This is a genomic window from Shewanella sp. cp20, from assembly GCF_000832025.1.
Classification (GTDB): domain Bacteria; phylum Pseudomonadota; class Gammaproteobacteria; order Enterobacterales; family Shewanellaceae; genus Shewanella.
This window is the reverse complement of the sequence record NZ_JPII01000030.1, coordinates 57,672-115,342: the sequence shown is the minus strand read 5'-3', so window position 1 is coordinate 115,342 and position 57,671 is coordinate 57,672. Positions and strand designations below refer to the sequence as shown.

General features: G+C 51.7%; 53 protein-coding genes and 3 pseudogenes (2 of these 56 cut by a window edge). 3 read left to right on the top strand and 53 right to left on the bottom strand.

Annotation, left to right across the window (positions count from 1 at the left end; genetic code table 11):
- The 5 genes from DB48_RS12855 to rfaH all read right to left on the bottom strand — a co-directional run.
- Positions 1 to 302, bottom strand: partial view of a glycosyltransferase family 2 protein gene (locus DB48_RS12855; protein ID WP_052813783.1) — the beginning only. Its footprint begins 634 nt before the window's first position; only the first 302 of its 936 coding nucleotides appear in the window; the start codon lies at positions 300 to 302; its stop codon lies beyond the left edge, outside the window.
- Between the two features lie 6 nt (positions 303 to 308).
- Positions 309 to 1,094, bottom strand: coding sequence for an SMP-30/gluconolactonase/LRE family protein (locus tag DB48_RS12850; protein ID WP_041510661.1), 786 nt, complete (start codon positions 1,092 to 1,094; stop codon positions 309 to 311).
- Between the two features lie 31 nt (positions 1,095 to 1,125).
- Positions 1,126 to 2,097: a Wzz/FepE/Etk N-terminal domain-containing protein gene (locus DB48_RS12845; RefSeq protein WP_041510688.1), complete on the bottom strand. Its 972-nt coding sequence runs from the start codon at positions 2,095 to 2,097 to the stop codon at positions 1,126 to 1,128.
- An 83-nt stretch (positions 2,098 to 2,180) separates the two neighbouring features.
- Complete coding sequence (locus DB48_RS12840; protein WP_041510660.1) at positions 2,181 to 4,916, bottom strand: SLBB domain-containing protein; 2,736 nt, start codon at positions 4,914 to 4,916, stop codon at positions 2,181 to 2,183.
- 675 nt (positions 4,917 to 5,591) lie between these two features.
- Positions 5,592 to 6,119 carry a transcription/translation regulatory transformer protein RfaH gene (gene rfaH / locus DB48_RS12835; RefSeq protein ID WP_041510659.1) on the bottom strand — a complete coding sequence of 176 codons (528 nt, stop codon included), beginning with the start codon at positions 6,117 to 6,119 and terminating at the stop codon, positions 5,592 to 5,594.
- Positions 6,120 to 6,694: 575 nt separating this feature from the next.
- On the opposite strand from rfaH, the gene DB48_RS12830 reads away from it, so the two are divergent.
- Positions 6,695 to 8,164 carry a peptide MFS transporter gene (locus DB48_RS12830; protein ID WP_041510658.1) on the top strand — a complete coding sequence of 490 codons (1,470 nt, stop codon included), beginning with the start codon at positions 6,695 to 6,697 and terminating at the stop codon, positions 8,162 to 8,164.
- Positions 8,165 to 8,291: 127 nt separating this feature from the next.
- Here DB48_RS12830 and DB48_RS12825 read toward each other — a convergent pair whose 3' ends face one another.
- Together DB48_RS12825 and DB48_RS12820 are read right to left on the bottom strand one after the other, a co-directional pair.
- On the bottom strand, positions 8,292 to 9,395 hold the full coding sequence (locus DB48_RS12825) for a response regulator (RefSeq protein WP_041510657.1): 1,104 nt from the start codon (positions 9,393 to 9,395) through the stop codon (positions 8,292 to 8,294).
- A gap of 130 nt (positions 9,396 to 9,525) precedes the next feature.
- The gene (locus DB48_RS12820) at positions 9,526 to 10,308 is read right to left on the bottom strand and encodes an MlaA family lipoprotein (protein ID WP_041510656.1); all 783 of its coding nucleotides are present in this window, start codon (positions 10,306 to 10,308) and stop codon (positions 9,526 to 9,528) included.
- Between the two features lie 188 nt (positions 10,309 to 10,496).
- Between DB48_RS12820 and DB48_RS12815 the strand changes: the two genes are divergently transcribed.
- Together DB48_RS12815 and DB48_RS20525 are read left to right on the top strand one after the other, a co-directional pair.
- A complete protein-coding gene (locus tag DB48_RS12815; RefSeq protein WP_152619156.1) occupies positions 10,497 to 12,662 on the top strand; it encodes a hypothetical protein in 2,166 nt (721 codons plus the stop codon).
- On the top strand, positions 12,662 to 13,042 hold the full coding sequence (locus DB48_RS20525) for an EscU/YscU/HrcU family type III secretion system export apparatus switch protein (protein WP_041510654.1): 381 nt from the start codon (positions 12,662 to 12,664) through the stop codon (positions 13,040 to 13,042). Before DB48_RS12815 ends, DB48_RS20525 begins: the two co-directional genes overlap by 1 nt.
- Positions 13,043 to 13,234: 192 nt before the next feature.
- On the opposite strand, the gene DB48_RS12805 is transcribed toward DB48_RS20525, so the two are convergent.
- The 46 genes and pseudogenes from DB48_RS12805 to flgE all read right to left on the bottom strand — a co-directional run.
- Positions 13,235 to 13,636: a DUF2802 domain-containing protein gene (locus DB48_RS12805; RefSeq protein WP_152619159.1), complete on the bottom strand. Its 402-nt coding sequence runs from the start codon at positions 13,634 to 13,636 to the stop codon at positions 13,235 to 13,237.
- A 110-nt stretch (positions 13,637 to 13,746) separates the two neighbouring features.
- Positions 13,747 to 14,241, bottom strand: coding sequence for a chemotaxis protein CheW (locus DB48_RS12800; protein ID WP_011865192.1), 495 nt, complete (start codon positions 14,239 to 14,241; stop codon positions 13,747 to 13,749).
- A gap of 7 nt (positions 14,242 to 14,248) precedes the next feature.
- Entirely contained in the window at positions 14,249 to 15,295 is a 1,047-nt protein-coding gene (locus tag DB48_RS12795) for a chemotaxis protein CheW (protein WP_041510653.1), read from the bottom strand.
- On the bottom strand, positions 15,279 to 16,070 hold the full coding sequence (locus tag DB48_RS12790) for a ParA family protein (RefSeq protein WP_041510652.1): 792 nt from the start codon (positions 16,068 to 16,070) through the stop codon (positions 15,279 to 15,281). Before DB48_RS12790 ends, DB48_RS12795 begins: the two co-directional genes overlap by 17 nt.
- A 46-nt stretch (positions 16,071 to 16,116) precedes the next feature.
- Complete coding sequence (locus tag DB48_RS12785; protein WP_041510686.1) at positions 16,117 to 16,650, bottom strand: hypothetical protein; 534 nt, start codon at positions 16,648 to 16,650, stop codon at positions 16,117 to 16,119.
- Positions 16,643 to 17,142: pseudogene (locus DB48_RS20630) on the bottom strand (chemotaxis protein CheB); the annotation flags it as partial. The gene DB48_RS12785 and the pseudogene DB48_RS20630, both read right to left, overlap by 8 nt.
- Before the next feature lie 195 nt (positions 17,143 to 17,337).
- Positions 17,338 to 17,754 (bottom strand): annotated as a pseudogene (locus tag DB48_RS20625) (response regulator); the annotation flags it as partial.
- 92 nt (positions 17,755 to 17,846) lie between these two features.
- On the bottom strand, positions 17,847 to 20,087 hold the full coding sequence (locus DB48_RS12775) for a chemotaxis protein CheA (protein ID WP_041510651.1): 2,241 nt from the start codon (positions 20,085 to 20,087) through the stop codon (positions 17,847 to 17,849).
- Positions 20,088 to 20,102: 15 nt separating this feature from the next.
- Entirely contained in the window at positions 20,103 to 20,840 is a 738-nt protein-coding gene (locus DB48_RS12770; RefSeq protein ID WP_041510650.1) for a protein phosphatase CheZ, read from the bottom strand.
- A 13-nt stretch (positions 20,841 to 20,853) separates the two neighbouring features.
- The gene (gene cheY / locus DB48_RS12765; protein ID WP_011865185.1) at positions 20,854 to 21,237 is read right to left on the bottom strand and encodes a chemotaxis response regulator CheY; all 384 of its coding nucleotides are present in this window, start codon (positions 21,235 to 21,237) and stop codon (positions 20,854 to 20,856) included.
- Between the two features lie 42 nt (positions 21,238 to 21,279).
- Entirely contained in the window at positions 21,280 to 21,999 is a 720-nt protein-coding gene (locus tag DB48_RS12760) for an RNA polymerase sigma factor FliA (RefSeq protein WP_041510649.1), read from the bottom strand.
- A complete protein-coding gene (locus DB48_RS12755; RefSeq protein ID WP_041510648.1) occupies positions 21,992 to 22,873 on the bottom strand; it encodes a MinD/ParA family protein in 882 nt (293 codons plus the stop codon). Before DB48_RS12755 ends, DB48_RS12760 begins: the two co-directional genes overlap by 8 nt.
- 4 nt (positions 22,874 to 22,877) lie before the next feature.
- Positions 22,878 to 24,272, bottom strand: coding sequence for a flagellar biosynthesis protein FlhF (flhF, locus tag DB48_RS12750; RefSeq protein WP_041510647.1), 1,395 nt, complete (start codon positions 24,270 to 24,272; stop codon positions 22,878 to 22,880).
- A gap of 11 nt (positions 24,273 to 24,283) precedes the next feature.
- On the bottom strand, positions 24,284 to 26,383 hold the full coding sequence (gene flhA, locus DB48_RS12745; RefSeq protein ID WP_041510646.1) for a flagellar biosynthesis protein FlhA: 2,100 nt from the start codon (positions 26,381 to 26,383) through the stop codon (positions 24,284 to 24,286).
- A 151-nt stretch (positions 26,384 to 26,534) separates the two neighbouring features.
- Complete coding sequence (gene flhB, locus DB48_RS12740) at positions 26,535 to 27,668, bottom strand: flagellar biosynthesis protein FlhB (RefSeq protein ID WP_041510645.1); 1,134 nt, start codon at positions 27,666 to 27,668, stop codon at positions 26,535 to 26,537.
- Positions 27,668 to 28,465, bottom strand: coding sequence for a flagellar biosynthetic protein FliR (fliR, locus tag DB48_RS12735; protein ID WP_041510644.1), 798 nt, complete (start codon positions 28,463 to 28,465; stop codon positions 27,668 to 27,670). Before fliR ends, flhB begins: the two co-directional genes overlap by 1 nt.
- 42 nt (positions 28,466 to 28,507) lie before the next feature.
- Positions 28,508 to 28,777: a flagellar biosynthesis protein FliQ gene (fliQ, locus tag DB48_RS12730; RefSeq protein ID WP_011865178.1), complete on the bottom strand. Its 270-nt coding sequence runs from the start codon at positions 28,775 to 28,777 to the stop codon at positions 28,508 to 28,510.
- A gap of 8 nt (positions 28,778 to 28,785) precedes the next feature.
- Positions 28,786 to 29,538, bottom strand: a complete 753-nt coding sequence (fliP, locus tag DB48_RS12725) for a flagellar type III secretion system pore protein FliP (protein WP_082035638.1) — start codon at positions 29,536 to 29,538, stop codon at positions 28,786 to 28,788.
- An 11-nt stretch (positions 29,539 to 29,549) separates the two neighbouring features.
- Entirely contained in the window at positions 29,550 to 29,909 is a 360-nt protein-coding gene (gene fliO / locus DB48_RS12720; RefSeq protein WP_398351595.1) for a flagellar biosynthetic protein FliO, read from the bottom strand.
- 27 nt (positions 29,910 to 29,936) lie between these two features.
- Positions 29,937 to 30,320 carry a flagellar motor switch protein FliN gene (gene fliN, locus DB48_RS12715; RefSeq protein ID WP_011865175.1) on the bottom strand — a complete coding sequence of 128 codons (384 nt, stop codon included), beginning with the start codon at positions 30,318 to 30,320 and terminating at the stop codon, positions 29,937 to 29,939.
- A gap of 25 nt (positions 30,321 to 30,345) precedes the next feature.
- A complete protein-coding gene (gene fliM, locus DB48_RS12710; RefSeq protein ID WP_011865174.1) occupies positions 30,346 to 31,371 on the bottom strand; it encodes a flagellar motor switch protein FliM in 1,026 nt (341 codons plus the stop codon).
- Positions 31,372 to 31,413: 42 nt separating this feature from the next.
- Entirely contained in the window at positions 31,414 to 31,935 is a 522-nt protein-coding gene (gene fliL / locus DB48_RS12705) for a flagellar basal body-associated protein FliL (RefSeq protein ID WP_041510642.1), read from the bottom strand.
- Positions 31,936 to 32,034: 99 nt separating this feature from the next.
- Positions 32,035 to 33,750 (bottom strand): flagellar hook-length control protein FliK, encoded by a 1,716-nt coding sequence (locus tag DB48_RS12700; RefSeq protein ID WP_041510641.1) that lies wholly within the window; start codon positions 33,748 to 33,750, stop codon positions 32,035 to 32,037.
- Between the two features lie 221 nt (positions 33,751 to 33,971).
- Entirely contained in the window at positions 33,972 to 34,418 is a 447-nt protein-coding gene (gene fliJ, locus DB48_RS12695; protein ID WP_041510640.1) for a flagellar export protein FliJ, read from the bottom strand.
- A 29-nt stretch (positions 34,419 to 34,447) separates the two neighbouring features.
- Positions 34,448 to 35,788, bottom strand: a complete 1,341-nt coding sequence (gene fliI / locus DB48_RS12690; RefSeq protein WP_041510639.1) for a flagellar protein export ATPase FliI — start codon at positions 35,786 to 35,788, stop codon at positions 34,448 to 34,450.
- Complete coding sequence (gene fliH, locus DB48_RS12685; protein WP_041510638.1) at positions 35,760 to 36,800, bottom strand: flagellar assembly protein FliH; 1,041 nt, start codon at positions 36,798 to 36,800, stop codon at positions 35,760 to 35,762. Before fliH ends, fliI begins: the two co-directional genes overlap by 29 nt.
- Positions 36,800 to 37,843 carry a flagellar motor switch protein FliG gene (gene fliG / locus DB48_RS12680; protein ID WP_041510637.1) on the bottom strand — a complete coding sequence of 348 codons (1,044 nt, stop codon included), beginning with the start codon at positions 37,841 to 37,843 and terminating at the stop codon, positions 36,800 to 36,802. Before fliG ends, fliH begins: the two co-directional genes overlap by 1 nt.
- The gene (gene fliF, locus DB48_RS12675) at positions 37,836 to 39,533 is read right to left on the bottom strand and encodes a flagellar basal-body MS-ring/collar protein FliF (RefSeq protein ID WP_041510636.1); all 1,698 of its coding nucleotides are present in this window, start codon (positions 39,531 to 39,533) and stop codon (positions 37,836 to 37,838) included. The genes fliG and fliF overlap by 8 nt, the downstream gene beginning before the upstream one ends.
- Positions 39,534 to 39,591: 58 nt before the next feature.
- Positions 39,592 to 39,924: a flagellar hook-basal body complex protein FliE gene (gene fliE, locus DB48_RS12670; RefSeq protein WP_041510635.1), complete on the bottom strand. Its 333-nt coding sequence runs from the start codon at positions 39,922 to 39,924 to the stop codon at positions 39,592 to 39,594.
- Between the two features lie 168 nt (positions 39,925 to 40,092).
- Positions 40,093 to 41,436: a sigma-54-dependent transcriptional regulator gene (locus DB48_RS12665; protein WP_041510634.1), complete on the bottom strand. Its 1,344-nt coding sequence runs from the start codon at positions 41,434 to 41,436 to the stop codon at positions 40,093 to 40,095.
- Positions 41,429 to 42,517, bottom strand: coding sequence for a sensor histidine kinase (locus tag DB48_RS12660; RefSeq protein WP_041510633.1), 1,089 nt, complete (start codon positions 42,515 to 42,517; stop codon positions 41,429 to 41,431). Before DB48_RS12660 ends, DB48_RS12665 begins: the two co-directional genes overlap by 8 nt.
- 157 nt (positions 42,518 to 42,674) lie before the next feature.
- Positions 42,675 to 44,108, bottom strand: coding sequence for a sigma-54 dependent transcriptional regulator (locus DB48_RS12655; protein WP_041510632.1), 1,434 nt, complete (start codon positions 44,106 to 44,108; stop codon positions 42,675 to 42,677).
- Positions 44,109 to 44,374: 266 nt separating this feature from the next.
- Positions 44,375 to 44,785: a flagellar export chaperone FliS gene (gene fliS / locus DB48_RS12650; RefSeq protein WP_041510631.1), complete on the bottom strand. Its 411-nt coding sequence runs from the start codon at positions 44,783 to 44,785 to the stop codon at positions 44,375 to 44,377.
- A gap of 6 nt (positions 44,786 to 44,791) precedes the next feature.
- The gene (locus tag DB48_RS12645) at positions 44,792 to 45,112 is read right to left on the bottom strand and encodes a hypothetical protein (RefSeq protein ID WP_041510630.1); all 321 of its coding nucleotides are present in this window, start codon (positions 45,110 to 45,112) and stop codon (positions 44,792 to 44,794) included.
- A 27-nt stretch (positions 45,113 to 45,139) separates the two neighbouring features.
- Positions 45,140 to 46,513 carry a flagellar filament capping protein FliD gene (fliD, locus tag DB48_RS12640; protein WP_041510629.1) on the bottom strand — a complete coding sequence of 458 codons (1,374 nt, stop codon included), beginning with the start codon at positions 46,511 to 46,513 and terminating at the stop codon, positions 45,140 to 45,142.
- A gap of 29 nt (positions 46,514 to 46,542) precedes the next feature.
- Entirely contained in the window at positions 46,543 to 46,932 is a 390-nt protein-coding gene (locus DB48_RS12635) for a flagellar protein FlaG (RefSeq protein ID WP_041510628.1), read from the bottom strand.
- Between the two features lie 104 nt (positions 46,933 to 47,036).
- A complete protein-coding gene (locus DB48_RS12630; protein ID WP_041510627.1) occupies positions 47,037 to 47,855 on the bottom strand; it encodes a flagellin N-terminal helical domain-containing protein in 819 nt (272 codons plus the stop codon).
- A gap of 234 nt (positions 47,856 to 48,089) precedes the next feature.
- Positions 48,090 to 48,911: a flagellin N-terminal helical domain-containing protein gene (locus DB48_RS12625; protein ID WP_041510626.1), complete on the bottom strand. Its 822-nt coding sequence runs from the start codon at positions 48,909 to 48,911 to the stop codon at positions 48,090 to 48,092.
- A gap of 87 nt (positions 48,912 to 48,998) precedes the next feature.
- Positions 48,999 to 50,182, bottom strand: a pseudogene (gene flgL / locus DB48_RS12620) (flagellar hook-associated protein FlgL).
- An 11-nt stretch (positions 50,183 to 50,193) separates the two neighbouring features.
- Positions 50,194 to 52,110 carry a flagellar hook-associated protein FlgK gene (gene flgK, locus DB48_RS12615; protein WP_041510625.1) on the bottom strand — a complete coding sequence of 639 codons (1,917 nt, stop codon included), beginning with the start codon at positions 52,108 to 52,110 and terminating at the stop codon, positions 50,194 to 50,196.
- A gap of 64 nt (positions 52,111 to 52,174) precedes the next feature.
- Positions 52,175 to 53,167, bottom strand: a complete 993-nt coding sequence (flgJ, locus tag DB48_RS12610; protein WP_041510624.1) for a flagellar assembly peptidoglycan hydrolase FlgJ — start codon at positions 53,165 to 53,167, stop codon at positions 52,175 to 52,177.
- Between the two features lie 47 nt (positions 53,168 to 53,214).
- Positions 53,215 to 54,306, bottom strand: coding sequence for a flagellar basal body P-ring protein FlgI (locus DB48_RS12605; protein ID WP_041510623.1), 1,092 nt, complete (start codon positions 54,304 to 54,306; stop codon positions 53,215 to 53,217).
- A gap of 11 nt (positions 54,307 to 54,317) precedes the next feature.
- On the bottom strand, positions 54,318 to 54,992 hold the full coding sequence (gene flgH / locus DB48_RS12600) for a flagellar basal body L-ring protein FlgH (protein WP_041510685.1): 675 nt from the start codon (positions 54,990 to 54,992) through the stop codon (positions 54,318 to 54,320).
- Between the two features lie 39 nt (positions 54,993 to 55,031).
- A complete protein-coding gene (gene flgG / locus DB48_RS12595) occupies positions 55,032 to 55,820 on the bottom strand; it encodes a flagellar basal-body rod protein FlgG (protein WP_011865151.1) in 789 nt (262 codons plus the stop codon).
- Between the two features lie 10 nt (positions 55,821 to 55,830).
- Complete coding sequence (gene flgF, locus DB48_RS12590) at positions 55,831 to 56,574, bottom strand: flagellar basal-body rod protein FlgF (RefSeq protein WP_041510622.1); 744 nt, start codon at positions 56,572 to 56,574, stop codon at positions 55,831 to 55,833.
- A gap of 188 nt (positions 56,575 to 56,762) precedes the next feature.
- Positions 56,763 to 57,671 carry the 3' portion of a flagellar hook protein FlgE gene (gene flgE, locus DB48_RS12585; RefSeq protein WP_041510621.1) on the bottom strand. It continues 453 nt past the right edge of the window, so only the last 909 of its 1,362 coding nucleotides appear in the window; the start codon falls outside the window, past its right edge — the gene reads right to left on this strand; its stop codon occupies positions 56,763 to 56,765.

The following is a 57,671-nucleotide window of genomic DNA, read 5'->3' as shown; positions in this document are numbered from 1 at the left end:
TCAATCCAGTCCACACTAGTAGGAATGCAATGGCCACTTACAAAAACCAAATACTGCCCGTTTGCAAATTCACAACCAAAATTCAAAGAGCGACCGAAAGTGAACTCACTTTTATCTATATAGGTTATTCTACAGTTATATTTTTTAGCTATGAGCAACGTATTATCGGAGGAACCAGAGTCTACAATCACAACCTCAATTCTGAATTTTTCTGAAACTTGTTTACCAACAATAGTTAACAATTCTTCTAAATGCTTCTCTTCATTTAAAGTCCTGATAACGACACTAACTAATTCCCGCATAATGCTCTACAACTCTATATAAAATAATTTACCACTATCTACTGATTGTTCTCTAGCACTTGTTACTATCAAGTTATTAGTATTGTAAGCTTTACAATTAGTAGGTCTTTTTATAGGAAGGTTAATTTCCAAAACAAAGTTACCTTGCAAATCATATTTATGAATAAATCCACCATCCCACATCGCTATATAAATAAAACCATCAACAATACAACCACCGTCGGGCGTATAACCCTTATCAGACAAATCTAACCAAGTTCTTACATCTTTCACTTTTGAAAATGAAACATCAAATTCAAACCTATAAACTAATTTAAGTAGCGAATCCGATATTAAGTAAACACAATCACTGATCTTAATAAATGAGTTTGGAATACCTAAGCTTTCATAGACTTTAACTGATTCATGTTCATTTGTAATCCAAAGAGCACCATCTTGCCCTGGATTTTCCTTTTTCATTGTACCGAACAAATATTTGTTTCTACTTATTTTTACGCCATCATTTGCTCGGTAATCAGACTTCTTAAAAGCTAAAGGGATTTTATATTTTACAGACCAAATTGAATTTTCTGTATCAAAGACACAAACACCGCTTTCACTTGCCAAAACCACTTGACTTTCTAAAACTTCTAGTACAGCGCTAGCTTGCTCTGGTAATTCATACTGAGAAATACAATTTTGGTCTTTAATAAAAAGTTTTTTGCTGAGGATATCTAGCCAATAAATTCTATCACCAGAGATATACAATCCCTCGCCCAACTCACTTCTAATTGATTCAATCACCCTAATCATTTTAGCTCTCACATATAAAAAACTAGTAGTATCAACAGCGCTTACGATTAAAATGCAACAAGATTACCAGTACAACTGATAAGATCCCTCCAAGAAATGTACCTAAAATACAGATAATTGCCCTTTTGGGTTTAAACTTTTCCTCAGGAACAAAAGCTGAATCAATAGTTTTAAAAACATACTCATCCCTTACCTCGGCGAACATGATAGTCTTGGCTTGCTCTTCAATTAACTTATATAAAATTGCTCGGATATCTGCAACATTAGTCAAAGAAATTTGCTTATTTAGAAATTCACTACTACGAATGGCCTCCGCAACATCGCGCTCTTTCATTTCTGTATTTATATCTTCAACTAACCATTCAAGCCATGTTTTAGCTAGCTTCGGAGAAAAATGCTCAAGTGAAATTGTTACGATACCTGTTTCCTTCGCAACAGAGATATTCATTAGCTCTGAAAATGCTTCATATGCTTCTAATGGAGATGGTTTAGGTTTATAAGGTAGCTTTACACTACGAATCCATTTCTTAGCTACCGGGTCATAATCGTCTGTCTTATAAATAATAGAATCTCGTTCCATGTCCCAATATTCTATAGCCATAAGTTCTATCAGAATATTATGTCTTTCAATGAAACCTATTATAAAATCCCTAGATTTGATTACCTCAACTGCTAATTTAGTGTCATCTAAAGAACTATTACCAATATTAATTCCAGCCATACTGGCTAGGCCACCAAACTGTGAGGCTAAAGCACTTAGGCCCCCCCCCTGTTCATCGCTAGCCGGAGCTAGTACAACTTCACTTTTATATACATTCGGTTGCATCAAAGCGAAGAGAACCGAACCTAAAGCAAAAACTGCTGTTACAGCAATGATTAACCACTTTCCTTGCCAGATAACGCTAAACAATTCACCTAAATCAATTTCATCATTTACTTGGTTTACTTGAGTTTGCATTTCAGGAAATTTCACATCGCCGTAGTTTTTAATCTCTGTAGACATAGAAAATTTGTCTCGGTATTTCATGATCCAAAAAGTAACAAAGCACCTTAATGAGTTATCCATTAAAGTGCTCATATGAAGTGCTATAAATTGGCAATTGTCGCTAACGCCACGGCGCTGTTATAGATAATGCCGGTAACCTGAGTCCAAAGTGTTAGGTTGTCTTTATACTCAGTATCCAATGGTACGATAATGGTGTCGCCAGGTGTAAGCTCAGTATTGCTACTAAACCACATAGAACGATTCGGCAGTATCACCGAACCATTTGCCTTGACAATGTAGGTTCTATCTTCGTCAGCTCGCTCTCTAGCTCCACCCGACATTTCAAGATACTGATCTAGAGTTAGACCTTCCTTAAACCTGTGGGTAGCGGCATGTTGAACTTCACCCATTACTGCAATCGTCTGCTTAACTGACGGGACATAAAGAATATCTTGATCTTCTAGTTGAAGATCCGCCTGCTCGATGCCAATTGAGATTGCTGACAAATCAACAACCAGGCGACCTACAGCCTTGATGTTTTCAAGGTCGTTGAGCATCAATTGCGCATCGCTATAATTCACAACATTACCATCTTTAGATACACCGCGAGTGGCGATGTCACGACGCAGTTGGTCGGCAAGCTTCTTGATCTCAAGCTGCTCTTGTTGACGCACTGATTCACGAACGAAGACTGAAGAAGGTAAATAAGCATACTGGGTAAAACCACCTGCACGGTCTACAACATCGGCAAGCGTCTCACCGCGACGAATGTTATACACGCCAGGGAATTTAACCTCGCCGCGAATCTCAACCGCTTTATTTTCCTGCCAATCAGGTGTTGTCATTACGGTGAGAATATCTCTTGGATTAAGCAGTGAGTTCGCATCACTATTGCCTGCCAAAGCTTGTGCCAAATTGATGCTAGAATGCTTAACGCTTGATTCCTCACTCCCTATCACAGTAGATGTCAATTCGGCTCTGGCCGTATAAGCACCTTCGACTAATCCACCCGCTGCAGTCACTAAATCCTTGACCTTCGCCCCTTGTGTTAGCGGGTACACGCCGGGATGACGAACCTTACCACTAATTGCAACAACTTGTGTGCCATTATCTGAGTTACCTTGTGCAGCAAGCTCGGCCACTACAGGGTAAAGCAGCTCACTGCGATTCATTGAACCACTGAGTTTAATAAGCTCCTTATCATCAAACAGGTTAGCCAGCATCTTGCTAACTTCGCCCTTGATCAATTGCTCTTTGTCATCAGGTGCCTCTTTAGCAATAACTACCCCGCCAAGTTGACTGCGCTGTGAAAGTTGCATCTTATCAAGCTGTGAGAAGCCAGCCTTAAACAGATCGTTACCCACCAAGCTGTCGCCTGTAAGTGATGTGACCTTTTTAACTCTTTGCTTTACCAGCTTATTTAACTCATAACGGTTTTGAGTATCGTCGCTATAGTTGAATAGCATCACCTTATCACGAGGCTGCAATAACAAGTCCTGCGTTAAATCCTTCTCGGCAATAGCGAGACTTGGTGAGAATTGCAGCACCTTAACCTTACCGTAACGGTTGACCTCACGAACGATAATGGCGTAGTTGAGATCGGCTGACATCGACAGATCGCCCCAAAGTGATGGCAGAAGATCACTAATCTTTTGGCCATCAAACCATTGGTACTTTCCTGGGCGCACGACAGCCCCCACTACGGTAATGGCATCTTCAAACTGACCTGAAGCGTTTTTAACTCGGATAAAGTCGCCGGGTTGAGCTTTAGTCGACTTTCCTTTTAAAGAAGTCAGATCCACATTAACAATAGAGCGAAGGCCGTTGCTGTTATAGCGTTCGATACTACTGCTCTTAGGGTAGGCTCCTGGTTTGACACCTGCCGCCATAGCAACGATATCGGCAACCGTTTCATTTCGCTTAAGCTCGTATATCGCTGGGCGACGAACTTCCCCTGTAATACTAACTAACCCACCAACAGGAGGAATAAACACCACATCGCCGGAGCGCAGACGAATATCCCCCGACGCATCACCGCGCATCAGCAAGTCATAAAGATCCATACTACCGACTAACTTGCCGTTACGTTTGACTTGGATATTACGTAGCGAACCAATCTCATTTACCCCACCAGCGACAAATAGCGCCTGGGTAATAGTCGACAAACTAGACACTGTGTATGAACCAGGCTTATAGGCATCGCCTGCAACAAAGATGCGAATCGAGCGCAGTTCACCCATGGTGATATTAGATTCGATACCTATCATCTGCTGAGAGATACGATGATTTAAAGACTCTCTCAGCTCGGCAAAGCTTAAGCCTGCTACCGAGATAGGACCAAGTTCAGGAAATTGGATGCTGCCTTCACGGTTAATGACAAGATCATACTCTTTATTTTCTTTACCAAAGAGTTGCACCTTAATTCTGTCACCCGGCCCCACCAAGTACTCACTAGGCACTGGCACGTCTGAGACAGGCGCAAAGGTCGTTGGCTCGCCCTGAAACAACTCGTACCCGAAGCGCACTAACTGATTTTTCTGTTCATCTTGCGAGAAGTTAAGCTCGTTTGCCGCATCACGCGAATGATCGACGACCTCATTAGTGGCACGAGGCTCAACGACTTGCGGATTATCAAGCTTCTGCTGTGATGGGTTTGCACCGCCAAGCATTGCTGGATCGATACCGTATTGACGCGCGAGTCTTTGCTGCTCAGATGCTGGCAGGTTCTTAAATTGCTCTATCATTTGCGGCGAAGGCGTGATTGCCTGCGCCTGCGTCCCCACTAAAAACAGTGCGGCAACCGCTGTTAGAATGACTTTTTTGGTTCGTTGTAACACCGATACTCTCCATTGATAAAGGCAAGGTCTAAAAAATGTTCTGTCTTAAACACTATTGATTGGCATTCAGGCACACTACCGCCCCGCGTGGCAGCGACCTGACTCAGTACATCCGGTACTTCACTCTTCGAGCCAGTTAAAGCTGTTAATGATTGTTCCTGACAATCATTTTCGGCGTCCACTAAAAGACAAAATAGTTTCTGTCTTTTGCCTTTCAGGCACGCTACCGCCCATAGGTTACGGCTCCCAACATGCCCTTCGCCACGCGAAAATCAGTTTGTAAATTAACTTTTGCTAAAACACTTTGCTTAAGATGCCTTACAAAATGACACATTAAACAAAGTACTTTTGCGCTATCTTGAAGAAAAACGATTCATTGTACTGGAACAAAAAGACAATTACTGCTCACATAGCCATCAATTGTTCAATACAATCGAATGCGATCATTACCATCGGCTTAAAACAGCTTGATCCGGGCACGAAACAACCAAAATCTATGTCCAAATAGCCCAAACACCGACGCAACGATTAGAGCATCATGACAATGAATCATTCTCTATGGCAGATCTCTTACATACATTAGCGCCAACAGCCTACTCCTTATCCCTTAATCCATGTGTAACTGTGTCTTCGAAGCCCTGCTTAAATAAGCCAGTGGCAACTCACATATCTTCCTTAAACACCCTTGACGCTAGCTCGTGAAACAGACACCCTCTTTTGCTGCCCCATGATCTCAAACAGGATGTGGCAACGCTTATCGCCGCTCTCCTCTTCAAAGATCCCTTCAAGTTCCTTAAATGGTCCATCGACGAACTTCACCTTGTCACCGACAACCAACGCCTGCTCACCATTTTCCGCTAGCTTAGTGTCATTTGGTAGTTGCAGGGCATTAAGCATTTTTGCCTCTCGCATCTTGATAGAGTGCACTATGGCGTCGTCTATCGCCGTCATCTCCTCACGACAACCTATGATTCGAGACACGCCTCGCGTCGAATGTATCTTACTAACGCTCATCTCAAGCGGGTCGAAATAGACAAACAGGTAACAGGGAAATAGCGGCAGACGCTTAACACTGGTCTTGCCGGCCTTGGTGATCTGTTGTGGGAGAGTGGGCAGGTAAGTCTCTATCTGTTGCAATGCAAGATTTTGCTGCGCGCGCGTTTCGCCGCGAGGTTTGCAATACACAAGATACCAAGACTTCATAATTTCCTTAAGAACCTATTTTTATCGTTAGCTAACACTTAATCACCGCTATGACTGACACCAATGCGGCCTTACTATCACAACTACTGTGTTTGCAAGACGCTTAGAATAACGCGCAATGCAAAGATAACGAGATATTTCAGGTGACATCCAATTCACGGCCGAAATCATAGCAAATACTCTAGGGCAAAGAAAAGAGCGTTTTTCCTCTATTTCACCTGCCCACTGCGTCATCATCAGTTAAATCTTTGGCTCGTCGCGAAGAGGCGCAATCAGTCATCCCTAAGCCCCTCCAACCAGTGATGATTTGTTGGTCAGTTAGCCCAGGTAAATTGACTTTTAGGCGATGAAAAGGGTATATAAGATGGGTTTGATAAAATTTAATACGCTAAATATTAAAATATAATAAATTCTCGCAACAAACTTAGAACGCGGCAAGGACGATTGGTCAACATTTTCATTGAGTTAGACTAATCAAGCGCCTCTATTCAACAAGCGAGCTATATTAGCAACAACCATTTTTCTACATAGTTTTTGTTATGTAGGCAATCACAAGCTGAAGGTGGAAGACTTACATGAGTGCAGCAAAACCCCAAGGTACGATGCTCGGCCATCCTAAGGGACTGTTCCTGTTGTTTACAACTGAGTTATGGGAACGTTTCAGTTACTATGCGATGCGAGCCATCCTGGTACTATATCTCGTCGATGCAGTCCAATCACAAGGTGGTCATGGTCTAGGTTGGACCCAGGCCGACGCCCTAAATCTTTACGGAACATTCACAGGTCTTGTTTACCTAACGCCCCTCATCGGTGGTTGGCTCGCCGATACCTTCTTAGGTCAGCGTAAAGCCATCATCATAGGTGGCGCCCTGATGGCGGCAGGTCAATTTATTCTGGGTACCCCTCATGCGTGGGTACAGGGCATGGAAACCGAAGTATTCTATGTCGGCCTAGGTGTCCTTATTCTAGGTAACGGCCTGTTCAAGCCAAACATCTCTACCATGGTAGGTGACCTATACGAAGAAGGCGATCATCGCCGTGATGGTGCCTTCACCATCTTCTATATGGGTATTAACGTTGGTGCCTTCCTTTCAGGTATCATCGTTGGTTCGGTCGTCGCTTACTTCGATGGCAACTTCCAGGCAGGCTTCATCTGCGCCGGTATCGGTATGGTCATCTCACTGATCATCCAATTCCTGTTCGCACAAAAGCTTCTTGGCGATATTGGTCGTACTCCAGCGGCTCAACTTGAAAAGCAAAGAGCAGCAGAAAAAGGTGAAGTTCGTAAAGAGCCACTAACCAAAGTTGAGCGCGATCGCATCAAGGTGATCATGATCATGGGTCTGTTTACCATCATCTTCTGGGCTGGTTTCGAGCAAGCTGGCGGCCTGATGAACCTGTTCACCAACGACTTCACCGACCGTATGATCGGTACCTGGGAAGTCCCTACTACTTGGTTCCAGTCATTGAACGCCATGTTCATCGTGATCTTCGCCCCTGTAGTGGCTTCTATTTGGGTTCGTCTTGGCGACAGAGAGCCAAACTCACCGGTAAAATTCGCATTAGGTCTGGTATTACTCGCAACAGGCTTCCTGTTTATGATCGGTGCGGTACTGGAAATGGGTGGTGACGCTAGCGCCAAGTCAAGCATGTGGTGGTTGGTAGGCGCTTATTTCTTCCACACCATGGGCGAATTGTGTCTCTCTCCAATTGGTCTCTCTATGGTGACCAAGCTGGCTCCGCTGCGTATCGCATCACTAATGATGGGTGCCTGGTTCCTGTTTGTTGCCGCAGCAAACAAGATTGGCGGTATTATCGGTTCATTCATCGGCCATGGTGGCGAGAAAGAAGAGCAGCTAGCCAACGCTATGTCTATCTTCGCTGGCATCGCTATCACCGCCGCGCTGTCAGGCGTTATCCTCTACTTCATGGCGGATAAACTGGTTGACTGGATGCATGGCGCCGAAGATAGCCACCACACTGAAGAAGAAGCCTTAGAAGAAGAGATTGCAATTACTGCAGAGCACGAAGCAATCAAGCGCTAATGGTTTATCACCTGAAAAGAATGCTAATCGCTTATCACTAGCAAGTTAGCATCATAAAAAACGCCACATTAAGTGGCGTTTTTTATGTCTAGGGTTAAATAACAATAAAACGATTCTTGAGAGAAAATTAAAAGCTCATCTGCACATAGCCGCCAGGGGCTACCTTGGGGCTGTAACTCAAACCCACAAACTCATCATTGAGTAACATCTCCCTATGTTCGGCGCTGCTTGAAACCACACACAGGCTCTCTCCCGGCATTAAATTTCTAAACTGAGTGCTGGGCTGGCCCCACTCTAAAATCCCCAATTGTAGCGCGTCAGGCATTGCCAGCGGCATTAACCCCTCTTCGTTGCGGATATAACACCTTAGGCCCTTACCCGCCTGCGCAATAGAAGCCCGATAATGGGTCAATTCAACGACCGCGTAGACAATATCGACATAGATGTCCAAGCCCGACTTGCTCATCCGCTCATTAAGGTAACTCAGCATATTGAACGGCTCGATAACAGTTTCAGTATTGTCATTACGAAAACGCTTAAGCTTCTGATTGACGAAACTCTTTAGCAGCACGCTGGCAAATGCGCAGCGATTGTCTTGTGGCTGGAAATGCGCCATATACATGATGAGGTAACGCTCGCCCACATTCACGCTATCGATAAAGTAGGCGCTAACCTCATCATGTTTAAACAGGCTATAGTCAATCTTTGCCTTGGGGTAGTCGATCACAGAAGGGGGGAATAGCTGTTGCTGCACGCTCTTGGCGGCCTCGGCGTTTTGCTCGAGCAGGCTCAGATGCTCTTCTAGCTCTTGATATGACAACTCGTCGAGATCTTCCAGCTGCACATCTTGCTGACTCGAGCCGCCAACACACTGACGAATCGCATTCTCGATAAGACAGAGATCATTAACCGGTTTAACCAGATAGTCATTAGCGCCGACTCTAAGCGCCTCAACCACATCGGCCATTACCTGATTGCCGGAGATCACGATTGAGAGAGTATCAGGCTTACGTTTGATCATCTGCTTGAGCATATCCAGCCCGCCCAGAATAGGCATGCTGAGGTCGGCCAGCACGATATCGAAATCATGCTGACTAAATCTTTCTAATCCCTGCTGACCGTCATCGGCTTCGATAACGGTCGCACCACGATTAGTCAGGAAGGCGGCCACAATGCTTCGAAATACCGGGTCATCTTCCACTAACAGTATCACTAGATCTTCTAACGCCATTTAGCTTCCCCAGGCTCGCACTCTGGCTAAGCCGCAAAATCTAGTACATCCATATACGTCTAGATAAGCAACATCTTATCGCTAATTCCTTCGCCTATTATGAAACAATGGGTTATGCGGGACACTGATGTTAATCAAGCTCTGTCATGTATTCGTCGAGCAATTCGTCATCATCAGTCGACACGGGTATGTCGCCATCATAAACTTTATAGTCAAGATGCTGAAAATACGCTTCCTTAACAAAAGTGTAGGGGTCAAGTGCATTATCGACAAGTCTTTCTTGGTCAATTGCCGATGCACGCCTATGGAGGTTTTTCAGCCCCCACTTGGCCAAGGATTGCCACATGGTCAGCTCAGATAGCGGGAAATAAAGCCCGTCCACCCAATCTGAGGCGATTTCACGGGTGACATAGGGGCCTAAGAAAGGCGCCATGAAATAAGGACCGTTAGGCACACCGTAGTAACCGAGCACCTCGTTAAACTGATCCTGTTTCCGCGCCAGGCCCATCATGTCGGCAACATCGATCACCCCAAGTAAACCTATAGTGGTATTTATGGTGAATCGTCCACCGGCATTGGCTGCCCAGCCCCACTTACCCTGCAGGGCATTGTTCACCATGGAGCTAGGTTCTTCGAAGTTAAGCACGAAATTGTTAACGCCCGTCTTTACCGGACGAGGCAAGATGTCGTTGTAACCGTGGGCCACAGGGCGATAGAAATACTTATCGAGAAACTGATAGTTGAAATCCCACATGGCGCGGTTAAAACCTTCCAGAGGATCACGCTCATCATTATAGATAATGGTCACTTTTGCGGCTGTGCTATCCGTTGCACTCTCATCGCTTGTGTCTGTTTGTGCCATCACCTGGGCGCCAACCAATAGCAGACTCAACGCAATCCATTTACACTTCATATAAATTAGTTTCCTAATTAGTATTGAACACAGCTAAAGTCACCAGCTATTGTTGACGATAAAGTGTTAATACTAGACTACACAGTTTGGTTTTCCTTTTCAGATCGCTAAGGATACTCAGCAAAAGCGATAGGTCAAATTGAATTTTGTAATAAGACATTCATGGAGCATCAATTTGAGGTTCACATTTGAGTAATTCCCGTATCAACATGCCCGCCCCAGCTCTTTCTGGCGGTGATGCTCTCGCCCAAACAGACAAGAGCGCTCAGGCTAAAAATATTCCGGTAGAGATTGTATCGACTCCCCAAGGCGATAAGCTCAAGTTCAACCATCGCGAGCTGGCCATCACCTACCTTGACGCTAAAGATCAGCAAAACCTGAAACAAGATGCCATCCGTCTTACAGTATTGACCCAATTAAGCGCCGCCGCTAATTCAACTTCTATGATGAATGCCAGCGTGCAGGCTCAGGGGCTGCCAACTTCCCTCCCCTTACCCAAGGGGCTGGTTGCCTATATCAATGCCAACCAGATAAGTCTGGAACAGCTCACTAACTTCGCCAGCCGACCCCAGGGCTATCCCCTCGGAGAGGTAAAAATAACGGCAAATCAGCTGTTTTTTAATGACTCACAGCTTGTGAGATTGTCAAGTCCCTCCATTGCCGATGGTCAATACCTAGCAAAAATTGCCATAGAATATGGACGATTGACCCTAACGCTCACCCCAAAATTAGCAGAGGTCAATCTACTACTGACCCCCACAGGCAAAGATGCGCTGATGAGCAATGCCAACTCACCCGCCCACTATCTATCACCATCGTCATCCCAAGCGCTTATCAGCAAACCTGAGTTAGCCAGTGCTTACCACCAGTTAATAAATACCTTGGCAAAGACGCCCTTAAGGCCTGAGTCGTTAAATGGGATCATCAGAGAGCTCAGCACGCCACATCGTCCGGTTGATTCCTCATCGATTCTCATGCCAGGCAAGGCATCGGCAAACGCTACTTTGCCTAAAGACCTAATGGTTCAGATACCGCTTCGCAGTGCGCAATCGCCTGACAAGACACCCGATAAGACAGCAGCGATTTTCGGCTCTCAGATCGGTAAAGCACTTGTCTCAACACCAACGTCAGATAATGCCTTGCTGGCAAGTGAGTCGAAAAATCCCCAAGGGGCGCTGTTGAAAGAAATAACCCAAATAGCCCAGAGCCGACTCTATCAAAACGTCAGCGCTATGCTGTCAAATATCAGGCTCTCAAATATCAGGCTCGCAGATATCAGGCTAACAGATAACAGCCTAACGGGAATTAGGCTCGAGGCGACGCCCCTTGAACAGAGAATGGCGAAGACTACTGCTCAGTTACAACAGCTCAGCCCTGCCGCACTGGCTAAGCTGACAGCCCTAGAGAAACAAGCTGGGCAAATTTCGGCTACAGGCACTTCGCCAGCAGCGCGAGATATAGGCCAAACGCAATCATCCCCAAGAGGCTTACCCCCGAATGGACTCCAATCCAGTGATGTAGGGCATAGAGAAGTAGGACATAGAGGCCTCAACCTCGCACTGGGTCAGCTCGCAGATAAAGCCCTACAAGCACAGAAAGCCACTGCTCAGGGGCGAAACTTGCTGCAATTAGTGCAGCAACTTCTGCCACTGGCCTTTCCCAGGGCCCTTAGCGAGTTAGCGAGTCCTAGCTCATTGAGACAGGAGCTTATCGATAGCCTCGCCGGCATCGCTGCCCCCCCAGCGCCTGTCGCTAGCCTCGGCAGTATCACGAGTCACGCCGGCACCATAGGCGTGCTGTTTCAGCTACTCCTTGGCAGACAGGTAAAAACGCAAACGAGCGGCAAAGCATCTAGCCAGCTCCAAGGACTACAACAGCTCGCCTCGGGCAGTCAGCTACTGGGTTTGCTCGAAAAAAGTGGCGGCCTAGAGTCGCTGGGCAAGTTAATATCGAATCTTTCCCTCTATCAGCAGGCGAGCAGCGACTCGCCACAATCGACGAATTGGTACTTTACCCTGCCCTACATGATTGAGCACAGACACGAAGAGCTTGAGGGGCATTTCAGCCAGGACGAGCAAGAGAAAAACAGCTCCCCCCACTGGCGGCTGCAGCTTAAGTTTAATCTCAGTCAGGCGGGGCTTCTGATCAATGCTGACGTGAAAGATGGTCGACTGAACCTGGGTTTTTCCTCAGAAGATCAGAGCCTGCTCGACCGTATCGAACAACGACTCATGGGACTCGAACAGAAGATTCAGGCCATCGGCATAACCCCAAACAAGATCCGCACTCAAGTATCACAGGTGCCCGCCTCCTTACTTCCGGGTGAGCACTATTTGGTAAAGATAAAGGCCTAATGATGAGCTCAACAGACGATTTAGAAGACAAGTTACACGGTAATTCAGGCCATAACTCAAGTAGTAACTCATACAATAACCCACACAGGCCCACTCAGGCGGCCGCCCTGCGCTACGACGGTAAATCGGCGCCGCAGATCACCGCCAAGGGTGAAGACTTAGTTGCCGAGGAGATCATTGCCATCGCCAAGGAGGCTGGCATCTATATCCATCAAGATGCCAACTTGAGTAACTTTCTGCAAAAACTGGAGATAGGTGAGGAGATCCCCAAAGAGCTGTATCTGCTCATCGCAGAACTCATCGCCTTCGTCTATATGCTTGACGGTAAGTTTCCAGAGCGCTGGGACAATATGCATAAGAGGATCATGCAAGAGGTGTAAGGACCAAACAATTATACCAATCACAGTAAATATGTGATCAGAAATAGCGCAGGAAAAACACTTGAGAACAAAGCAGGATTTTTAGATAAGTAGTTATTCTACAATTAAAAATACTAATACAGTTATCGAGCGTTTTAACAAGCTAGAATGATTAATTATTTATTACGATTGGTATTAACTTAAAAAAGAGACCTAACGCTTACCATGTAGACGTAGCAAAAGCTCGGCCTCGGCCTTAGGCAGCTCACACTCCTTCACCAGCTCATCGATATCGGCGCCGAGTTCGACCATCTTCATCGCTCGGGTATAGAGCCTGGCCTGAGGTTCATCCGCGACCGTCTCATCGATGCGGGCCTCCTGCTTGGTCACACGCTTTTCGAGCTCAAGCATGCGTCGACCAACCCCTATGGTGCCGGATCTCAGTTCCTGCAGCTCCTGCTTTACCGCCTCGCGCTGTCGATCGTTCTCTTTAACCAGCAAGGTCAGGGCGTCTATCTTGGCTCTGAGTTTGTTGGTCAATTTCTGCTGATACAGCACCAAACCAAGACAGGCAACCACATACAGTAACGCCGCGATTAAGATCTCATCGCCTATCATAAATGCCGACTCCATTGTTTTTTACGCCTACACTCATCTAACCCTTTTCCACCACGAAAAAAGCCATCGAACGAGGCGACGGCTTTTTATCGTCAATGGCTAAGGGTTTAAAGCTGAGCCAGTTCCATCCACTCTTCATCTGAGAGTAACTTATCGAGATCCACCAGAATGAGCAATTCATTATCGCGATTACTCACCCCTTGAATAAACTTGGCACTCTCTTCTGTGCCCACGTTCGGCGCATTGTCGATCTCCGAGCCACGCAGATAGACCACCTCGGCGACGCTGTCGACCAGAATACCGATCACTTGCTTCTCCGCTTCGATGATCACGATACGGGTAGAGTCATCCACCTCGGCAGAAGGCAGACCAAAACGCGAACGGGTATCAATCACTGTCACCACATTGCCACGAAGGTTAATGATCCCCAACACATAATGAGGAGCCCCCGGCACAGGCGCGATCTCGGTGTAACGCAACACCTCTTGCACCTGCATGACATTGATACCATAGGTTTCATTGTCTAAACGGAAGGTTACCCACTGCAACACTTCATCATCTTTACCTGCAGCAACTGCCGCGACGTTTTTTGCATCTGCCATATCAACCTCAGCCAATAGAGTCCTGACTACCTAAACCCAAATTTAATAATTCAATCAGTGCCTGCACATGTAAGATGCCGCACATCTGTTCTTTTACGACGCCAGCCAGCCAGGGGCGTTTACCCGCTTTGCTACGCCAATTAACTTCTGACTTTAAAATTTTGACGGAATTCACCAGAGACTCACAGGCCAAGCCCCAATTACTGTTCTCTAGGAGTACAATATATTGGTAATCAACAGATTGCGCCAGCTTCTCGTCGTATTTTTCCGGCATCACCCAGGCGCCGGAATCGACAACATTGAGCTGCGAGTCCCTATGAGTTTGAACACCCAGATACCAGTCTGGTCGTCCCATAATATGGTTAATTCGCTCCACCTTAACGATACCGCCAAGGCTTACCAGGGGCACGGCTAAGGTGAGACCCGCCACCTTGAAAAACAGCACCTGAAACTCTTCGTCGAGCTGCTCAATCAACTGCTCTGTCCCCCCGGGCGGTGTCGCCCCGGTTTGAGTCTGCAGCGAGGCTGCCAGTTCGACCTTTTCGGCAACGGCTTCCTCTTGCTTAATACTAGCCGAAGTTTCTAATTTTTCTTCTATTTTTTCCTTAACTTGCGACAAAGGTTTCGCTTGAGTGAGGGTTTCAACCTGTGCAGGCTTGGCCTCAACAATGGCCGACTTAACCTGCTCGAGCGTTTTGAGCTCCTGCTTTGTTACAGTCTTGGTTGCTGTCTCTGTTTCTGTCTCAGTTTCTATCTCGGTCACCGGCGCCAGCAGTTGCTCAAGCGCGAGCTTATTCAGCGGCGGCGCGGCTTGGGTTATCACTGGGCGCAACAGCGCTTGCTGAGTCTGAGTCTGAGTCTGGCGCTGCACTGCGGGGGCTTGTCGAGTCGCTAGCCCATCTTGGCCAGCCGTCGCTTTGCCGTGCTTTTCTTCATGCTCATCTGACGAAGCACTCTCTTGCTCAAGCTCCTCTCGCTCAAGCTCCTCTAGCTCGGGTTCCGAGAGCAGCAGCGAAAAATAATCGAAAACCGCATCGTCAGCCGAGTTTGACATGAGCAAACTCCTTGGTCAGCAGATGATCCAGCAATCTGTCATAGGCCTTCACGCCGCGAGAATGGCTGGCATAATGCGACGCCGGCAAGTGCGCCAGGCTGGCATCACGAAACTTGGTGTCGACCGGGATAACATCTGGCCAAAGCACATCACCATACTCCTCCCCCAGCTGCTGTAAGGCGGCTGGCGACGCCTTGGTGCGTCTGTCATACATGGTCGGAATAATGGTGTAACTGTAGTTGGTATTCTTAGAGCGTCCCATGAGTGTCATGGTTTTGACCATACGGTCTAGCCCCTTTATCGCCAAGAACTCTGTCTGTACCGGAATGATAATGTGTTCGCTGGCGGCAAGCGCATTGACCATCAGCACCCCTAATACCGGCGGGCAATCGATGAGGGCGACATCATAATGCTCATCGACTAAGCTAAGCAGGCGCTTAAGGATCAAGCCCATCCCTTCCTGATGACCGAGAGAGCGATCCAGCGTCGCCAGGGCCATGGTGGCGGGCAGCAAATCGATACCTTCAACCTTAGTAGGCACAATATGGGCAAGCACCTGCTCTTGTGTCAGGCTCTTGTGCTTCAAAAACAGATCATAGAGTGAGGCGGGCACCTCTTCGGAATCTATCCCCAGATAGTAGCCCAGGGACGCATGGGGATCTGTGTCTATCATCAAGACTCGCTTGCCCCGCTTAGCCATGGCGCCTGCTAGGCTCGCCACTGTGGTCGTCTTGCCCACGCCCCCTTTTTGATTTGCTATGGTCCAGATCTTCAAGTAAAACCCCTTAAATCGCCGCGCGTATCGCCATCAGGCTATTGTTTTAATTATCTTCGCGAGTCGTGACTCGAATGCCGCCATGGGGCAGGCTAATTACTTTAACACCATCTTTATCTTCTGACAGCTTAACCGCTTGAGATGGCCCCTGGCCACTCTGTTGCGCCTTATCAGTGGTACTTGCCACCTTTTGCTCGGACTGAGATGGCGCTTCCATAGGTAATAGAGGCGTTAACTCGTCCTGGCCATCAAGCGGTAGGCTTTTTGGCTCATGTCTGGCAATCGACTCGGGCACCTCTGGGCCAATCTCCACCCTCACCTGGCTGCCAGGTTCCGCCTGCTTGATGATAGATTGAGTAAATTCAGGATTATTCTCCATCCAATCGGCCAAGGCCTCGGCCTGCTCGTCGGGCACCATCAAGAGCACCTGGGTCTTCTCGAGCTGAGCTATCTTATCCTCGAGCAGCCCATTCTTATGCCTTAGGTCGAGATAGAGTGAGCCAGTGACTAGACTGCTAACCAACAAGAGAAAAAACAGCAACAGCACAGTGGTGCTGACGCCCTGGCGCTGCCTAGCCACGTCCACTCTCGCGTATGATGGCCTCGGCCATATCATCGAGCGCTATCGATTGACTCGAGATCCCGGCGGCGGTTACCGCCTGCGGCATACCGTAGACCACGCAGCTGGCTTCATCCTGGGCCCAGATGGTTGCACCGACGTTTTTAAGCATCCGCGCCCCTTCGCGACCGTCGGCGCCCATGCCGGTCAATACCACGGCCAGCGTCTCGCCACCGCTCAACTTAGAGGCCGAGGCAAAGGTAATATCGACACAGGGCTTGTAGTTCATATCCGCACTGCCAGCCACGATCTTAATGCGTCCATAGGTGCCGCCGCGTTCAAGCATCATCTGCATCCCGCCGGGTGCCAAATAAGCGCAGCCCGCCCTGAGTTGATCGCCATTCTGCGCCTCTTTCACTTCGATGGCGCACAGGCCTTTAAGCGAGCCGCGAAAGCTGGGGTAAAGGCCGCCGGCATATGCTGGATCAACAAGATGGGATGAGGATAATTAGCCGGTAGCTTAGTCAAGATACGCTGCAGCGCGACGGGGCCACCGGTCGAGGTACCGATCAGCAACAGCTTATATTTCTTACCACTGGCTCTGGGAAGCGGCGCACTCGGGCGCGAAGCCGGACGTTGTGGCTGAGCGCTCTCTCTAGACGGTGCAGTCCCTGTCGTGGCTGTAGGCTTTGGCGGTACACTTCGAGGCAGTATAGGACGAAACACCCGGCGACGGCCCAATGCCTTGATACGCTGCTGCAATAAAGAGATCGCCTCATCTTTATTGGTGGCGATATCTTCAAATCGTTTAGGAAGAAAATCTAATGCACCGGCCTCCAAGGCATCCAGCGTCGCCTTGGCGCCATCATGGGTGAGAGATGAGAACATCAAAATGGGCGTCGGACACTTCGCCATGATCTCACGCACGGCACTGATACCATCCATCACAGGCATCTCGATATCCATGGTGATCACCTGTGGCTTTAACTGCTGCGCCAGCTTAACCGCTTCGGCACCATTGGAAGCAGTACCTATGACCTCTAAATCCGCATCCTTGGTGACAATCTCACTGACTCGACGACGAAAAAAGCTTGAATCATCGACAACTAATACTTTTATGGCCATTCAATTTCCTATCTACAGCAGGATCCTTGCCGAAACAAGGCGTGACGCCTTAGGCATCACGCCGATCCGCTAGCTCGCTGTACCACTAACTGCTATTTCTTATTCTTGGCGTAATGTTTCAATAAGCCGGGTACATCTAATATCAATGCGATGCCACCATCTGAGGTAATCGTGGCGCCGGCCATGCCTGGGGTGCCATGTAGCAGGGTGCCCAGCGGCTTGATCACCACTTCTTCCTGACCAATCAAGGAGTCAACCACGAAACCTATCTGCATGGTACCAAGCTGTACGATCACCACGTGACCATGCTGCTTATCGCCATGCTTGAAGCTCGCGGCCTTGCGGCTCAGCCAATGCTCCAGATAGAAGAGCGGTACGGCTTTTTCTCGCACTATCACGGTTAACTGGCCATCGACAATATTGGTCTTGGTCAGATCCAGATGGAAGATCTCGCTGACACTGGACAGCGGCAAGGCAAACACCTGCTGTGCAACTTCCACCATCAGGGTCGGCATAATCGCCAGGGTCAGCGGCACCTTGATCTCCAGGCAAGTTCCCTTACCTTTCAGGGAATCGATATGCACTGTACCGTTTAGCTGAGTAATGCGCGTCTTCACCACGTCCATGCCAACGCCACGACCCGAGATGTCAGAGATCTCTACCTTAGTGGAGAAGCCTGGAGCGAAGATCAGGTTATAGGCCTCTTCGTCAGACATTCGCGCCGCGGCATCTTCATCCAGAACACCACGCGTTATGGCGATCTGCTTGAGTTTATCGGGATCCATCCCCGCGCCATCGTCTTCAATTTTGAGCAAGATATGATCCCCTTCCTGACTGGCAGAAAGGGTGATGGTACCTGTGCGTGACTTGCCGTTGGCTTCACGCTCGTCGGGCATCTCGATACCATGATCGACCGAGTTGCGCACCAGGTGAACCAAAGGATCGGCAAGGGCTTCAACCAAGTTCTTATCCAGATCCGTGTCTTCGCCTATCATACGAAGATCGATCTCTTTATTCAGGCTGCGGGCCAAGTCACGAACCACACGCGGGAAGCGACCAAATACCTTCTTGATCGGCTGCATGCGGGTCTTCATCACAGCGCCCTGCAGATCGGCAGTCACCAGATCTAGGTTGGCCAGGGCCTTAGACATGTCCTCGTCATCGCGAGAGATCCCCAGGCTAAGCAGACGATTACGCACCAGTACCAGCTCACCGACCATGTTCATGATCTGATCGAGACGCGCGGTATCGACACGTACTGTGGTTTCCGCCTGCGGCATGTTAGCGGCTGGCGCCTTGGCCGCGGCCTTCTCCTTCACCACAGGTTTAGGCGCAGGCGCCTCAACGGGCTGTGCCTTAACACTCGATTGCGCAGGAGTTGTCACTTTAGGTGCGGAGACCTCTGGCGCCTTAGGGGCCGCCTGAGTCGCAGGCTTGCTGGTCTCGCTGCCAGGACCGGCACCGGTCCCATGCAGCTCATCTAGCAGCTTTTCAAATTCATCGTCGGTGATCTCATCGGCATCCACCGGCGGCGAGCTAGGCTCTGGCACCTTGGCAATTGGTGCTGAGGGCGCCTGGAATTTACCCGAACCGTGAAGTTCATCGAGGAGTGACTCGAACTCATCGTCGGTGATGTCGTCACTGTCGTTGGCCTGAACCGGCGCGCTAGCCGCAGCGCTGGCACCCGAAGGCCCTTTTCCGCTGCCGTGAAGCGCATCGAGCAGGGCTTCGAATTCAGACTCATCTATCTCATCGATATCGCCTTCACCGGCAATGGAGGTCACGGGATCATTGCTTACCGGCTCGTCAAACAACTCGACATTGTCATCGAGCGGGGTATCAAACAGCTCGATACCGTCATCGGCCTGTGCATCAGCAGGCGCTTCATCCGGCTGTTCAGAGGCAAGCGTCTCGCCAGCGCCGCCCATTTCCGACGGTAATAAGCCACCAGAGCTCAATAATTTAAGGTTAGCCAACAGGGCATCATCGGCTGGGCTTTGCTCGACACCCGCCTGGGTCTCGGCAAACATAGAATTGATGGTGTCGACGGCCTGTAAAATGATATCCATCAGTTCGGCGGAGACACTGCGTTTCCCTGTGCGTAGCAGGTCGAAGGTATTTTCCGCTTCATGACAGACATCCACCATGGGCGTCAGACTCAAGAAGCCTGCGCCACCTTTAACGGTGTGGAATCCACGGAAGATGGCATTGAGTAGTTCGGTGTCGTCGGGGTTATTCTCTAACGCCACCAGCTGTTCAGAGAGAAGCTCAAGGATCTCACCCGCTTCAATCAAAAAGTCCTGCAGTATCTCTTCATCAACATCAAAGGACATTCATATGACTCCTACTTAGAAACCTAGACTCGACAGCAAGTCATCGACTTCATCTTGCCCTGTCACGACATCATCACGCTGATCAGCGTTCATAATAGGACCTTCAGGTTCGACGCACTTCTCTGATGCTTGGGGTTTATCCGTTGCGGGCTGCTCGCCAAATACGGTTAACATGGAGACCAGGTTACTCTCCACCTCTCGTACCAGCTCGATCACCCTGCGGATCATCTGCCCGGTCAAATCTTGGAAGTCCTGGGCCAGCAATATGTTATTGAGTAACTCTTTCAAACGGTTGGAATCGGATTCGCTGCGTTCGATAAACTGCTGAACGTCATGGCATAGCGCCTTAAATTCGTGCAGCTGAATATCGCGTCTCATCAGACGATCCCAGGAGGGCTTTACGGCCTGTACGTTTGTGGTTAGCGCATCTGCAAGCGGCAGAGATTCTTCGACGGCGTCCATGGTCTTGTTGGCCGCCTGCTCCGTCATGTCGATGACATAATTGAGGCGCTCTTTGGCATCGGGAATTTCGCTATTGGCCAGCTCCACGAGGCGACCGTCCACCTGAAAATCCACTATCGCACTGTGAAGCTGACGGGTAAGGCGACCCACCTCGTCAAACAGCTCTTTCTGAATCGGGCTGGCGATGTCGCGAATTAGCTCATCGGCCTGCTCTTGTTGGCCAGTCTCGAGTAGATCAACGAGTTGCTTGGCCTGTGCTAAATTGATCAGCCCTGAAGTTTCTGCCTGCATAGCTCAACCTTGATTAACCGAGTCGTTCGAAAATTTTGTCTAACTTCTCTTTCAATGTCGCCGCAGTAAAAGGTTTCACCACATAGCCATTCACACCGGCCTGGGCCGCTGCGATGATCTGTTCCCTTTTCGCTTCCGCAGTCACCATCAACACAGGAATGTGTTTCAGGTTGTCATCGGCGCGGATAGCCTTTAATAGGTCGATACCCTGCATCCCAGGCATATTCCAATCGGTTACGACAAAATCAAAATCGCCTTTTTGCAACATAGGCAAGGCTGTCGAACCGTCATCTGCTTCCTGAGTGTTATTAAAACCCAAGTCTCTCAACAAGTTCTTGATGATGCGTCTCATTGTTGAGAAATCGTCAACAACGAGAATCTTCATATTCTTGTCCAAGGTTTCCTCCGCGGAGCTGTTTTTATATTGCTCATGTAATCGTTATATTTTGGTCCAATGCTTGAGTTTCGCTTTGAGTCTGAGCATCGCCTGGCTGTGTATCTGGCTTACTCGGGATTCGCTGACATCAAGTACGGCACCGATCTCTTTTAAATTTAATGCTTCGTCATAATATAACGACAAAACTAATCCATCTCTTTCTGGCAGTAATTTAATCGCTTCTACGAGGGCCTCATGAAACTGTGTCTCTGCCAGAGATTCAAATGCGTCGTCCTGGTGATCATCTTCCTGTCTTACTACATCGACCGATACACCAAGATCTTCAATTCCAACTACTTTCCCGACTGAAACATCATTAAGAATATGATGGTACTCATCGAGCGGCATATCAAGTCGATCCGCAATTTCATTATCTTTTGCGTCACGTCCAAGTTCTTGTTCTAGCTCGTCAATCACCTGTGCTATGCGGCGTTGATTGCGGTGAACCGACCTGGGTACCCAGTCGCCACGGCGGATTTCGTCGAGCATAGAGCCACGAATGCGTATTCCGGCAAAAGTTTCAAACTTAGCCCCCTTGCTGCCGTCGAACTTGGCCGAGGCTTCGAGCAGGCCCATCATACCTGCTTGTAACAAATCATCCAATTGCACCGAGGCGGGCAGACGAGCAAGTAAATGGTGAGCAATCCTTTTAACCAACGGTGCATACTGTTCGACAATAGAAGCTTTGTTATCTAAACAAGTATACGCAGCGGCTTTACTCACTCGTACGATCCTCTTGATATTCTGGGCGTTGTACCAAACGTTCCACAAAGAACTCTAGGTGGCCGCCCGGCTGTTGTGGCACTGGCCAGCTAATGATCTTATTAGCCAAACCATGATAAGCAATCGACGCCGGCGACTTAGGAAACGCCTCGACGATCAGCTTTTGTTTACGAACTGACTTGCGAAGGTTTTCATCGAAGGGGATAGTCGCAACCAGCTCCAGAGCCACGTCGAGAAAACGGTCGGTTACCTTGCTAAGTTTAGCAAACAACTCCATCCCTTCTCGCAAACTTCTGACCATGTTGGCCACAATCTTAAATCTGAATACGCCGTGCTCGCGGCTCAGAATCTTAATTAAAGCATAGGCATCGGTAATAGAGGTCGGCTCATCACAGACCACGACCAAGACATCTTGCGAGGCGCGAGAGAAGCTGAGCACCATGTCCGAGATACCGGCAGCGGTATCCACGACCAGGATATCAAACTGGGTCTTCATCTCACTGAAGGCACGGATTAGGCCGGCATGCTGCGCAGGTGTCAGCTCCACCATGGCCTGGGTACCGGAAGTCGCAGGAATAATACCAATTCCCTTAGGACCACGAACGATGATCTCGTCAAGGTCGGCCTCACCGGATAATACGTGGGACAGATTGCGCTCAGCCCTTAGGCCCAACATGACATCGACGTTGGCTAGACCCAAGTCGGCATCGAGCACAAGCACTCGCTTGCCCTTCTCGGCCAGGGAGACGGCGGTGTTGATCGATACGCTAGTTTTACCTACGCCACCTTTACCACCGGTTACGGCAATTACTTTTACTTTTTCGTTATATGGTTGATTCATCATACGTAAACCGCTTGCTTGATCCCGACTCATTATATTACTCAAATGCGTAGGCCTGTTCATATGACCTTTCGTTATTCTGTATTGGTTGCACTTTCTTTTCGAGTACCGACAGGGCCTTGTTGGCTAAGGCTAAGGTGTCGGCCACTTGCATATCTTCTGGCACTCGCTGGCCATCGGTGACATAACTCAAGGGTAATCCACTTTGAATCAACACACTCAATGCTGGCGCCAAGGCCACCGATTCATCTAATTTGGTCAAAATCGCACCGGATAATGGAATCCGAGTAAACTGCGCGACGGCATCTTCAAGCACTCTTCTTTGACTTGTAGATGACAGTACCAGATAACTGCGAATAGGTAATCTGCTATTTGCAGTTAAATTATCAAGTTGCTGGAACAATCTCACATCTCTTTGTCCCATGCCCGCCGTATCTATCAATACTAGCTTGCGATTGCGGAACTGATAAAGAATTTGTTCCAACTCATTGAGATCATGAGCTTGCTTGACCGGACACCCCATTATTTTGCCATAGGTTGCCAGCTGCTCATAGGCTCCAATGCGATAATGATCGGTTGTAATTAATGCAACTTGATCTGAACCATGTTGCGCGGCGAATCGAGCGGCTAATTTTGCGACACTCGTCGTCTTGCCGACACCGGTCGGACCGACAAAGGCAACCACGCCGCCCTGACGGACAATATCATCCCCCTGGTTGTCGAGCATGTTTGCCAGGCTACGCGGCAGCGCCTTCACCAGATCTGCTGGCACATAGTGTTCGCTCAAGGCCGACAATTTAGCGGCAACCTCAGGACTAAACTCGGCGTCGAGCAGACGACTCTCTAACATGGCACCGACAGGATCCAGGCGGCTCTTCTGCTCGGTCAGCAGTGAGGTCACCTGATGGGTCAGCAGGTTACGCAGGGAGGCCAGCTCCTCACGCATGGATTCAATCTCGCTGCTGGCCGCGCCGCTCTTTTCACGCTTAGAACGATTGAGAACAGGGCTCTCCTGGTGACTGATTGCAGGGGCCTCCTCTTTAGGCGCCTTCAATCCTTGGGCCCAGGCGGGCATCTCGAGTGCTTCATTTGACTGACTTAACTGCTGACTGACGCGATTTTGTTGACGCTCAAGCAGGGCCTGCAGCGAATCGACCACGGGTGATGGTTGTTTTTTTGACTCTGCCTTGATGGGTTGGCGACCGATAGACACCTTCTCTTCGGCAAGGTCTAGAAAGCTGGGTGACAGGGGCGCGGCATCGCTTGATTTGGCCACGCTTGGCTTAGGCTCGTCGTAGTCGACCGCGGCCACAATCTCTATGCCGCCGGTGACTTTTTTATTGGACATGATCACCGCATCCGAGCCTAAAGTCTCTTTTACCTGGGCCAATGCAGAGCGCATATCTTTTGCCAAAAAACGTTTAATTTTCAATTAAATACCCTCTACTGGCCGACCGCCGATACGATGCGAATTTGTTTCTCATCGGGTACCTCTTGGTAAGAGATCACCCTTAGATTTGGAATCGTATGTTTAACAAAACGCGACAGCGTCGAACGTAACATACCCGAAGTCAGTAGGATGGCTGGCTGACCCACCATCTCCTGACGCTGGGATGCGTCGAGTAACGACTTTTGCATCCTCTCGGCAAGGCTAGGTTCGATATTCGGCCCCTCGCCTCCCGTTGCCTGCATAGACTGATGCAACATCTGTTCCAATTCCGGCGCCAAAGTAATGACAGGAATTTCCGGCTCTGGCCCGCTTATTTCTTGTACAATCATGCGTTTAAGCGCAATACGTACGGCGGCGGTGAGCACCTCGGTATCGTTACTCTTAGGCCCGTACTCGAGTAGCGTCTGAACGATTGTCTTAAGATCGCGAATGGAGACGCCTTCATTAAGCAGGTTCTGCATCACCTTGACCACAGTGCCCAGCGGCAAGACATCGGGAATAAAGCCGCTGACCAGCTTAGGCGAATGCTTGGCCAGCATATCCATCAGCTGCTGCACCTCTTCGTAACCCAGCAGCTTAGAGGCGTTGTTGGTCAATAACTGACTCAGGTGAGTGGCCACTACCGTGGCGGCATCAACGACCGTATAGCCTAAGGTCTGAGCGTGTTCTCTTAGCTCGGGTGCTATCCATACCGCCTCGAGTCCGAAGGCCGGGTCTGTGGTCTCTACACCATCCAGCTTGCCGTAGACCTGGCCAGGGTTGATGGCCAGCTCACAATCGTGACGAATATCCGCCTCGCCGGAGGCCACTCCCATCAGCGAGATGCGATAGGTGTTTGGCGCAAGGTCTAAGTTATCGCGAATATGCACCGCGGGTACCAGGAAGCCCAGCTCCTGAGACAGCTTCTTACGCACGCCCTTGATGCGGCCGAGTAGCTCACCACCCTGGCCCTTGTCCACCAGAGGGATCAGACGATAGCCCACCTCCAGGCCTATGGTATCGACCTGCTGCACATCATCCCAGCTAAGCTCTTTGGGCTTGGCATCACCCGGGGTTGCCGGCGAGGTCTTGGCGATCTCCAGGGCACGCTGCCTATCGAGATCTTTCTTACGATGCAGAAAATAGGCGCCCGCTGCGGTAATGATGCCGAAGGTTAAGAAGGCAAAATGGGGCATACCAGGCACGATACCCATGATCAGCAGCACGCCGGCGGCGATGGCCAGTGATTTGGGATTGTCGAACATCTGACTCATCACCATCTGACCCATGTCGCCAGATTCGTTTTGACGAGTCACCATCAAGGCCGCGGCGATGGAGAGCAAGAGGCCAGGGATCTGCGCCACCAAGCCATCACCGATAGTCAGCAGGGTGTAGATCTCGACCGCAGAGGAGAAGTCCAGGCCGTGCTGCGCCATACCTATGACGAAACCACCCAGGATGTTGATCACCAGAATCATGATACCCGCGATGGCATCCCCTTTTACAAACTTAGAGGCACCGTCCATCGCGCCGTAGAAGTCGGCTTCCTTGGTCACTTCGGCGCGGCGAATACGCGCCTGATCTTGGTTGAGGACCCCGGCGTTAAGGTCGGCATCGATAGCCATCTGCTTACCAGGCATGGCATCCAGGGTAAAGCGGGCACTCACCTCTGAGATACGTCCTGCACCCTTGGTCACCACGGCGAAGTTAATGATGATCAGGATAAGAAACACCACCAGACCCACGGCATAGTTACCGCCAATCACCACTGAGCCGAAGGCCTCGATCACCTTACCCGCGGCATCACCACCGTTATGCCCCTCGAGCAGTACGATACGGGTCGAGGCGACGTTAAGCGCCAAACGCAGCAGGGTGGCGACAAGCAGAACCGTTGGGAAAGCGGCAAAGTCTAAGGGTCGGTCGGTATAGATGGCGACCAGCAGGACGACCAGCGCTAGGGCGATATTAAAGGAGAACAGGATATCCAGCAGAAAGGCCGGCATGGGCAAGACGATCATCGCCAGCGCCGCAAGTACCAAGATAGGTGTGCCTATCCCTTTAAAGTTGGCGGGTTTTACCTGTTTTAGTTGACCTAAGCTTGCTTTCAAATCCATCAATCTAGCGCCTGAACTTTGACATCTAGCTAGGATTCAGCAAAAAGTACGCCAACTTAAGGCGCTCTCGGCGAGCTTGAACACAAGTGAATAACATTCGCTCAAACAACAGACCATGCTATGAGCAGCAAGGCGAGAACCTTCGTGAACTTTAGTACTTTAACTCGTCGGGGATAGGCTGATTGACTGGGATAGGCGTTGGCCGCTTACCGCCTTTTTGCTGATACTGACGCAGCTGGAAGACATAGGCCAGTACCTGTGCAACTGCAGTAAACAGGCCCTCGGGGATCTCCTGATCTATCTTGGTGGTGTGATAGATGGCCCTTGCCAGTGGCGGCGCAGAGACGATGGCCACGTCATGTTCACGGGCGATCTCACGGATCTTAAAGGCCACATCATCCACCCCTTTGGCGAGCACATAGGGCGCGGCGGCCTTGGTCACATCATATTTTACCGCCACCGCATAGTGCTCGGGGTTGACCACAATCACGTCGGCATTGGGCACCTCGGCCATCATGCGCCGCTGAGCCATCTCACGCTGCATCTGACGCACTCTGCCCTTCACCTCGGGCTGGCCCTCGGTATCTTTATACTCGTCCTTGATCTCCTGCTTGGTCATCCGCAGCTGTTTGTTGTGGTTCCAGATCTGAAACGGCACGTCGATAACCACAATAATCACGGTAGAGGAGCAAAGCACGATAAACATCCACACCAGTAGATCCAGCGCGTTATAGACGTTGCCCGGCAGGTGCCCCTGGGACAGGGTAAGAATATCGGTAAAGTAGTAGCTCAACAGCAGATAGGCCATCAGGGCCACCACGGAGAACTTGGCGATCCCCTTAGTCAGCTCCACCAAAGCCTGCACCCCAAACATGCGCTTAAAGCCACTGATGGGATTCATCTTGTTGCCCTTAGGCATGAAAGCCTTGGCCGAGAAGGTGATGCCGCCGAGCACAACATTCCCTAGGAAGGCGACAAAGGCAAGAAACAGCACGAAGCTGGCCATAGGGATCGCCAGCTCGCTGAAGACCATCATCCAGATGTTGAACATACTATTGGTGTCGTAGATCTCCGGCCTGCTCATGGTAAACAGATTCGTCATCACGCTCATCAATGACTGCCCCAGGCTCGGCCCAATAACGGCAAAGCCCACGGCCGCCGACATCAGCACGGCAGAGGTGCCCAGCTCCTTAGATCGGGCGACCTGCCCCTTCTCTCGCGCCTGTTCGCGTCGCCTGGGGGTCGCCTCTTCGGTCTTCTCCTGACTGGTATCGTTATCGGCCATCAGAAACTCCCAGCCGTACTACATTGCAGCTGCACCAGATCGCACAGCAGCAACTGGGCCGAACGCCAGACCTCGTCGAAATGCGCCATGATAGGCGTCAGGGTCAACCAGAGAATAATCAAACCACTCACCATGGTCACGGGAAAACCGATGGCGAAGATGTTAAGTTGCGGCGAGGCGCGGGTCATCACGCCAAAAGAGAGGTTGATCAGCAAGAGCGCAACGATCGCCGAGATAGACATGGTCAGCGCCGCGCCGAACATATAGGCGCCCCACTCTGCCAGGCGTCGATAGCTGGCGATACTGATCCCCTGCATCGACACGGGAATGGTATCGAAGCTCGCCACCAGCATGCGGATCATCACCAGGTGACCATCTACAGCGAGAAAGATCATGGTGGTCAGCAGCAGGAAGAAGTTACCGATTACCGGGGTCTGCTGCCCCGAGCCGGGATCCACCATGGAGGCGAAACCTAGGCTGGTCTGCATGCCGATGATCTGACCGGTCAACACGAAGGTCTGCATGATTAGCAGCGTCACAAATCCCATGGCGACGCCGATCAAGATCTGCTGCACGGTAACGAATACGGCACCTAATGAGAACAGCTCGACCTCGGTATTCACCGGCAACATGGGGGCGATGGCGAAGGTTATCGCCACCGAGAGCAGTAAGCGCACGCGGGTGGGCGTGGTGTTAGCGCCAAATACGGCCATCACCATCAGCATGCTAGACACCCGAAACAGCGGCCACATGTAGGCCGACAGCATCTGCATTATGGTCGACAGCAAGATCTCCATCTTAACGACGCCGAATCAATTGGCAGACGCGGCAATTCATGCCTAACCCACCACCTGAGGGATAAGGTTCACCATCTGCAGGAAAAACTCCATCATGGTCTGCACCAGCAGATGGCCTAAGATCATCAGGGCGAAGAGCGTGGTCAACAGACGCGGCAGAAAGCTCAGGGTCTGCTCGTTGATGGAGGTCGCCGCCTGAAACACCGCCACCACTAGGCCGACCACCAGGCCGGGCACGATGATCATCGACACTATGGTCACGATAACCGAGAGTGCTTCACGAAAGATGTCGATGAGGGCTTCGGGTGTCATAGCAGCTCCTAGATCCCAAAACTATTGGCCAGGGTGCCCATTACCAGGCTCCAGCCATCCACCAGCACGAATAACATAATCTTAAAGGGCAAGGAGACGATCATCGGCGACAGCATCATCATACCCATGGCCATCAGGATACTGGCGACCACCAGATCTAACACTAAGAATGGCACAAACAGCATGAAACCTATCTGAAAGGCGGTCTTGAGTTCGCTGGTGATAAACGCCGGGATCAGCACGCTCATGGGCGCATCTTCGGGCGATTGAATATTCTGATAACCAGAGATCTCGACGAAGGTTTCCAAATCGGTAAGACGGGTCTGAGCCAACATGAAGGCCCGTAGCGGCTCCTTACCCTTATCATAGGCCTGCTCTATGGTCATGGCCTCATCCATATAGGGTTTGACCGCCTGATCGTAGATCTTGTCGAACACGGGCGCCATGATGAAGAAACTCATGAACAGACTCATGCCGATCAGCACCTGGTTCGACGGCGTCTGCTGCAGGCCAATGGCCTGGCGCAGAATCGACAGCACCACTATGATGCGAGTGAAAGAGGTGAGCATGATGACCATGGCGGGCAGGAAGCTCAGCGCGGTCATCAGCAGCAATATCTGCATGGTCACCGAGTACTGGGTAGAGCCATCGGCACCTGTCGTTACCGTCACCGCCGGGAGTATGCCGTCCTGGGCCAGTGCCAGTTGCGGCGCCATCACCGCCAGGAGTAACAAGAATGAGGTCAAGATCCGTTTCATGATTTTCATTACATTCATGACTGTGATGACTTTGCCTGACGCAAGCGGCTGGCAAAGGAGTCCTGTTCTATGGTGATTGGGGTATCGAGTTTATCGATAAGCGAAACCTGCTGCGGCGTCACTCCCAGCAGGTATTGTTGGCCATCGACCTCGACCAACACCATCTTCTCTCTCTGTCCAAGCGGGGTGACCGCCAGGGTCTTCAGCACGCCGTGGGAGCTGGGCACAAGCTTGAGGCGTTTAACCAGGTAGGCAAGCAGGAAGATCAAGGCGATCACCACCAGCAGACCACCCAACATATTCGTCATGGTGGCCAATGCCGACTCTCGCTCACCGGTCACCTGAGTAGTCGTCGCGGCGGCCGCAACGGCCATCAAGGATGAGATCCCCATAGGCCTTCCTTATTTGAGTTTCTTAATACGCTCGGTTTGGCTGATGACGTCGGTGAGACGAATACCAAACTTGTCGTTGACCACCACCACTTCGCCGTGGGCGATGAGGGTACCGTTTACCATCACATCCAGCGGCTCACCGGCAACCCGGTCAAGTTCCACCACAGATCCCTGGTTCAGCTGCAGCAGGTTACGAATATTGATAAAGCTGCGTCCCACCTCCATCGAGATGGTGACCGGAATATCCATGATGGTATCGAGTTTGGCCGCTTCCTCTTCGGTCAGCGGCTTCGAGCTATCGGCCAGCTCGTCGAGTTCGACCGCCTGAGCCTCCTCCAGCGCCTGTTCGGCCATGGCTGCGGCCCAATCGTCACCTGTATCTTCTGTGCTCATTGATTTCTACCTTAAACGCATTCCATTAAATATTGTTGAGATCCCGAGACTTACTCTTCTTAGTCACCAGTTGCAGCTCGGTCTTTACCGTCTCGGGCCGTGGGATCTTCTCCCGAATATTCAGGGCCAGATTCTCTCGCGAACGCCCTAACTTACAGCGATAGGTGGGCAGGTCCTCGACCCGCAGCACGATATACTCAGGCATCTCCACCGGAATAATATCGCCAGCCTTAAAGCCCATCACATCCTTAAGCGAGATCTCTTTCTCGACTATGGTGGCATCTAGGCCCACTTCCACGTCCATGATCTCATCTTTAAGCGCCTGGGACCAACGCATGTCGGTATCTTGGGTATCGCTCTGCACCCCGGCGTCAAGCAATTCACGAATCGGTTCGATCATGGAATATGGCATGGTGATGTGGAAGTCACCACCGCCGCCATCCACCTCGATGTGGAAGGAACTCACCACCACCACTTCTGTGGGGCTCACTATGTTGGCCATGGCCGGGTTCACCTCGGAGTCGAGATAATCAAACTCGACATCCATCACGGGCGCCCAGGCCTCCTTATAATCTTCGAAGATGATCTTCAGCAGTAGCTGCACGATACGCCGCTCGGTCGGGGTAAATTCCCGCCCCTCGATCTTGGCGTGAAAACGGCCATCACCGCCGAAGAAGTTATCCACCAGAATAAAGACCAGACGCGCCTCCATGGTGATCAGCGCCGTCCCCTTCAGGGGGCTGAAACGCACCATGTTCAGGCTGGTCGGAACAAACAGGGTATGAACATATTCGCCAAACTTGAGCATCTGCACGCCGTTGATCGACACCTCGGCCGCACGGCGCATCATGTTGAACATGCTGATCCTCAGGTGACGCGCAAAACGTTCGTTGACGATCTCCAGGGTCGGCATGCGACCACGGACGATACGATCTTGTGATGAAAAGTCATAGGCACGCGCATCGAGCGCGTCACTCACCTCTTCCTCTTCGACGTCGTCGACACCATGAAGTAGCGCATCAATCTCGTCTTGGCTTAATAGATCACTCACAATATCGTCCTATCATACTTGTTAGCTTACAGAATACCGGCATTACTGCATCACGAAACCGGTAAACAGCACCTTCTCAACCACTTTACGTCCGGTCACCGGTTGCAGGGTATTTTGCACATTCAGCAGCGCCAATTGTCGCAACTCGTCTTTACCGGCAAGGGAGCTGAGCTTCTGCACATCGGCGCTACTAAAGGTGGTCAGCAGAGCATCTTCAATCAGCGGAATATGCTTCTTGATCAACACATCATCGTCTGAGCCCCGGACCATGAGCTGCACCTTGATCTCCACCAGACGGGAGCGATTCTGTCCCGGCAGGTTAAACAGGAAGGGCCTTGGCATCCCCACATAGAAGGCTTCACGGCTATTTGCCGGCTCGCTCTGCTCGGTTTGCTCCCCTTCGGCCATTCCATCATCGCTCGGCTCATCGCCCGATAAGAACAACCAGGCCCCCACGCCCAGCAAGATCACCAAGAGTGCCCCTACAGCCGCGAAGATAATGAGCTTCTTCTTACTCTTAGGCTCTACATTTTCTTCAAGTTCTAACGATTCTTCTTCCGCCATCTCTTATCCCTATCACGCTCGGCTTACACTCAGCATAGTCATGATTTTTTAGCGCATATCAAACGATTGGGCAATCATACCAACCTATAGGTTACCTGCTTACGCGTAATAATCTATACCCGAACGATAACTTGTTGCGTTATTCGACACTAACAGGCTCTCTTCTGCCGAAATTTCATCCATCTCAGCCAGACCATGGCCGCCTCCTTCGCCCTGCTCGCCGCTACCGTCCTGCTCTTTACCGCCTTGGGAGACATTACTGTCGGTCAGCTGCATCCCCTGCTCGGCCAAAAGCTCTCGCAAACGCGGGATAGCCTGCTCGACCAGATCCCGTGTCTGGGTCTGAGTCACATGGAACTGCACCTGAGTCTGATCGCCCTGCACCTGAACCCGTACCATCATGTGGCCAAGCTCGGGTGGGTCCAAGCGAATCTCCGCCTGTTGTACACCTTGGCTCACCATGGCGACCAGCTGCTGACGCATCACGGGGGAGAACTTTTGGATCATCTCCTGCATCTGAACCACAGGTTCACCCTGAGGCTTGATAGACATCTGATATTGCGGGATGGCCTCGCTTCTTACCCCTTGCAATCCCTGTAGCGACAAGCCGTTAAGCTTAGTATCAGGTGCAACATCGCTCATCTCGCCAACCTTTGACGACATGGCAACGGAGAGGTTAGCCTCCCTCAAGAGCTCTTGCGCCCCCTTGGCATCGCCACGGGCTTCGGCAAGTTTGCCAACGCTGTTTTGTGTCTGCTCGACGGCTAGCTTGGCTTCACTAAATTTAGACTCGCCTAACTTGGCTTCACCCAACTTAGACTCACCGAATTTGGCCTCGCCCAATATGGCTTTAGCCCCTTTGTCATCGCCCGCACCATCTAAGCCGTTCGCCTTCATAACAGAGGCTAGGCCCCCTTGGCTAGACTCAACTTGACCAAGACCTGCCTGACCAATACCAGTTTGGCTGATTTGAGAGTCACTGGCGCCGCCAGCCGTCTGTGATGGTACAACTTGAGAAGAAGCCGCCGGGGTTTGCGATTGACCGGCCAGGGCGGCGAGATACTGCTTGGCGTCACTTATTAGCGCCGCGAGATTTGCCTCATCTGTCTCTATGGCCTTGCCTTGGCCCTGAGCCAGCTTTCCTTTATCTGTCACACCATGAATAAGCCCCTCGAGCATCTGGGGCGGCAAGGCCATCAATTCATCCTCGGACAAACCCGTCTGGGCCATCACCTCATTCAGGGCTTCATCGGGAAGGTGCGCTAGGATAGCCTCGCTACCTACTCCATTAGGATTGATAACCGGCTGGATATGATCGTCCCCGGCGCCAGGCTTAAGTGACTCGCCTATGCCTTCTAACACTTCTTTTTCAGCGTCGACTCTATCCTTAGCCCCCTTTACCAAGCTAGGAAACAACTCGTTATCGGCAGAAGACTCACCATCACCTTCACCCGGCGGCAAAATGACGCCGTCGGCGGCAAACTCCACCTCATCCCCTAACTTGTTGGCAAGCTGGATCTGCGCCAGCACATTGGAGACATCGTCGCTATCTTTGTCCTGATCAGAGTCCTTAGCTTGCTTAGCACCGGCCTTGGCGACGCTATCGCCAGCAGCCAGGTTATCGGCCGGGTTTTGCGGGCGCGACTTCGCAGGTGAACTCTTCTCATCCTGACTGCTTACCTTAGCCAAAGCCTCTGAAAAACCTTTGTTTTCTGACTTTGACTCGGCAGTCGCATCGGACGAACTGGGCAACACCCCGCCTTTCTCTTTGCCGGACTCGACATTGGATAGGAGTATCTGGGTCATCTGTGGCATGCTTCCTCCAACACTCATTTGGGGCTCGCTAAGTTCACGTGCCGCCCGAGCGTCAATTATTCGCTATCGCTATGGACTCAATAGCCCTTACTAACCAAAATCTAGCAATAAAAATGCCAAGTTAATAACAACTAGGGTTAAAAAAGACGCGGTTTGATAAGAGAGGCCTAAGGGGAAATAAAGCGGCGAATGCCTCCGCAGCTCTCATGGAAGGGCAAAGGTTAACGAGTGGACTGACGGAAGAACTGCTGAGAGGCAAACTCGTCGATCATCTTTTGTTCCTGTTTAGCCTCGAATTTTTGTTTAGCCTCGGCCTTATGGCTCAACAACAACTCGACCGCCTTGCGCTTTTGTTGCTTACCCTGCCAATATTCCTGCGCCTTCACACGCTGCTTGTCGGTTTCGGCGACGGCGAATACCTGCTTGTCGATCGCCTCATCGATTTGACGAATGAACTGATGAAATTGATGATAGCTACTGGCGGCAATCACTTGCCCCTGTTTACCTTCCATCTGTTTCATGTAGTCCAAACGGTACTGCCGAAGGGCATCGAGCTGCTGCCGGCACTTGTTGAGGGTCAGCTGCACACCTCGAAGCTGAGTCGCCGCAGCTTCCTCTGCCTCGAGGGCTAACTTGAGTACTGTCTCTAAGGGGTCATGTTTTGCCATGGCAGTTTCTCTCTCGGATTAGTGCCAGGCTAGACCTGACACTGGGCACTTAACTGCCCCAGCATCAAGGCGCTGGAATCGAAGCTGATGGCCTCCTTCATGGTCTGCCTCAAGAAGGCATTCATGGCAGGCTGCAGCCGAATGGCGTTGTCGATACGTGGGTCGCTCCCCTGGGTATAGGCACCGATAGAGATAAGATCGCGGTTCTGTTGATACAGAGAATACATCTGCTTCACCCGCCGCGTCGCCTCGAGATGCGCATCGCTGATCACCATTGGTGCCACACGGCTGATAGAGGCCTCGACATCGATGGCGGGATAATGGCCAGAATCGGCTAGCGCCCGCGATAATACGATGTGGCCATCGAGGATCGCCCTCGCCGCATCGGCGATGGGGTCTTGCAGATCGTCCCCCTCGGTAAGCACGGTATAAAAAGCGGTAATTGAGCCCTGTCCTGCGCCGCCATTACCGGCGCGCTCCACCAGTTTGGGCAACTTGGCAAATACAGAAGGCGGATAACCTTTAGTCGCAGGTGGCTCACCGACCGCCAGAGCGATCTCACGCTGCGCCTGGGCGTAACGGGTCAGGCTGTCCATCAAGAGCAGCACGTTATAACCCAGGTCACGAAAGTACTCGGCGATGCGGGTCGAGGTCTCACAGGCCCTTAAGCGCATCAGCGGAGAGGTATCGGCGGGCGCCGCCACCACCACGCTGCGGGCGCGTCCCTCGGCCCCCAGGATCTCTTCGATAAATTCTTTGACCTCTCGGCCACGTTCCCCGACCAGGCCCACCACAATCACATCGGCCGTGGTCCCCCGGGTCATCATGCCCAGCAGCACACTCTTACCCACGCCGGAACCGGCAAACAGGCCCATACGCTGGCCCTTACCCACGGTCAACATGGCGTTGATAGCGCGAACGCCGACATCCAAAGGTTCGCTGATGGCGCGGCGCGCCAGGGGGTTTAACATGGTGGCGTGGCGAGTGGCTCTCTGATCGGTATGCAGCTGGCCCAGGCCATCTATCGGCGCGCCATTACCGTCAAGCACGCGGCCAAGCAGGCCCATGCCGACATTCAGCCCGGTCTGCTCACCCAGTGGCGTCACCTTGGCGCCAGGCATCACCCCACTGAGTTCCTCGATGGGCATCAGATAGAGTAGCTTGTCGTCAAAGCCTATTACCTCGGCGATCAGATCCCCTGCCATGGTGGCTATGCTGCACAGGCTCCCCACGGGCGCCTTGCAACCGGTGGCCTCCAGGGTGAGACCCACCACGCGCACCAGCTGGCCCGACGCCTCGGGCATAAATGGCGCGACCGCCTGGGTATGGTGTCTTAGCTTATCAAGTAGTCGGCTTTGACGTGTCTTCATCTGGGCTCGTCTCTTGCGGTGCATCACCAGGTATTGGCTGTTCGCCCTGCTCTACCTGTGTCGAGGTATCGACAGCGGCCTGGCTTTTAGTTTCCTCGGTATTAGTTTCCTGGGTATTAGTTTCCTGGCTATCTGTCACCTTATGGCCGCCCTGTACTGCCTCACCATGATGGGATTGAGGCTCGGGGACCTTCTCCATGGCGGCAAGCTGTTGCAACCTCTGCTGCTCCAGGCGTTCTTCACTGGCAACCAGCTTATCGAATACGGCTTTTATTCTATGCTCAAGGCCCATGTCGACCCGGCTACGGCTGTTGCTCACTATGCATTCGCCGCGGCTCAAGGTGGGGTCAGCCTCTAATTCCCATCGGTTTCTCGTCAGCTGGGCACTCTCATAGAGTCGCTCGACAATCGCCAGATCGTCGGGGTGCAGACGCAGATGGGCCCCCTCCTCTTTGAGCGGCAGCGCGTCGACGCCTTGACGCAGGGCCGCCAGAATATGTTCGGGGTGTGTCTTTAACTCATGGCCGATCACCGCCTTGGCCAGCGTCATGCTCAGTTGTACCAAGGCTTGTTCGATTTCGGTATCGAGCAATGAGAGTGGCATTGATAGCTGCTGCATCAAGGCTTCAAATTGAGCAATCGTCTGTTTCGCCTCGGTAAGGCCGGCCTCCATTCCCTGAGCTTCGCCTTGACGATAACCTTCCTCATGCCCCTGCTCTAATCCTTGGAGTCGCCCCTCTTCCAGCCCTTTAGCCATACCGGCTGCTTGGCCCTGAGCAAAGCCTTCGGCCTCGGCCTCGGCGCGGATCGATTCTATCTCTTCCAAGGTGGGCGGCATCACAGGCTCATCGACCGGCTTGACGGCCTTTTGCGGGGCGATGCGCCCAAACATATTCTCCTTGGGCTCATCCACGCTAGGGGTTACATCGGGCAGCTGCCAATGGCTAAAATCGGCTTGGGTCCCTTGTGTATCGTGGCCCTCTTGGGCTTTCTTGTCACCGGACATGGTCATTAGAGGAACTCTTCTCCACCACTACCACCTAAGATGATCTCTCCAGCGTCACTCAGGCGACGAGCGATAGAGAGGATCTCCTTCTGAGCCACTTCCACTTCGCTGATCCGTATTGGGCCCATGGCCTCGAGATCGTCTTTAAGCAGCTCGGCGGCGCGTTTGGACATGTTGCCGAGTATCTTCTCTTTGAGTTGATCGTCCGCCCCCTTAAGGGCCTTCATCAACACATCCTGCTGCACTTCACGCAGCAAGGTCTGAATACCCATGTCGTCGACATCGGCCAGGTTTTCGAAGACAAACATCAAATCTTGGATCTGCTGCGCCATCTCTTCGTCTGTCTCGCGCATGGTCTCCATTAGCTGGCTCTCGACGCCCGTATCCAGGTAGTTCATGATGTTGGCTGCCGCTTTGAGGCCGCCCATCTTCGCCGCCTGGGCACCGCCCTGACCGGCAAACTGTTTTTCCATGATGTCGTTAAGCTCTTGCAGCGCCGCCGGTTGTACCTCTTCGAGGTTGGCGATGCGCATCATCAAGTCGAGACGGGTATTCTCGGGCGCCTGGGCAAAAATTTCGGCTGCCTGATCCGGCTCCAAATATGACAATACGATGGTCTGGATCTGCGGGTGTTCGTTTTGAATGATGGTAGCGACCTGACGGGCGTCCATCCACTTGAGCGACTCGAGTCCTTTGGCGCCGCCCCCCATGATGATCTGCTCGATAAGGTTACCGGCCTTATCTTCACCCAGGGCTGCCGTCAGGGCATTACGCACAAACTCTTCGCTGTTGAAACCGATAGAGGAGTATTTCTGTACCTCCTCCAGAAACAGCTTGTGTACGCCAATCACCTTGTTTTGACCAAAGTCTTTCATGGCGGCCATCGCCATACCCACCTTCTGCACCTGCTTAGGCTCGAGGTGTTTTAAAATCGAGGCGGCATCGGCTTCGCTGAGGCTAAGCAGCAGGATGGCGGTCTTTTCGATACCGGTCAGATCTTTGGTGTTAAACTCACCACTGGCTGTGTCGATCTCTTTCTCTTTACTCATTTTCTTGTAACCATCCCTTGACGACTTGCGTAGACAACTCAGGTTCGTTGGCCACCAGTGCACGTATGGCCTTTATCATATCATCGTCTTTGTGCAGATCCGGTATCAAAATTGAGCCGTCGTCGGCGTAGCTGTATTCCGCATCGGGACGATTGAGCATGCCAAGGGTATCGGCGGCATACTGATCCTCAATTTCTGCCAACTCGTCACCCAGAGAGGGCGCATCCGGCATCTTCTGTCCATCGGGATAGATCAGGCGCTTGAGCATAGGACGTACCACGAACAGTATGAGTACCAGAATGATCAGGCCGCCCATGACCAGCTTTATGGCACGCCAGAACCAAGGCTCTTCGTAGATGGCCAGTGCCGGCGCTTCTTCAACCAGTTGGTCCATGAAAGGCACAGTCACGACTTCTATCATGTCGCCGCGCTGGGTGTTGAAGCCTACCGCGCCCTCGAGCAGACGACGTATGTTGCTCAGCTCCTGCTCGGTACGGGCGACGCGCGTCACCTGCCCGTCTTCACCTACCGGCCCGGTCTTAAAGTCGACGGCGACAGACACGCTGACCCGTCTGACGACACCCACCTGCTGGCGAGTGTGGCTGATGGTGGTATCGAGTTCATAGTTACGGGTCGCCTCTTTGTGGCTTGAACCCGGCATGCTTTGCTCCTGCGAATTCGCCCCCGTGGCTTGCTGAGGAATATTGGCTTCCATCGGCGGTTGGTTACTCAGCGCGCCGGCAATGCCACCAGTGCTAGAACCTGTAGAGTTGTTCTCGACCGTCATCTCGCTGCGCACGGCCGGTAGATCCGGGTTATAACGCTTGGCGGTCTGCTCGACAGAGGTAAAATCCATGTTCACGTCGACCTGGGCGGTGAAGTTCTCCGGCCCTAGGATCGGCATCAAAATCGATTCAATCTTGGTGCGGTATTCGGCTTCTTTCTGCTGAACTAGCTCAAGCTCGCGTCTCGCCCGCGCCGAACCTGCGGTTTGGCTGCCTGAGTTTAACAGGCGGCCGTTAGAGTCTGTCACCGTGACGCGAGTCGGCTCGAGGCCGTGTACCGCCGAGGCGACGATATCCACGATAGAATCGACCTCTTCCTGACCCAGTCCGCCACGACGAGTATTAACCACCACGGTCGCGCTAGGCTTAGAGCGATTGCGGGCAAATACGTTCTCTTTAGGAATGGCCAAGATCACCTTGGCGCGGCTAACGCTCTTTAACTCTTCGATGGTACGTGCCAGGTTTTGCTCCTGGCTGTTCTTGAGTCTGGCGGCCTCCATGCGCTGGCTGACGCCAAAGCCGCTGTCTTTTGACAGGTAGTCGTCACGACTCGGCGAGTTATCGATACCGGCACGGCTCAGCATCATCTTGACGTCTTGGTACTGATCTTCCGGCACCTTTAACACATCGACATCGATCTGATAGTTGACCTTGTTCTTGTCCAGCACATCGAGAACCTGCACCATCTCCTGGGTATCCATCTTACCCAGCGGACGGTATTCGGGCTCCTGGGCCCACAACATGACGAAGACGGCCAGTGCCAGACAGATCGCCAGCGCCAGGATCATAGTGATCTGCCTGAGCATGTCGACACCGCCAAACATTCCGCCGCTGGGCTTATGTTCTTCTTGTACGCCGCCTGCCACCATATCCTGTGTTGTGCCAGCGCCAGTTCCGACTACCATATCTGTGCTCACGATAAATACCTGCCGTTATCTTTCTTAATCTTTAGGGGATCCATGCCTAGACAGGCATACTCATGATCTCTTTGTAGGCTTCCACCAGCTTGTTACGTACCTGAACCGTGGCCTCAAATGCCACACTGGCCTTTTCTCTGGCAATCACAGTGTCGGACAGGGTCACTCGGGTATCGCCCATGTCCAGGCGTGCCTGTAAGGAGGAGGATGTGGCCTGCAGCGCACCGACATTGCCTACGGCCTCGGACAAGAGGCTGCCAAAGTCGCTGCCGCTGGTGTTAGCCACCTGCTGAGTGATATTAGGTGTGATCCCATTAGGCTTGATCTCGCCCGTGAGTGTCTGCATCTCTTGCAGTAATGAATTGGCACCTATCTGCATCTTGGCCTCCGCTATCGTCGTGAAATTGACGAAATCTATTCTCATTCAGAGCAATGCAATATGTTTGCCAAAAATAGAAAAAGCCGACAAACCCACATTTACTGGGTGTCGGCTTATGATGAAAGGTATGCCCCAGCGACAGGGCTAGGCCATATGGCTCACAACCTATCAGGCCGGGATCTGAATCCCCATGTCACGCATGCGCGCCATCTTGTATCTCAGGGTGCGGGCACTGATCCCCAGTTTTTCGGCCACCTGTTTACGGCTGCCGTTACACTGATTGAGGGTCTCTAAGATGATCACATGCTCCTGAGCCTTAAGTTCATCCCCCAGGCCTTCTGGCTCGTTGGCTTTCTCGCTCTCACCTATGGGCTCAAGTATCACATCCTGGGTATCGATAACGATATCCTTGGCCGTGATAAATTCGCCAGTTTGCAGGATGAGGGCGCGCTGTACCACGTTATCCAGCTCTCGCACATTACCCGGCCACCTGTGGCCCAATAGGCGCCTGCTCGCCTGTTCATCTAGGCTTGGCGCCACGGCTAAACCGGCAGCCTTGGTATGGCGCAACACTAAGTGCCGCGCCAGCGGCAAGATATCTGCCGGGCGTTGATGCAGCGCCGGCCAGGTCAGCGGGAACACATTGATGCGATAGTAGAGGTCTTCCCTGAAATCGCCCTTGGTTGCCATGGCCTTAAGGTCACGGTTCGAGGTCGCCAGCACGCGCACATCGAGTTTGATGGTCTTGCGGCCACCGAGACGCTCGACTTCCCGCTCTTGCAATACCCTGAGGAGCTTGGCCTGCAGCCCGAGATCCATCTCGGAGATCTCATCGAGCAAGAGTGTGCCTCCCTGGGCCTGTTCAAACTTGCCGGGACAGGCCTGATAGGCGCCGGTAAAGGCCCCCTTCTCATAACCAAACAGGGTGGCTTCGAGCATATTTTCCGGGATCGCGGCGCAGTTTATCGCCACGAAGGGCTCACCAGCCCGCTGACTGTGTTGGTGAATATAGCGGGCAAGCACCTCTTTACCCGAGCCGCTCGGCCCCATGATCATCACGGAGGCGTCGGACTGGGCCACCTTCTGCGCCAGCGCCAGGAGCGCCAGACTGCGTTCGTCGGCGACCACAGGTTGATCTTCGATTAGCTTAGGTTTGAGATAACGCGACACCTGATTAAGTAACACCTCAGGCGCGAAAGGCTTCGCCAGATAGTCCACCGCGCCAAGTTTAATGGCGCTGACCGCACAGTCTATGGTGGCAAAAGCCGTCATCAATAGGATGGGGATCTGGGCATTATGCTGCTGAAGATAATTCACCAGGCCAAGGCCGCCTATCCCCTCCATCTGCACGTCGCTGATCACCATATCGAAATCCTGCCCCTTGAGCGCGACGATAGCCGCCTCGGCCGATTCGACATCGACGCATTCATACTGTGCCAGCAACAAGGTATCCACCAGGGCTTCGCGCAGCGCCGCGTCATCTTCAACGAGTAATATCTTGGCTTCAGCCATGGCTTACCTCCAGCCTAGATTCGGCCTCAACAGCCGGCAGGTTAAACGAGGCGCGACATCCCTTTCCCGCAATACAATTGAGCTGCAGGCGGCCCCGATGATTGGCAACAACCGTCTGCACAACGGCTAAGCCCAGGCCAGTCCCTTGCGACTTGGTGGTAAAGAAAGGTTCTAACACCTTCTCCTGCATGCCAGCATCTAGCCCCTTACCGTTATCTATCACCTCGAAGGCAATAGAATCAGCCTCATCCTGGGCACTCAGCCAGATCTGACTGGCACCGGCCTCGATGCTGTTCATCACCAGATTGTTGATCGCCGAGCTCAGCGCCGCTGCGTTAGCCTTAAACTGCTGCTGAGAGTCGAGTTTAAGGTGCAGTTGACAGCCTTTACGCTCGGCAATCGGTTCGCAGTTGGCCATCACTGAGTCCACGACCTGCTGCATGTTGCAGACATCGGTCAACTCCTGCTGGCGCCCCTTGGCCATCAGCAACATATCGTCGACCTGTTGCGACAGCTCGTTGAGCCTGTCGATAAGCTTACCCTGAAAACGCTCCCTTGAGGCCTGCGTCAACTTAGGACTCCCTAAGTTAGCCGCGTAGAGCAAGGCGGCCGACAACGGCGTGCGTACCTGGTGGGCCAGACTCGCCACCATCTTGCCTAAGGCAGAGAGGCGTTGCAGATGAGACAGGTTCTTCTGCAGTAGACGGGTTTCGGTCAGATCCGTCAGTACGATCAACTGACCTGGCTCAGGGGTTAAGGGGGTGATCGCCAGCTTTACCCTGCGGCCGTTTTTCAATGATACCTCGTGGCCATCGTCATCTTGGGGCGAGAAGGCGCGATTGATGACTTGCAGCCAGCGCATGCCAGCCAGGGGCTGCCCCAGCAACTGCACGGCAACGGGATTGGCGTCGGTCACTATGCCATCGCCATTGAGGATCACCACGCCCGATGGCATGGCCTGGAGTATATGTTCCATGCGGCTGGAGATGGCATCGTTTGCCACCTCGCCGCCCACGACTTGGGAAGGAGCCAGAGCTACCTGCGCCTGCGCTGTATATGCCACCTTTGGATTCGCGGCCATAACCACTCCGTCAATAATTTGCTGCTAAGCAAGTTAATGCAGGGAGTATGCCAATTAAAAATTCATAATTAACAGTGGATTATGTATCAGAAATGACAAAGGCCCAAAAATGGGCCTTTATTAGATGAGATGAGCAAATGAGAACTGGGAGCCGAAATTAATCCTTGCTCATGCCATACTTGCGCATCTTCTCCACCAGTGTGGTGCGACGAATCCCTAGCATCTCGGCGGCGCGAGCCACCACGTTGTCCTGCTGATCCAGCGCCTGGCGAATCATGTCTATCTCAAGCTCGGCCAACAGATCCTTGAGGTTCACCCCTTCGGGTGGTAGTTCGCTAGGGAAACGGCTCTCAGGAATATCGACCGCCACCTCATCGCTAAAGATAGAGGCCAGTGCATCACGCTCCAGCTCCTCTTCACTGACCTGCACCTGATATTCAGGCACGTCGATATGACGGTATTTAAGGGGAAGGTCATTAACATCGACCAGGCCACCTGGATACAGGATAGTGAGGCGCTCGACCAGGTTAGACAGTTCACGCACGTTACCCGACCAGCTATGCTCCTTGAGCGACTCTATCGCCCGTTGGGTAAAGCGCACCTTGCCACGCCCCTCGTTGTAGACACGGCTGACCAACTCCTGCAGCAATAGCGGGATATCGTCTTTGCGCTCACACAGGGCAGGCATCTCGACAGGGAACACATTGAGACGATAGAAGAGATCTTCCCTAAACTCGCCGTTGGCGATCATGGTCTCTAGCTCTCTGTGGGTTGCCGCGATGACGCGCACATTGGTATGAATTGGTTTGCTGCCACCGACACGCTCGAAGACGCGCTCCTGTAGCACTCGCAGCAGTTTTACCTGCATCTGCAGGGGCATGTCGCCGATCTCATCGAGAAACAGAGTGCCCCCTTCGGCGAGCTCGAAGCGTCCCTTACGGGCACTGATTGCGCCGGTAAATGAGCCCTTCTCATGACCGAACAGCTCACTCTCAAGCAATTCTGGCGGAATGGCGCCACAGTTTACCGGGATGAAGGGGCCATCACGGCGATCGGAAATATAGTGGATATTGCGTGCCACCACCTCTTTGCCGGTACCCGACTGACCTAGAACCAATACGGTGGCGTCGGAACCGGCCACCTGGTTGATCAGGTGACGCACCTGGGCGATGCCTTCACTGCGACCGACCAGGCTGCGAAATAACTTGGTCTGATTACCACTGGTAGGTATATCCGGACGCTTGGCCTGCACAAACACCTGGCAAAAATGCAGGAGTTCGGTCAATTGAGGATAATTTAACGGCTCTTCGATACAACCCAATACATTGCCTGCCGACACGTCGCCATTAGAGCCTAACAACAAGATAGGTTGCCAAGGCATTGAGGTGGCAATAGATTGCAACAAGGTCTTAGATTGAGCCTCTTGTGCAATGACAAGTGCTCTATAGCGGGTATTCGACATTCGAGATTCGAGTCTGTCGACGGCAAGCAACTCTACCTGCTCACCAAGAAACTCAAAAACACAAGATAAGCGATTAATTCGCTCTGACTGATTACCGACAAGTAGAATTCGTTGATCTGTTTGCATCATTTAAGAAGGCCGTAAAGCACTCAGTGTTATTCGCATTAATTATTAGTGTTAGTTGCTTCGAAAGCGAGATAATCGTTTTAATCCAGTTTTCCAAAAAATGACTATCACACGGAATAGTGTATTATCAGCAGCACATTAGCAAGTATCAGATTCATTTTCTGACTAACTCATCTGATTTTAGAGCAAATTCTCAACGTATCAAGCATCAGGCGCCAATCGTTTGACGCCTGACAAAAAGTTGTTGTTCAGAAAGATAGTCGAGACGATTAAATTGCCTCTGTGTGTGACGCTAGATGGTGCTCATTTTGGGGAATGGCGTCCCAGCCTTCCTTGATGGTACGGATGATTTCACTCACATCATCGATCGCCTGCACATCGTTATTCATGTTGGCCTCAGAGAGCTTACGCAGCATGAAATCATAGAGGTCGCTAAGGTTACTGGCGATCTCGCCCCCTGCTTCCATATTCAGGCTGTTGTTGAGTCCGGTAATGATGCCAATGGCCTTGCCGATATAGATACCTTTACTCTCTATATCATTGTTTTCTATTGCATAACGACTCTGTGCCAATCGTTGAAGTGCACCTTCAAACATCATCTGAATGATACGGTGTGGTGAAGCGACAGAGATTTCGCTCTCTAAAGACACCTTGCGATATGACTGCAGTGACTTTCTCATAAAAACCTACCTTTCTGCATCTATAGACTTGTAAACATTAAGTTGGCGCTGACTCTTACGTCCGACATGCAGTAATTCCTGACGATGCTTTAACAGGTTTACGGCCTGCGTGGTAAAGCTGCTGGTCAATTCCAGCTGGGACTGTAATAGGGCTCTGTCTTCCTCTTTAGGTGAGGCGAGCACCTTATCGAGTAAAAGTTGACGCTGACCAACCAAGTCAAGCAAATTTGATACCAACTCATCAGCGTCTTCCTGTTCGGCAGGTATTTGTTCTAAACGCTGCATGACCTGAATAATGTCTTCATTTAGCTTATCTAAAGACTCCAATGCACTTCCTTCTTGCAACACTATCGATTAGCCCTTCTGAGAAATCACGCCAGGCAGAGAATTCAGCCCATTAACGATACCTGCAGACTGTTGATTTAATTTACCGACAACCAGGTCCATCGCGTTAAATTGCTTAAACAGACGGGATTGTAACTGTTCCATTTTCAGAGAAAAGGCTTCACGCTGCGCATCTAAGCGCTTCTTATCGGCGGTATAGGCATTGTTGCGAGAATCGATCAGGCCGCCACTCTTTACGTAACCATTGACCAAGGTATCTAACCTATTAGCCAAACCTGTGGTATCGGTTGCAAATAGGCCTTCGATACTGCTCATATCTTCGCTGATGGCTTTATCCAGCTTAGTGCTATCGACCGACAGCTTACCATAACGATCCGCCTCGATACCGATATCATAGAGGGCAACCGACTGTCCGCCACCCAGATCGATACGATTAGAGATCATGTTGCGCATCTGAGATTCGATCGAACGTATCATCGAATCCCCCTGGAGCGCCGAAGCTTTCTCTTTGTCGGCGTCATAGGACGAGACCTTGTCTATGGTGCTCATCAGGCTGTTATAGGCGTCGACAAAACCCTGAACATTTTCTTTTACGGCGTCTTCGTCTAACTCAATCTTAAGTACCGAGGTCTTATTAAGATCGGCATCGGTGAGATTCAGTGTCACACCGGCAATGGCATTCTTGATTTCGTTGGTTTGCGACTGTAGCTTCTGGCCATCGATGTAGACAATCGACTCTTTAGCGGCCTGAACTTCGCTTAAGTTGCCCGCGCCAAACATGTCGCTAAGGCCTGTACCTGTTGTATCTGTGGCGGTAACACTGATGTTGTTATCCGTCCCTTCGGTATCTGAACTGATCACCAGACGGCTGCCACCATCTGTGGTCACTATGGTAGCTGTCACCCCGACATTGTCATCGGCGCTGTTTATTTTATCGGCTATCGCCGATAGAGAGTCTCCCGCGGCCACATCGACCGAGAAACTCTGACCGTTGACCGTGAAGCCCAAGCTCCCCTCACCTACCGCAGCACTGGCATCGGCCGTGAAGGCACCTGCCACCTTGTGACGCTGGGCGAGTTGCTCAACGACTATGTTATAGCTACCCGTCTGCGCATTCTTATCGGCCGTGGCCGTAAAGTAGCTACTGTCACCGGTTGAAACCTGACGTTGGTTTAAGCTGCTGCCATCTTTGAGTTTTTCAAGCGCATCCTGAAAACTAGACAGTGCACTCTTTAGCGAGCCCATGGCAGAGACTTTCGCATCTATGGTGTCTTCTGTCTTATTGAAGATCGCTTCTTTAGGCACCTTCTCAGCATCAACCAGCACCCCCACAATCGTGTTGATATCAAGCCCTGAACCTATGCCTGTTGCTGTTAATGCCATAACTACCTCTACTCAACGCCGGCTGAAGCTTAAGCTTCAGTTTTCATTAATAATCCAGTGACTTCAGAAAGTTTCTGCGCCAACTTCAATGCTTCTTCGTTTGGAATTTGACGGATAACATCACCCGAATCAATATCCATAACGCTAACAATATTTGTGCCAGAATCTTCGTCAATCTTAAAGGCCAACCCCTTGCGCATCACAGACATCATATTTGACATCTCTTCAACCAGCTTCTGCATCGCTTCTGGCGATTGCTCTTCGGCCTCTGCCGCTTCGGCTTGATTGCTCTGCTCGACCGCCTTTATCGATCCTTTGGCTAATTCCACATCCTCTGCCGCATTTGCTTTAACAGGCGTCATGCCTATATCAATTTTAGCAGCTGTAGCATTCGATGAATTAACAGTATTAATATCCATGACCTGTACCTCTACTTCGTTAATTTATCCTTAAAATCACGAAAGGGAGATCCGTCGCCGAACCTCCCTTATCTTCATCAAACTCGGTCTAACCCATTACTCTATTAGAGTAGTGATAGGGCAACCTGTGGCAGCTGGTTAGCTTGAGCTAGCATAGCTGAACCGGTTTGCTGAAGCACTTGGTTCTTAGTCATAGCAGAGGTTTCTTTCGCGAAATCCACGTCTACGATACGGCTCTTAGCGTCGGCTACGTTAGCCTGAGTGTTAGCGCTGTTGCTGATGTTGTGTGCTAGACGGTTCTGAATCGCACCAAGTTCTGCACGCTGTGTATCGATAGTGGTGATTGCCGCATCGATAGCTGCTAGAGCCGAACCACGGTTTGCAGAAGTCGCGTTAGTCAGAGCATTAACACCTAGAGAGGTCGCATCTGAAGTGCCCACCTTAACAGTGATATCTTCGCCGTCTTGGTGACCAACCTGGAAGCTCTTACCTGCTGAGAAAGAACCATCAAGCAGCTTGGTGTTACCAAATGCAGTGTTGTTACCAATTTCGGTGATTTCTAGGGCCAGCTGATCCATTTCGGCTTTCAGAGCGGCTAAGTCATCTGCGCTGTTCGCACCGTTTTCAGACTGGATAGTCAGGTCACGCATACGTTGCAGCATGTTAGTCTGCTCTTGCATTGCACCTTCAGAGATCTGCGCGATAGAGATAGCGTCGTTAGCGTTACGCATACCAACTTCAAGACCACGAACCTGAGAGTTCAGACGGTTCGAAATCGCAAGACCGGCAGCATCGTCTTTCGCACTGTTGATACGAAGACCACTTGATAGACGCTCCATAGAGGTCGCTAGGTTGCCGCTAGAAGCATTTAGGTTTTTCTGTGCTTTTAGAGATGTTACGTTAGTGTTTACTGTAATAGCCATAATCGATTCCTCTTTATACCTGGCTTAAAACTAAGCCTGTCTACTTAAGCCAGGCCGGTCTTACTGGGTTACAGTATATTTAACGGCAGAGGGTTTTCGATCTTTAGAAAATTTTTTATAAAAAATAGGCTATTTTTTATAGCTGTTATATATCAACAGCTTAACGAATAAAAAAGTAACAAAAACGGTGCAAAAACTAGTCTGCACCGTTTCTTGTCGACTAACCCAGAGGCATTAACCCAGTAGTGACAGGGCAACCTGAGGCAACTGGTTAGCCTGGGCGAGCATGGCAGAACCTGTCTGCTGCAGCACCTGGTTCTTGGTCATGGTCGAAGTTTCTTTAGCGAAATCTACATCCACGATACGACTCTTAGCATCGGCAACGTTGGCCTGGGTGTTAGCACTGTTACTGATGTTATGGGCCAGACGATTTTGCACCGCACCTAATTTAGCGCGCTGAGTGTCAATCACCTTAATAGCCGCATCAATCTTACCGATGGCAGCATCTCGGCCAGCTGAGGTTAACACAGTAAGGCTGTTCACCGACAATACACCGGCGTTCAACGTACCCACAGAGATAGTGACATCTTCACCATCCTGGTGACCTACCTGGAACAGCTTACCGGCAGAAAACTCCCCCGTCAGCAACTTGGTATTACCAAAGGCGGTACTGTTACCGATCGCCGTGATCTCTTCTGCAAGCTGGTCCATCTCATCTTTCAACGCTTGTAAGTCGGCAGTGCTGTTGGCGCCGTTTTCAGATTGAATCGACAGATCACGCATACGCTGCAGCATGTTGGTCTGCTCTTGCATCGCACCTTCAGAGATCTGCGCGATAGAGATAGCGTCGTTAGCATTACGCATACCTACCTCAAGACCGCGAACCTGAGAATTCAGACGGTTTGAGATCGCAAGACCCGCAGCATCATCTTTCGCACTGTTGATGCGAAGACCGCTCGACAAACGCTCCATTGAGGTTGCCAGGTTTTGAGAAGAAGTATTTAGGTTCTTCTGCGCCTTCATCGATGTGACATTGGTATTAACATTAATAGCCATTGTGTTTTCCTCTTCTTGGTTGCACTGCCAAGACGTTGAGCTTGGCTAATAAATTAGAAGTTAAGTTTGTCAAAGGCCTGAGCCCGTTTAGATATAATCAAAAAGTGTCGTCGACCCGACTTTGCTAAACACACTCGATACGGCATTTAAGGCCAACTGTTGTTTCTCGAGCTCAGTTATCGCCGAGGCATAATCTAAATCTTCCAGCATTGAGAGCGCCGAACTGTTCACCAGCTTTTCTTCCACATGGGTCGAACTGTAACGCTCAATCTGCTTCAAGCTATTACCGGCTTCTCCCCGGGCAATGCTCAACTGATTGACACCACTATCGATATTATTCAACATCTGTGCCAACTCAGCTTTACCTTGGGGAGTATTCACCTTATTAGGATCTTCGAGCAGAGTGATTGCCTGGTTGATGGTATCGAAGACGCTCACCTGGGATTGCGGCGTGATACTAAAGGTATCCCCTGGGGCAGGCTGGCCATCGAGTTTCACCTCGATACCGCTGAAGCTAATGGGATCGGCGGCATCGAAACCAGGAACAGTCGTGACCAGAGCCGCGGACGAATCTCGCACCTCAAGGGTTGTACCATTCATGGTAAAGCTATATGTATCGAGTGCGGCCGGGTTACTGTTGGTAGCGCTCAGCACCCGAAAATCTCCTACCTGACCCGTCGAATAATTGGCGCTAAAGTCGCCAAGGCCGGAAGGTGCATTCATAAAGGCTTGATCGCCAGGGATATTCGTCCCTAGGGTGACGCCAGATGCCACTATGGCTTCGCGCACGCCACTGTCACCGCTGTAGACCACGTTACCAGCCGCATCGAATGCAAAGGGCTGCTTACCGGTTTCATAACCTGAAAACATATAGTTGCCCGATTCATCTTTGGTATTGGCCACCGAAACGAGCCTTCCAATGTGCCCTTAAGCTCATCGGCAATCATTTGCCGCTCAGAATCGGACAGGCTGCCATTCACTGCACGCAGGATCTGCTCTCTAACCGAGCCGGTTAGGGTTTCTGCCGTGCCCAGCTTGCTCTCGGTCAAGGCCAGACGGTTGGTGGCATAGTCGATATTCTTCATAAACTGATCGACCAGGGCGTTTTGCTGATTGAGGTTATCGATACCGATAGCAGCCACAGGGTCGTCCCCAGCAGTATTCACCCGCTTGCCGCTGGCAATCTGATCGATGATCTTGCTGGTCGCCGATTGCTTGTTAAGCACACTGTTGATGTTCTGCTGAAACATCTGCGCCGTTGAGATCCGCATAATTAAGGCTCCTATCTCACCGAACTAAAGAGGGTGTCAAAAATTTCTGTGGCCGTGGTCATGATCCGTGCCGATGCCTGATAAGACTGTTGGAAACGCATCAAATTGGCGGCCTCTTCGTCTAGGTTTACGCCCGACTCACTCTGCACCCGGGTATAGGCCTGGGAATAAACGGCCTCGGCCGAACCAAAGGCCACCTCGGCCGCCTTTGCCTTGCCGCCCACCTGCAACTTGGTATTTTCATACACATCCGCAAGGGTCGAGCCGCCATTGTTCATCAGCTTGGTTTCTGACAACTTAGCCATGGCCACCGCGTTGGTGTTATCCCCTGGGGCAAAGCTGAGATCGAAGGTAAATCTGTCTGTAGCCGGTGCGCTGCTATCCACCTCGAAGGTGAAGCCATAGGCACTGATAGATGGCGGCGTAAAGGCTGCCGGGGCGCCGAGAGAGTTGCCCGCCGCATCGAACACCTCGAAGGTATTTGCTGCGGTATCAATCTCAAAAGTCAGCTCGCTACCGGCTAGGGGAAAACCCGCTGCGCTGCGATTATCTATGCTCACCAGCTTCACCTGGGTATTGCCAGAATTAGCGGCATCTTGGGTTATCTTAGGCGCAGCGGCGGCTATCTCCTTGGGATCTGTCATCACCACCTTGATGCCGGCTGCGGCGCCCGATGTTGGACGGATCTCGAATCTGTCCCCTGAGGCCATGGCGCCAGAATCGATATTGATGCTAAAGCCGTCACCACCTGTCAACTGACTGCCATTTAAGGTAAGTGGCGTCACAGTGCCTGTATCTAGATCCTTAAGCTCATAGGTGGCCGGCGCGGTAAAGGTCAGCTCATAGCTGCCACCGGACAGGGCATTGACATCATCTATGTTTACCCTTAAGGCAGCATTGCCCGCGTTGTTCTCATAAGCACCGGCGCGGCCAACTGACATGGCAGGATCGTTAATATCGAGAAATAGGTCGCTGCCCACCTGGCCGTTCAGATCAAAACCTGCCGCCTGAGCCTGATTAAAACTGTCGGCAATCCCCAACGCCAACTGCCCCATCTCCAGCTGCGCCGGGATCAGTGTCTCGTCGCGAAATTGGAACAGAGCCCCCAGGCTGCCGCCCATCTTGCTGGGATCGACCACTAAGGTCTGATCGCCTGCCGTGGTGGTAATGCGCAGCTCGCCGGCATAAGGGTCACCAGTAGTCGATCCCATCTGCATGGAGACTTCGCCAGAGACCAACATCACGGCGCCGCCGAGCATGATACTCTTGGCACCCGACTCCAGCGGGATCACATTAACCTGAGCATATTCGCTAAGTTCCTGGATCAGCGCATCCTGCTTGTCGAGCAGCTGCATATCGGCCCCTTGAGACTTCATCAGCTCCTGGTTGATGTGGCCGAGTTCAGTGCTGATCTCGTTGATGCGATCCGTCACGGCCGAGATCTGATCGTTGGTCTGTTTCATCTGACCATCGAGTTGCGACTGCATCTGATTAAGTGCCTTGGCTATCTGATCGGCATTGCCAAGCAGGCTGCCGCGAATGCCCATATCATCAGGCAGATCCGCCAGGCTATTGAGTCCGGCAAAGAGGTCGTTAAGGCTCTGAGGCACCGCCTTGCCTATCTGTGAAAACAGCTGGTCGAGCTCGCTCGTCTTGGTCTGTGTGGTCTGCGCCTGACTCAACGCGGTCTGACCGATACGCAGCTCGCGCGCGGCATACTCGTTATAGATCCGCTTCACGTCGGTAATATAGGTACCGGCGCCATAGAAGCTGTTGCCAAGGCGTTGGGATTCCAGGCTAGACTGCTCGGCGACCTGACGGTGGTAACCCTGGGTATTGGCATTGGTGATATTGTTACTGGTTACCGCCAGCTGCGACTGTGAGGCAAGCACGCCGGTACGGGCGATATTAAGCAGATCCATCGACATTATGCTTCACCTCTTGTTGCATTTACTTCAAATTGCGCACTCATCACTTATCACTCCCCACTCATCACTTGCCAAGCATGCCGGCGCCGAGCTCTTTATTTACGGCTTGAGTTACCGTCTGCATCACCTTGATCACCTTGTCGGCGTAATTAGGGTCTGTGGCATAACCGGCATCCTGCAGGCCACGGATAAAGGCGGCAGGGTTGGCGGCCTTCTCCATAGCCTCTTGATAACGAGCGCCTTCGGAAATGAAAGAGACGAAATCGTCAAAACTTTGTTTGATATCTTGATACACCCTGAAATCGGCGCGTTGCTTCACCGCAACCCCATGTTCAAATTCCAGGGTACTCACACCGGCACGCTCGCCTTCCCAGCGACGATCGGCCTTGATGTTAAATAGGTTATTGCTGGGCTGACCGTCTGCGCGACGCACCATCTTCTGTCCCCACCCCGTCTCGAGTGCCGACTGAGCGATCAATACCTCGGGGCGGGTGCCCAGGGCTTTCGCCGCCTGCTCGGCATGAGGGTAGACAGCCTTGACGAAGGCCTCACGGCTCTCAAAACCTTGATTTGCCCCCCCGGTTGGAGCCTGGGACGGCAAGACCTTGCCGCTCATCACCTCATCGAGTATCTGAGGCATTGGCTTGTTGGCGCTGCTAGCTCCGTTAATAGCCAAAGGCTTAGGCGCCGACTGTGCAACCGGACTCTCCATGCCGCCACGCAGCACGGAAGCCGGCGTTAGCTGACTCGTCTGCGGCGAGAGCTGCTGCACCATGAGATCCGCAAGACCCAACATCCCCTTGTCCGACAGATTGACCGACATCTGTTGATCATGCATCTGCTCGTAAAACTTGGTGTATTGGCTGTTCATGGGGCTATCGGATTCAAACACCGCATTGGCATCACGCATGCTTTTCATCAACATCTGCACGAATATGCCTTCAAACTGCTGCGCCACCTCTTTGAGCGCCGCCTTGTCATCTTTCTGCGCCTTGGCACGTAGGGAGTCCAGGCCCCCTATGTCCAAGAAATGCGATGCGTTTGACAGCTTATCCATGTTGAGTCCCGATGCCTTGGCGACGACTAACTCGTCTGCGACAAAATTTAGATGATGATAAGCTCACCATGCAAAGCACCTGCCACCTTTAACGCTTCTAAGATGGCTAATACATCCGAAGGCGCGGCGCCGACCAGATTCACCGCCCTGACCAACTCATCTAAGGTGGTGCCAGGGTTGAACAGGAACATGCGATTGTCTTCTTCGGACACATCGATAGTGCTGTCGCTGGTAACCACGGTATTACCGCCTGCCAACGGGTTAGGCTGCGATACCTGGGTCGCCTCGGCGATGGTTACGGTCAGGCCGCCATGGGTCACCGCCGCAGGGAGCAGACGTACGTCTTTGCCCACCACTATGGTGCCGGTACGAGAATTGACGATCACCTTGGCCGATTCAGATGCTGGCTCCACCTCGATATTTTCCAACGTCGCCAAGAAAGAGACTCGCTGAGACACATCTCGCGGCGCGCTCACCTGCACCGAGGCGGCATCCAATGGACGAGCCATCCCTGGGCCCAGGAGATCATTGATGGCATCGGCGAGACGCTTGGCCGTCGAAAAATCGGCGCGGCGCAGATTAAAGGTCAGATGATCACCGGTGGAAAATGGCGTCGCCACGGTACGCTCGACGATGGCACCGTTGGGAATACGGCCCACGGTCGGCGTATTTTGGATCACCTTAGAGCCATCGAGTCCCTCGGCGCTAAAACCGCTGACCACCATGCTACCCTGGGCAATCGCGTAAACATTGCCGTCGACCCCCTTGAGGAAGGTCTGCAATAGTGTGCCGCCGCGCAGGCTCTTGGCCTCACCTAGGCTTGATACGGTCACGTCCAGCGTCTGCCCCGGCTTAATGAAGGCGGGCATGTCGGCACTTACCGCCACCACGGCGACGTTCTTGATCTTAGGGCGGAAGTTATCCGGCAGATTGATGCCGAAATTTTTCAGCATGGTCTTAAAGGTCTGCTCGGTATAGCGTGTCTTCTCGCCTGTGCCTGGCAGGCCAACCACCAGACCATAGCCTATCAGCTGGTTGCTACGCACCCCTTGCACGTTGGCGATATCTTTGATGCGCTGTGCCGAGCTGACGCTTGAAAACACCATCAGGGCACAGGCCAATATTATTTTCATCTTCATGGCATCGCTCCTTAGAAGGGCCACCAGTCGCTCATAAAGAACTGACTCAACCAACCCACCTTCTGCGCATCGGCAAAGGTACCTGTACCGCTGTACTGAATACGGGCATTGGCCACACGCTGAGAGTCGATGGTGTTGTCGGGACGGATATCTTGCGAGCGTACTATGCCGGTGAGCCTGACAAACTCATCGCCATTATTGATGGTGATCCACTTCTCGCCGCGGATCACCAGGTTGCCGTTGTTGAGCACCTGCATCACGTTGGCCGATATACTGCCCGACAGGCTGTTACTCTGGTCGGCATCAGACTCACGCTTGGTGTTCATGCTGTCTTTGTAGCGCAGATCGATAGGCGAACCGCTGATGGTGACGTTGCCGCCACCGGCATAGATGGGATCCAGCGTCAGATCTGAGCCCTTCTTCAGCTCGTTGTTGGCGCTCTTCTTCGCCTTGGTCGACTCTTGCAGGATCACGGTAATGATGTCGCCAACCTTAAGCGCCTTGATGTCCGAATAGAGGCTTGAGGCCTGGCTGTCCTGATACATGGAGCCCGTGGCGGCGATCTTAGTCGGCGGCGCCTCGGGATACACGGGAGCATAATAGGGATCATCGGCGATCGGCTTCTGGTTGGTTGAGGCACAGCCCACCAATGCCAGCGCAACCACCAAGACAAGTGACTTAGTCAATTCAAACTTAGTCAATTCAAACTTAGTCATATCAAACCTCTACAAATTCTGATTGACGTAAGAAAGCATCTGGTCGACGGCCGAGATCACCTTAGAGTTCATCTCGTAGATACGCTGACTCTCGATCAGGTTCACCAGCTCTTCGGTCACGTTAACGTTAGAGGTTTCGAGCGCCCCCTGACGAATAGCCCCCATGCCATCCAGTGAAGCCGTGCCCTGAATAGGCGTGCCGCTGGCACCGGTTTCCAGATAGAGGTTCTGCCCCATAGGGTCCAGGCCGCTCGGATTGATAAAGTCTGACATGCTCAGCTGGCCAACCACCTGGTTTTCCGCCGCGCCAGGGGTCTTTACCGACACCTCACCTTCTGCAGAGACGGTAATGCTAGTGGCATCATCTGGGATGGTGATGGCTGGCTGCAACACATAACCCGAGCCCGGGGTCACTATCTGCCCGGTATCGTCCAAGGTAAATTGACCGTTACGGGTATAGGCAGTGGTGCCGTCAGGCAGCTGCACCTCGAAAAAACCCGGACCTTCGATCATTAGATCCAGTGAGTTATCAGTGGTCAGCATATTGCCCTGGGTGAACATCTTCTGAGTCGCTACCACCTTGGTACCCGCACCTATGTTCAGGCCGTTGGGTAGCTTAGTGTTAGAGGCGCTGATCCCCCCCGCCTGGTTGACGGTTTGATAGAGCAGGTCTTCGAAGACGGCTCGGCTCTTCTTGTATCCAACTGTGCTCGCGTTCGCCACATTGTTGGAGATCACCGAGATATCTGTTTGCTGGGCATCTAAGCCAGTCTTACTAATCCATAACGCCGGATGCATAATCTATCTCCTAACTAATGCGCATTAATGACGAAGAGGCTTGATCCATCTCTTCGGCGGTTTTCATCATCTTGACCTGCATCTCAAACTGACGCTGCAGATCGATTAAAGAGACCATCTCGTCGACGGCATTGACATTGCTGCCCTCAATAGCCCCACTCTCCACGGCAACATTGGGATCGGCCGCGGCATTCACGCCAGACATTTGACGGAACAGACCGTCCTCGCCACGCATCAGGTTTTGATTGCCAGGGTTGACCAACTTGATGCGGCCAACTTCCTCGATCACCTCGGCGGTGGAGCCAAGCGGTCTGACCGAGATGGTGCCATCTTGGGCAATCTCGACCTTCTCGATAGGAAGCGGTAGTACGATGGGGCCGGCATCTCCCATAATGGGATTGCCTCTATCGTTTCGCAGCAGACCCGAGGTATCGAAACTCAGGCTGCCAGAGCGGGTGTAGGCTTCGCTACCATCGACGGCCTGCACGGCTATCCAACCATCGCCCTTCACCGCGATATCGAGATCCCGGCCCGTGGTCTTGATGGGGCCGGCGGCAAAGTTGGCCGACGGGTTCTCTGTCATGGAAAACACCCTTGTCGGCAAGCCTTCACCAAAGGCCTGCATGGATCTGGCCTGCTCAAGATCCGACTTGAAGCCGTCGGTATTGGCGTTGGCAAGGTTGTTGGCACGCACTGCCAGCGAATGCATATTCTGCTTGGCGCCACTCATGGCGACATAGAGTAATTTATCCACTTGCTGCTCCGTCAATGTTTCAACTAAAACTGTCTAATAACAGAACAAAGCAAACATCATGCCAAGCAATGGATTTGGTTAGGCTGCTTAAATCAAGCAGATAGAAATGAAGCGAAGGGAGGAAAGACTAAGCGGCAAGTGAAGCGGAAATGTGTTGCCGCCTGGGCAACACATTTCACTAAGGTAAATTAACGGATCTGCAGTACCGTCTGCTGCAGAGTATTGTTAACCTCAAGCGTACGCGAGTTAGCCTGGAAGTTACGCTGAGCCGAGATAAGGTCCACCAGCTCTGTGGTCAGATCCACGTTTGACTGCTCAAGCGCCGAGGAACGAATGCTACCGAAGGTACCGCTGTTGGCCTCACCCGCCAGTGCCGGACCAGAATCCAGGCTCTCCTTCCAAGCAGTGTTACCCACCTGAGTCAGTCCCTGCTCGTTTGAGAAGCGCGCCAGGGCGACACGGGCCAGCGGCACAGTTGAGCCATTGCTGTAGCTGGCGTTAATCAAACCATCGGCGCCCACTTCCACGTTAGTCAGACGACCAACGGTAGTACCGTCCTGACTCAGCTCGGTCACCTCAAACGGTGAAGCGTACTGGGTCGGGCTGTTGAAGTTGAGGGTTAGCGTTTGGCTGCCGTCTGTACCAGGGCCTAACACGTTGGCGCCACTGACCCCGAGCGTCTCTGTGGTGATCACCGCAGGATCACTACCTATATAGGCACCAGTGTCGTTGAACGACAGCACTGAGCCCTTCCAGCCGCTGGAATTAACCGCCGTGCCGGACGAGTCGGCCACACCGTCACCCGTGGTATCACGACCATAGGTGCCCGCGGCGCCTGCAAGATCGACCTGCTTACCGTCTACCGCGTAGAAGGCCACCCAGTTACTGGTGCCGGTATAGGCCGCCTGGGGTGGGCGCACGAAATAGGTGGTCAAGATATGGGGCTCACCTAACGAGTCATACATGGTGACCGAAGTCGAATTGTTGTAGGTGTCTGGGTCGTTCGGATTAAAGTTAGCCGGATCTAGAGTAGACTCACCCGCATTGAGGTTCATCTGAATGCCGATGTTATCAGTTTTCTGCGGGCTACCCGCGGT

Coding starts and splice junctions, on each gene's coding strand:
- DB48_RS12850 (WP_041510661.1), bottom strand. CDS start 1,094: ATGATTAGGGTGATTGAATCAATTAGAAGTGAGTTGGGCGAGGGATTG.
- DB48_RS12845 (WP_041510688.1), bottom strand. CDS start 2,097: ATGTCTACAGAGATTAAAAACTACGGCGATGTGAAATTTCCTGAAATG.
- rfaH (WP_041510659.1), bottom strand. CDS start 6,119: ATGAAGTCTTGGTATCTTGTGTATTGCAAACCTCGCGGCGAAACGCGC.
- DB48_RS12830 (WP_041510658.1), top strand. CDS start 6,695: ATGAGTGCAGCAAAACCCCAAGGTACGATGCTCGGCCATCCTAAGGGA.
- DB48_RS12825 (WP_041510657.1), bottom strand. CDS start 9,395: ATGGCGTTAGAAGATCTAGTGATACTGTTAGTGGAAGATGACCCGGTA.
- DB48_RS12820 (WP_041510656.1), bottom strand. CDS start 10,308: ATGAAGTGTAAATGGATTGCGTTGAGTCTGCTATTGGTTGGCGCCCAG.
- DB48_RS20525 (WP_041510654.1), top strand. CDS start 12,662: ATGATGAGCTCAACAGACGATTTAGAAGACAAGTTACACGGTAATTCA.
- DB48_RS12800 (WP_011865192.1), bottom strand. CDS start 14,241: ATGGCAGATGCAAAAAACGTCGCGGCAGTTGCTGCAGGTAAAGATGAT.
- DB48_RS12795 (WP_041510653.1), bottom strand. CDS start 15,295: ATGTCAAACTCGGCTGACGATGCGGTTTTCGATTATTTTTCGCTGCTG.
- DB48_RS12775 (WP_041510651.1), bottom strand. CDS start 20,087: ATGTCCTTTGATGTTGATGAAGAGATACTGCAGGACTTTTTGATTGAA.
- DB48_RS12770 (WP_041510650.1), bottom strand. CDS start 20,840: ATGCAGGCAGAAACTTCAGGGCTGATCAATTTAGCACAGGCCAAGCAA.
- DB48_RS12755 (WP_041510648.1), bottom strand. CDS start 22,873: ATGAGTCGGGATCAAGCAAGCGGTTTACGTATGATGAATCAACCATAT.
- flhA (WP_041510646.1), bottom strand. CDS start 26,383: ATGGATTTGAAAGCAAGCTTAGGTCAACTAAAACAGGTAAAACCCGCC.
- flhB (WP_041510645.1), bottom strand. CDS start 27,668: ATGGCCGATAACGATACCAGTCAGGAGAAGACCGAAGAGGCGACCCCC.
- fliR (WP_041510644.1), bottom strand. CDS start 28,465: ATGGAGATCTTGCTGTCGACCATAATGCAGATGCTGTCGGCCTACATG.
- fliQ (WP_011865178.1), bottom strand. CDS start 28,777: ATGACACCCGAAGCCCTCATCGACATCTTTCGTGAAGCACTCTCGGTT.
- fliO (WP_398351595.1), bottom strand. CDS start 29,909: ATGGCCGTTGCGGCCGCCGCGACGACTACTCAGGTGACCGGTGAGCGA.
- fliN (WP_011865175.1), bottom strand. CDS start 30,320: ATGAGCACAGAAGATACAGGTGACGATTGGGCCGCAGCCATGGCCGAA.
- fliL (WP_041510642.1), bottom strand. CDS start 31,935: ATGGCGGAAGAAGAATCGTTAGAACTTGAAGAAAATGTAGAGCCTAAG.
- DB48_RS12700 (WP_041510641.1), bottom strand. CDS start 33,750: ATGCCACAGATGACCCAGATACTCCTATCCAATGTCGAGTCCGGCAAA.
- fliJ (WP_041510640.1), bottom strand. CDS start 34,418: ATGGCAAAACATGACCCCTTAGAGACAGTACTCAAGTTAGCCCTCGAG.
- fliI (WP_041510639.1), bottom strand. CDS start 35,788: ATGAAGACACGTCAAAGCCGACTACTTGATAAGCTAAGACACCATACC.
- fliH (WP_041510638.1), bottom strand. CDS start 36,800: ATGACCATGTCCGGTGACAAGAAAGCCCAAGAGGGCCACGATACACAA.
- fliG (WP_041510637.1), bottom strand. CDS start 37,843: ATGAGTAAAGAGAAAGAGATCGACACAGCCAGTGGTGAGTTTAACACC.
- fliF (WP_041510636.1), bottom strand. CDS start 39,533: ATGGTAGTCGGAACTGGCGCTGGCACAACACAGGATATGGTGGCAGGC.
- fliE (WP_041510635.1), bottom strand. CDS start 39,924: ATGCAGATAGGTGCCAATTCATTACTGCAAGAGATGCAGACACTCACG.
- DB48_RS12665 (WP_041510634.1), bottom strand. CDS start 41,436: ATGGCTGAAGCCAAGATATTACTCGTTGAAGATGACGCGGCGCTGCGC.
- DB48_RS12660 (WP_041510633.1), bottom strand. CDS start 42,517: ATGGCCGCGAATCCAAAGGTGGCATATACAGCGCAGGCGCAGGTAGCT.
- DB48_RS12655 (WP_041510632.1), bottom strand. CDS start 44,108: ATGATGCAAACAGATCAACGAATTCTACTTGTCGGTAATCAGTCAGAG.
- fliS (WP_041510631.1), bottom strand. CDS start 44,785: ATGAGAAAGTCACTGCAGTCATATCGCAAGGTGTCTTTAGAGAGCGAA.
- fliD (WP_041510629.1), bottom strand. CDS start 46,513: ATGGCATTAACAGCAACAGGCATAGGTTCAGGGCTTGATATCAACACG.
- DB48_RS12635 (WP_041510628.1), bottom strand. CDS start 46,932: ATGGATATTAATACTGTTAATTCATCGAATGCTACAGCTGCTAAAATT.
- DB48_RS12630 (WP_041510627.1), bottom strand. CDS start 47,855: ATGGCTATTACAGTAAACACTAACGTAACATCTCTAAAAGCACAGAAA.
- DB48_RS12625 (WP_041510626.1), bottom strand. CDS start 48,911: ATGGCTATTAATGTTAATACCAATGTCACATCGATGAAGGCGCAGAAG.
- flgK (WP_041510625.1), bottom strand. CDS start 52,110: ATGTCGATGGATCTGCTTAATATCGCCCGTACCGGCGTGCTTGCCTCA.
- flgJ (WP_041510624.1), bottom strand. CDS start 53,167: ATGGATAAGCTGTCAAACGCATCGCATTTCTTGGACATAGGGGGCCTG.
- DB48_RS12605 (WP_041510623.1), bottom strand. CDS start 54,306: ATGAAGATGAAAATAATATTGGCCTGTGCCCTGATGGTGTTTTCAAGC.
- flgG (WP_011865151.1), bottom strand. CDS start 55,820: ATGCATCCGGCGTTATGGATTAGTAAGACTGGCTTAGATGCCCAGCAA.